The 57,671-nt window shown below is 47.8% G+C and carries 49 protein-coding genes, 1 tRNA gene and 1 pseudogene (1 of these 51 running past the window's edge); 31 read left to right on the plus strand and 20 right to left on the minus strand.

Annotated elements, in window-relative coordinates; genetic code table 11:
* Nucleotides 1-449 precede the first annotated feature (449 nt).
* Together pulA and ACFS7Z_RS23275 are read left to right on the plus strand one after the other, a co-directional pair.
* Complete coding sequence (gene pulA, locus ACFS7Z_RS23270) at nucleotides 450-2,384, plus strand: type I pullulanase (RefSeq protein ID WP_377490374.1); 1,935 nt, start codon at nucleotides 450-452, stop codon at nucleotides 2,382-2,384.
* Nucleotides 2,385-2,911: 527 nt separating this feature from the next.
* Complete coding sequence (locus tag ACFS7Z_RS23275; protein WP_377490377.1) at nucleotides 2,912-3,505, plus strand: HD domain-containing protein; 594 nt, start codon at nucleotides 2,912-2,914, stop codon at nucleotides 3,503-3,505.
* Here ACFS7Z_RS23275 and ACFS7Z_RS23280 read toward each other — a convergent pair.
* On the minus strand, nucleotides 3,477-3,935 hold the full coding sequence (locus tag ACFS7Z_RS23280; RefSeq protein WP_377490380.1) for a Crp/Fnr family transcriptional regulator: 459 nt from the start codon (nucleotides 3,933-3,935) through the stop codon (nucleotides 3,477-3,479). The genes ACFS7Z_RS23275 and ACFS7Z_RS23280 overlap by 29 nt on opposite strands.
* 8 nt (nucleotides 3,936-3,943) lie before the next feature.
* Nucleotides 3,944-6,685: an NTP/NDP exchange transporter gene (locus ACFS7Z_RS23285; protein ID WP_377490383.1), complete on the minus strand. Its 2,742-nt coding sequence runs from the start codon at nucleotides 6,683-6,685 to the stop codon at nucleotides 3,944-3,946.
* A 475-nt stretch (nucleotides 6,686-7,160) separates the two neighbouring features.
* On the opposite strand from ACFS7Z_RS23285, the gene ACFS7Z_RS23290 reads away from it, so the two are divergent.
* Nucleotides 7,161-7,631 (plus strand): DUF4126 family protein, encoded by a 471-nt coding sequence (locus tag ACFS7Z_RS23290; RefSeq protein WP_377490386.1) that lies wholly within the window; start codon nucleotides 7,161-7,163, stop codon nucleotides 7,629-7,631.
* 195 nt (nucleotides 7,632-7,826) lie between these two features.
* Here the strand turns inward: ACFS7Z_RS23290 and ACFS7Z_RS23295 are convergent, their stop codons facing one another.
* The 3 genes from ACFS7Z_RS23295 to ACFS7Z_RS23305 all read right to left on the minus strand — a co-directional run bounded on the left by ACFS7Z_RS23295 (nucleotide 7,827) and on the right by ACFS7Z_RS23305 (nucleotide 9,839).
* Nucleotides 7,827-8,525, minus strand: coding sequence for a CPBP family intramembrane glutamic endopeptidase (locus ACFS7Z_RS23295; RefSeq protein WP_377490389.1), 699 nt, complete (start codon nucleotides 8,523-8,525; stop codon nucleotides 7,827-7,829).
* Between the two features lie 180 nt (nucleotides 8,526-8,705).
* Nucleotides 8,706-9,143 (minus strand): acyl-CoA thioesterase, encoded by a 438-nt coding sequence (locus ACFS7Z_RS23300; protein ID WP_377490392.1) that lies wholly within the window; start codon nucleotides 9,141-9,143, stop codon nucleotides 8,706-8,708.
* Between the two features lie 258 nt (nucleotides 9,144-9,401).
* Entirely contained in the window at nucleotides 9,402-9,839 is a 438-nt protein-coding gene (locus tag ACFS7Z_RS23305) for a nucleoside deaminase (RefSeq protein WP_377490395.1), read from the minus strand.
* Nucleotides 9,840-10,408: 569 nt separating this feature from the next.
* On the opposite strand from ACFS7Z_RS23305, the gene ACFS7Z_RS23310 reads away from it, so the two are divergent.
* The 3 genes from ACFS7Z_RS23310 (at nucleotide 10,409) to ACFS7Z_RS23320 (ending at nucleotide 12,304) form a co-directional block, all read left to right on the plus strand.
* Entirely contained in the window at nucleotides 10,409-10,618 is a 210-nt protein-coding gene (locus ACFS7Z_RS23310; protein ID WP_377490552.1) for a helix-turn-helix domain-containing protein, read from the plus strand.
* Nucleotides 10,619-11,154: 536 nt separating this feature from the next.
* A complete protein-coding gene (locus ACFS7Z_RS23315; protein WP_377490398.1) occupies nucleotides 11,155-11,652 on the plus strand; it encodes a peptide-methionine (S)-S-oxide reductase in 498 nt (165 codons plus the stop codon).
* A gap of 169 nt (nucleotides 11,653-11,821) precedes the next feature.
* Nucleotides 11,822-12,304: a DinB family protein gene (locus tag ACFS7Z_RS23320; protein WP_377490401.1), complete on the plus strand. Its 483-nt coding sequence runs from the start codon at nucleotides 11,822-11,824 to the stop codon at nucleotides 12,302-12,304.
* Between the two features lie 222 nt (nucleotides 12,305-12,526).
* Here ACFS7Z_RS23320 and ACFS7Z_RS23325 read toward each other — a convergent pair whose 3' ends face one another.
* Entirely contained in the window at nucleotides 12,527-12,808 is a 282-nt protein-coding gene (locus tag ACFS7Z_RS23325) for a hypothetical protein (protein WP_377490404.1), read from the minus strand.
* A gap of 186 nt (nucleotides 12,809-12,994) precedes the next feature.
* Here ACFS7Z_RS23325 and ACFS7Z_RS23330 point away from each other — a divergent pair, with 186 nt between their 5' ends.
* From ACFS7Z_RS23330 to ACFS7Z_RS23340, 3 genes are all read left to right on the plus strand, one after another.
* Nucleotides 12,995-13,855 (plus strand): AraC family transcriptional regulator, encoded by an 861-nt coding sequence (locus ACFS7Z_RS23330; protein WP_377490407.1) that lies wholly within the window; start codon nucleotides 12,995-12,997, stop codon nucleotides 13,853-13,855.
* 196 nt (nucleotides 13,856-14,051) lie between these two features.
* On the plus strand, nucleotides 14,052-15,008 hold the full coding sequence (locus tag ACFS7Z_RS23335; protein ID WP_377490410.1) for a multidrug resistance efflux transporter family protein: 957 nt from the start codon (nucleotides 14,052-14,054) through the stop codon (nucleotides 15,006-15,008).
* Between the two features lie 184 nt (nucleotides 15,009-15,192).
* Nucleotides 15,193-16,629 (plus strand): RtcB family protein, encoded by a 1,437-nt coding sequence (locus ACFS7Z_RS23340; protein ID WP_377490413.1) that lies wholly within the window; start codon nucleotides 15,193-15,195, stop codon nucleotides 16,627-16,629.
* 1,189 nt (nucleotides 16,630-17,818) lie between these two features.
* On the opposite strand, the gene ACFS7Z_RS23345 is transcribed toward ACFS7Z_RS23340, so the two are convergent.
* From ACFS7Z_RS23345 to ACFS7Z_RS23355, 3 genes are all read right to left on the minus strand, one after another.
* Nucleotides 17,819-18,253 carry a hypothetical protein gene (locus ACFS7Z_RS23345; RefSeq protein WP_377490416.1) on the minus strand — a complete coding sequence of 145 codons (435 nt, stop codon included), beginning with the start codon at nucleotides 18,251-18,253 and terminating at the stop codon, nucleotides 17,819-17,821.
* Between the two features lie 255 nt (nucleotides 18,254-18,508).
* Nucleotides 18,509-18,856, minus strand: a complete 348-nt coding sequence (locus ACFS7Z_RS23350; protein WP_377490419.1) for a hypothetical protein — start codon at nucleotides 18,854-18,856, stop codon at nucleotides 18,509-18,511.
* Nucleotides 18,857-19,324: 468 nt separating this feature from the next.
* Nucleotides 19,325-20,332, minus strand: a complete 1,008-nt coding sequence (locus ACFS7Z_RS23355) for a DUF7149 domain-containing protein (protein ID WP_377490422.1) — start codon at nucleotides 20,330-20,332, stop codon at nucleotides 19,325-19,327.
* Between the two features lie 355 nt (nucleotides 20,333-20,687).
* Between ACFS7Z_RS23355 and ACFS7Z_RS23360 the strand changes: the two genes are divergently transcribed.
* The 4 genes from ACFS7Z_RS23360 to ACFS7Z_RS23375 all read left to right on the plus strand — a co-directional run bounded on the left by ACFS7Z_RS23360 (nucleotide 20,688) and on the right by ACFS7Z_RS23375 (nucleotide 24,672).
* A complete protein-coding gene (locus ACFS7Z_RS23360; protein WP_377490425.1) occupies nucleotides 20,688-21,053 on the plus strand; it encodes a hypothetical protein in 366 nt (121 codons plus the stop codon).
* A 150-nt stretch (nucleotides 21,054-21,203) separates the two neighbouring features.
* Complete coding sequence (locus ACFS7Z_RS23365) at nucleotides 21,204-22,367, plus strand: sigma-54-dependent transcriptional regulator (RefSeq protein ID WP_377490428.1); 1,164 nt, start codon at nucleotides 21,204-21,206, stop codon at nucleotides 22,365-22,367.
* A 295-nt stretch (nucleotides 22,368-22,662) separates the two neighbouring features.
* A complete protein-coding gene (locus ACFS7Z_RS23370) occupies nucleotides 22,663-24,006 on the plus strand; it encodes an MATE family efflux transporter (protein WP_377490431.1) in 1,344 nt (447 codons plus the stop codon).
* Between the two features lie 87 nt (nucleotides 24,007-24,093).
* Nucleotides 24,094-24,672 carry a DUF922 domain-containing protein gene (locus ACFS7Z_RS23375; protein ID WP_377490434.1) on the plus strand — a complete coding sequence of 193 codons (579 nt, stop codon included), beginning with the start codon at nucleotides 24,094-24,096 and terminating at the stop codon, nucleotides 24,670-24,672.
* A gap of 496 nt (nucleotides 24,673-25,168) precedes the next feature.
* Here ACFS7Z_RS23375 and ACFS7Z_RS23380 read toward each other — a convergent pair whose 3' ends face one another.
* The gene (locus ACFS7Z_RS23380) at nucleotides 25,169-26,701 is read right to left on the minus strand and encodes an FAD-dependent oxidoreductase (protein WP_377490437.1); all 1,533 of its coding nucleotides are present in this window, start codon (nucleotides 26,699-26,701) and stop codon (nucleotides 25,169-25,171) included.
* A gap of 212 nt (nucleotides 26,702-26,913) precedes the next feature.
* Between ACFS7Z_RS23380 and ACFS7Z_RS23385 the strand changes: the two genes are divergently transcribed.
* A complete protein-coding gene (locus tag ACFS7Z_RS23385) occupies nucleotides 26,914-27,978 on the plus strand; it encodes a PA0069 family radical SAM protein (RefSeq protein WP_377490440.1) in 1,065 nt (354 codons plus the stop codon).
* A gap of 279 nt (nucleotides 27,979-28,257) precedes the next feature.
* Here the strand turns inward: ACFS7Z_RS23385 and ACFS7Z_RS23390 are convergent, their stop codons facing one another.
* Entirely contained in the window at nucleotides 28,258-29,130 is an 873-nt protein-coding gene (locus tag ACFS7Z_RS23390) for a manganese catalase family protein (protein WP_377490443.1), read from the minus strand.
* Nucleotides 29,131-29,453: 323 nt separating this feature from the next.
* Here ACFS7Z_RS23390 and ACFS7Z_RS23395 point away from each other — a divergent pair, with 323 nt between their 5' ends.
* The 4 genes from ACFS7Z_RS23395 to ACFS7Z_RS23410 all read left to right on the plus strand — a co-directional run bounded on the left by ACFS7Z_RS23395 (nucleotide 29,454) and on the right by ACFS7Z_RS23410 (nucleotide 33,652).
* Nucleotides 29,454-30,248: an FRG domain-containing protein gene (locus ACFS7Z_RS23395; RefSeq protein ID WP_377490446.1), complete on the plus strand. Its 795-nt coding sequence runs from the start codon at nucleotides 29,454-29,456 to the stop codon at nucleotides 30,246-30,248.
* Between the two features lie 89 nt (nucleotides 30,249-30,337).
* Complete coding sequence (locus ACFS7Z_RS23400; protein ID WP_377490449.1) at nucleotides 30,338-31,465, plus strand: hypothetical protein; 1,128 nt, start codon at nucleotides 30,338-30,340, stop codon at nucleotides 31,463-31,465.
* Nucleotides 31,466-32,530: 1,065 nt separating this feature from the next.
* On the plus strand, nucleotides 32,531-33,424 hold the full coding sequence (locus tag ACFS7Z_RS23405) for a transglutaminase (RefSeq protein ID WP_377490452.1): 894 nt from the start codon (nucleotides 32,531-32,533) through the stop codon (nucleotides 33,422-33,424).
* Nucleotides 33,425-33,580: 156 nt separating this feature from the next.
* Nucleotides 33,581-33,652, plus strand: a tRNA-Glu gene (locus tag ACFS7Z_RS23410).
* 627 nt (nucleotides 33,653-34,279) lie between these two features.
* Here the strand turns inward: ACFS7Z_RS23410 and ACFS7Z_RS23415 are convergent.
* Together ACFS7Z_RS23415 and ACFS7Z_RS23420 are read right to left on the minus strand one after the other, a co-directional pair.
* Nucleotides 34,280-34,960, minus strand: a complete 681-nt coding sequence (locus ACFS7Z_RS23415) for a transposase (protein ID WP_377490455.1) — start codon at nucleotides 34,958-34,960, stop codon at nucleotides 34,280-34,282.
* Nucleotides 34,944-35,585, minus strand: coding sequence for a transposase (locus ACFS7Z_RS23420; protein ID WP_377490458.1), 642 nt, complete (start codon nucleotides 35,583-35,585; stop codon nucleotides 34,944-34,946). The genes ACFS7Z_RS23415 and ACFS7Z_RS23420 overlap by 17 nt, the downstream gene beginning before the upstream one ends.
* A gap of 438 nt (nucleotides 35,586-36,023) precedes the next feature.
* On the opposite strand from ACFS7Z_RS23420, the gene ACFS7Z_RS23425 reads away from it, so the two are divergent.
* Complete coding sequence (locus tag ACFS7Z_RS23425; RefSeq protein WP_377490461.1) at nucleotides 36,024-36,359, plus strand: hypothetical protein; 336 nt, start codon at nucleotides 36,024-36,026, stop codon at nucleotides 36,357-36,359.
* Nucleotides 36,360-36,388: 29 nt separating this feature from the next.
* Nucleotides 36,389-39,817 (plus strand): two-component regulator propeller domain-containing protein, encoded by a 3,429-nt coding sequence (locus ACFS7Z_RS23430; protein WP_377490464.1) that lies wholly within the window; start codon nucleotides 36,389-36,391, stop codon nucleotides 39,815-39,817.
* Nucleotides 39,818-39,832: 15 nt separating this feature from the next.
* Here ACFS7Z_RS23430 and ACFS7Z_RS23435 read toward each other — a convergent pair.
* Together ACFS7Z_RS23435 and ACFS7Z_RS23440 are read right to left on the minus strand one after the other, a co-directional pair.
* A pseudogene (locus tag ACFS7Z_RS23435) lies at nucleotides 39,833-40,582 on the minus strand (SMP-30/gluconolactonase/LRE family protein).
* Nucleotides 40,583-40,894: 312 nt separating this feature from the next.
* Nucleotides 40,895-41,716: a DUF1206 domain-containing protein gene (locus ACFS7Z_RS23440; protein ID WP_377490467.1), complete on the minus strand. Its 822-nt coding sequence runs from the start codon at nucleotides 41,714-41,716 to the stop codon at nucleotides 40,895-40,897.
* A 200-nt stretch (nucleotides 41,717-41,916) separates the two neighbouring features.
* Here ACFS7Z_RS23440 and ACFS7Z_RS23445 point away from each other — a divergent pair, with 200 nt between their 5' ends.
* The 4 genes from ACFS7Z_RS23445 (at nucleotide 41,917) to ACFS7Z_RS23460 (ending at nucleotide 44,847) form a co-directional block, all read left to right on the plus strand.
* Nucleotides 41,917-42,459: a hypothetical protein gene (locus ACFS7Z_RS23445; protein WP_377490470.1), complete on the plus strand. Its 543-nt coding sequence runs from the start codon at nucleotides 41,917-41,919 to the stop codon at nucleotides 42,457-42,459.
* Between the two features lie 816 nt (nucleotides 42,460-43,275).
* Nucleotides 43,276-43,557 (plus strand): hypothetical protein, encoded by a 282-nt coding sequence (locus tag ACFS7Z_RS23450; RefSeq protein WP_377490473.1) that lies wholly within the window; start codon nucleotides 43,276-43,278, stop codon nucleotides 43,555-43,557.
* Nucleotides 43,558-44,227: 670 nt separating this feature from the next.
* Entirely contained in the window at nucleotides 44,228-44,467 is a 240-nt protein-coding gene (locus ACFS7Z_RS23455) for a hypothetical protein (protein WP_377490476.1), read from the plus strand.
* Nucleotides 44,468-44,532: 65 nt separating this feature from the next.
* A complete protein-coding gene (locus ACFS7Z_RS23460; RefSeq protein ID WP_377490479.1) occupies nucleotides 44,533-44,847 on the plus strand; it encodes a sensor histidine kinase in 315 nt (104 codons plus the stop codon).
* A 176-nt stretch (nucleotides 44,848-45,023) separates the two neighbouring features.
* Here ACFS7Z_RS23460 and ACFS7Z_RS23465 read toward each other — a convergent pair whose 3' ends face one another.
* Nucleotides 45,024-46,076 (minus strand): SMP-30/gluconolactonase/LRE family protein, encoded by a 1,053-nt coding sequence (locus tag ACFS7Z_RS23465; RefSeq protein ID WP_377490482.1) that lies wholly within the window; start codon nucleotides 46,074-46,076, stop codon nucleotides 45,024-45,026.
* A gap of 580 nt (nucleotides 46,077-46,656) precedes the next feature.
* Here ACFS7Z_RS23465 and ACFS7Z_RS23470 point away from each other — a divergent pair.
* From ACFS7Z_RS23470 to ACFS7Z_RS23485, 4 genes are all read left to right on the plus strand, one after another.
* Nucleotides 46,657-47,565, plus strand: a complete 909-nt coding sequence (locus ACFS7Z_RS23470; RefSeq protein ID WP_377490485.1) for an adenylate/guanylate cyclase domain-containing protein — start codon at nucleotides 46,657-46,659, stop codon at nucleotides 47,563-47,565.
* A 21-nt stretch (nucleotides 47,566-47,586) separates the two neighbouring features.
* Nucleotides 47,587-47,973, plus strand: coding sequence for a hypothetical protein (locus ACFS7Z_RS23475; protein ID WP_377490488.1), 387 nt, complete (start codon nucleotides 47,587-47,589; stop codon nucleotides 47,971-47,973).
* A gap of 96 nt (nucleotides 47,974-48,069) precedes the next feature.
* On the plus strand, nucleotides 48,070-48,600 hold the full coding sequence (locus ACFS7Z_RS23480; protein WP_377490491.1) for a tetratricopeptide repeat protein: 531 nt from the start codon (nucleotides 48,070-48,072) through the stop codon (nucleotides 48,598-48,600).
* A 52-nt stretch (nucleotides 48,601-48,652) separates the two neighbouring features.
* Complete coding sequence (locus tag ACFS7Z_RS23485; protein WP_377490494.1) at nucleotides 48,653-50,587, plus strand: adenylate/guanylate cyclase domain-containing protein; 1,935 nt, start codon at nucleotides 48,653-48,655, stop codon at nucleotides 50,585-50,587.
* Nucleotides 50,588-50,678: 91 nt separating this feature from the next.
* Here ACFS7Z_RS23485 and ACFS7Z_RS23490 read toward each other — a convergent pair whose 3' ends face one another.
* The gene (locus tag ACFS7Z_RS23490) at nucleotides 50,679-51,056 is read right to left on the minus strand and encodes a group I truncated hemoglobin (RefSeq protein ID WP_377490497.1); all 378 of its coding nucleotides are present in this window, start codon (nucleotides 51,054-51,056) and stop codon (nucleotides 50,679-50,681) included.
* Nucleotides 51,057-51,190: 134 nt separating this feature from the next.
* The gene (locus ACFS7Z_RS23495; protein WP_377490500.1) at nucleotides 51,191-52,585 is read right to left on the minus strand and encodes an FAD-binding oxidoreductase; all 1,395 of its coding nucleotides are present in this window, start codon (nucleotides 52,583-52,585) and stop codon (nucleotides 51,191-51,193) included.
* 538 nt (nucleotides 52,586-53,123) lie between these two features.
* Between ACFS7Z_RS23495 and ACFS7Z_RS23500 the strand changes: the two genes are divergently transcribed.
* The 3 genes from ACFS7Z_RS23500 (at nucleotide 53,124) to ACFS7Z_RS23510 (ending at nucleotide 56,882) form a co-directional block, all read left to right on the plus strand.
* Nucleotides 53,124-53,564, plus strand: a complete 441-nt coding sequence (locus tag ACFS7Z_RS23500) for a DUF1772 domain-containing protein (protein ID WP_377490503.1) — start codon at nucleotides 53,124-53,126, stop codon at nucleotides 53,562-53,564.
* Between the two features lie 877 nt (nucleotides 53,565-54,441).
* Nucleotides 54,442-55,815, plus strand: a complete 1,374-nt coding sequence (locus tag ACFS7Z_RS23505) for a vanadium-dependent haloperoxidase (protein WP_377490506.1) — start codon at nucleotides 54,442-54,444, stop codon at nucleotides 55,813-55,815.
* Nucleotides 55,816-56,129: 314 nt separating this feature from the next.
* A complete protein-coding gene (locus tag ACFS7Z_RS23510) occupies nucleotides 56,130-56,882 on the plus strand; it encodes a hypothetical protein (RefSeq protein ID WP_377490509.1) in 753 nt (250 codons plus the stop codon).
* Nucleotides 56,883-56,909: 27 nt separating this feature from the next.
* Here ACFS7Z_RS23510 and ACFS7Z_RS23515 read toward each other — a convergent pair whose 3' ends face one another.
* Together ACFS7Z_RS23515 and ACFS7Z_RS23520 are read right to left on the minus strand one after the other, a co-directional pair.
* Nucleotides 56,910-57,299 (minus strand): hypothetical protein, encoded by a 390-nt coding sequence (locus tag ACFS7Z_RS23515; RefSeq protein WP_377490512.1) that lies wholly within the window; start codon nucleotides 57,297-57,299, stop codon nucleotides 56,910-56,912.
* A 156-nt stretch (nucleotides 57,300-57,455) separates the two neighbouring features.
* Nucleotides 57,456-57,671, minus strand: partial view of a rhamnogalacturonan acetylesterase gene (locus tag ACFS7Z_RS23520; RefSeq protein ID WP_377490515.1) — the final stretch only. The gene runs 624 nt beyond the window's last position; the window shows 216 of its 840 coding nt (coding positions 625-840); its start codon lies off the right edge, out of view — the gene reads right to left on this strand; the stop codon is at nucleotides 57,456-57,458.

Raw genomic sequence — 57,671 nt, forward strand, 5'->3', positions numbered from 1 at the left:
AAGACATTATCCTTCTCCAGATCATGGGAAAATCACCGATTGGCTATACGTTACTTCCTGTATAACTATAATCTTGAAAGATTGGCAATAAAGCCAGCCTTACTTTAAACACAGTACCAAATCATTGAATTATGTTACTCTTTTTTGCACTTGCTGACATGCAAAAGTTGTAAGGTCAATTTTTATAATTAAATTAACGCAACATATACTGATATAGCCTTACGCATTAATACTTATAAAGCAACGCTTTTTATAGTAGTAGCCATTGCGCTTCAACCAATTAGCCCATGCCTACGTATTGGCTGCGGGCGTTTTTTGGTCCTGCCTTTTCAATAATTTATTAGTAGCTGAGCCTGCAGGTAGCCCTACAGATTTGCACAGTTATTGCTATCTTAATTTTAAGAAGTTTTGCGCCATCTTCCTTACGTTCACTTTACGTTTCTTCTTTTATGACACTTTTTTCAACCAAAGCCCCTGCAGCTTCTTATAAAAGCTTCGGCGATTACCCCACTTGTCCCGAAGAGAACCTCTGGACAGACTATACACCTGCAAGAACTATATTTAAACTATGGTCGCCGGTTGCGGAAGCAGTAGTCATTCACTTCTATGCTGCAGGAGACGGAGGCGTACGTTCGAACAAAGAGGAACTTGAGGTATTGGAGCAGGGTCTCTGGACTTTACAGGTAAACAAGGACCTGAAAGGCGTGTATTATACCTTCCAGGTAAAGGTAAAAGGAACATGGCTGAACGAGACACCAGGCATATATGCCACGGCTGTTGGAGTGAACGGCAAGCGCGCGATGGTAGTGGACTTAACCGCAACAGATCCCAAAGACTGGAAAAAGGATAAAGGACCGAAGGTGTCCTCCCCGAACGGGGTAGTGCTATACGAGGCGCATGTACGCGATTTCACAATCAGTAAAAATTCCGGCAGCTCAAAGCCAGGCAAGTTTCTGGGCTTGGTAGAAGAGGGCACCACCAGCCCCGACGGATTAACGACAGGCATCGATCATATAAAGGAACTTGGTGTTACCCACGTGCACTTACTCCCTTCCTTTGACTTTATGTCCGTTGATGAGGCTGCACTGGAAGAGCCGCAGTACAACTGGGGCTATGACCCGCAGAACTACAATATACCAGAGGGTTCTTATGCCTCTGATCCTTACCACGCAGCGGTGCGCATCAGGGAGTTTAAAGAAATGGTGCAGGGGTTCCATAAAAATGGTATTGGAGTGATTTTAGACGTGGTCTACAACCACACGGGTCTCAAAGAGAACTCAAATTTTAACCTCGAGGTGCCGGGTTACTATTACCGGCATGCGAATGGAACATGGTCTGATGCGTCAGGCTGTGGAAACGAAACAGCCAGTGAGCGTATCATGATGCGCAAGTTTATCATTGAGTCGTGCAGTCATTGGGTTGAGGAGTACCACATCGATGGCTTCCGCTTTGACCTGATGGGCATACATGATATCGAAACCATGAACCTGCTGACAGCCGCTCTGAAAAGAATTAACCCTAACATCATTGTTTATGGCGAAGGCTGGACTGCCGGTGCAAGCCCGCTGCCCCATTCAAAGCGTGCCACCAAGGCGCATACGTATATGCTGAAGCAGGTATCCACCTTCAGCGATGACATTCGGGATGCTTTGAAAGGCTCTGTATTTGATGTAAGGTCTAGAGGTTTTGTGAGTGGAGCCCACGGCATGGAAGAATCGATTAAGTTTGGTGTAATAGGCAGCATTCAGCATCCTGAGGTACATTCTGGCAGGGCTGCCTGGGCAAGAGAGCCCTGGCAGGCTGTTTCTTATGTCTCCTGCCACGACAACCATACGCTCTATGACAAACTAAAGGCATCGTGTGGAGACGCTTCAGAAGAAGAGATAATTAAAATGCACCTGCTGTCAAATGCCATTGTGCTTACCTCACAGGGCATTCCGTTTCTGCATGCCGGTGAAGAAATGCTGCGCACTAAAAAGGGGGAGCATAACAGCTATAACTTACCCGATGCTATCAACCAGATTAATTGGAATTGGAAAGAGGATCACGAAGCTGTTTTTACTTACTACAAGCAGCTAATATCTCTTAGAAAAACCCATCCCGCCTTCAGTATGCCCACTGCAGAAATGGTGTACAGGCATCTGGAATTCTTACATACAGCACCTGGCCTAGTAGGCTTCCTGTTACATCACAACGCGAACAACGATAGCTGGAAGAACATTCTGGTTTATTACAATGCTCATAAATCAGCTGTACGCATGACCATTACAGGAGAGTGGAGCGTTGCGGTGAAAGGGAAACGGATAGACCCAGCCGGAGCAGACAAAGTGAGCCAGGAAGTAGAAATACCACCTGTCTCTATGCTCATGCTGTATCAGGAGTAGTCAGCAGTTAATCTCGTTTAAATAGCTGGCAACTTCTAGGTCTATAATTTCAAAGGTATAAGACTTAGAAGTTGCAAGCATCTTAGGAAGAGCAGTACAGCAGCATTGCCTCTGTGAGTATTACTGATCCCTCTAAACGGATAATTGCAAAGCCGACGAATCATTCTTTTCTTTTAATGTAGCTGTTGTAGTACGATGAGGCTGGTCAGGTAAATTTTCGTCAGCTTGATGGCCCTTATTTTAATCCTGCTCTCTTTTCAAATTTGAAAACTTGCCGCAAAAACCAAACGAGCCAGACAAAGCCTGAAATATTTTACTACATTAAGATGCTTTAAATAGCATTATTTTATTTATATTCATTTCACTATTCAAAAACCGCACCCAACTCTATTAAATAGTAATAGAAGGATGGTAAAGAGAGCGGGAATACAGCTTTAATTGGATTCATCAGAAACAGACAAGCTATATGTTAGGTCTTAAACCCAATATAATTGTGCTTAGATAATTCCTCTAAGCATACCGCAGCCATGGACTTAATTGATCACATCCAGAAACATGTTATTGAGAAGCTACAGAAAGGTTTGTCAGAGAAACTGACCTATCATAATGTGGCGCATACCCTGGATGTCTTAAAGCAAGCTGTTGTGATAGCCAAGAAAGAGGGCATTACGGATGCTGAAGACTTACTGCTGCTAAAGGTCAGTGTGTTGTACCATGACACAGGCTTTCTGTGCTCCTACCATGAACATGAAGAAAGCAGCTGTGTTGTGGCCAAAGAAGAATTACCAGCCTTCGGTTTTACCAGTTCGCAGGTGGAAAGGGTATGTGGTATGATTCGCGCCACTAAAGTGCCCCAGGACCCCAAAAACCACCTGGAGCAGATTATCTGTGATGCCGACCTGGATTACCTGGGCAGGGCAGATTTCTTTGAAATAGGGAATAACCTCTATAAAGAGTTTATGGAGCAGGGTATTGTCACCAATTTCAGGGAGTGGAACATGCTTCAGATCCGTTTTCTTGAGAAGCACCGGTATTTTACAGAATCTTCCATTAAACGCCGGCAAAAAGTCAAAGCAGACTATCTGCAGGCCATCAGAGAGACGGAAGGCTTGTTAAGTTAGACTTATGATGCGTGACACTCTTGTGGTCCATGATGCGTAGGCGTCTGCACAGTGTCTTTAAAATGCCTTTCAGAATTTCAGCATTGTCCATCAGGATTTCATAAAAAGGCTCCTGTTCCAACTTGAGCAGGATAGATTCCTCTACCGTAGTGGCACTCGCAGAACGGTTCTCGGCATCAAGAACAGACAACTCTCCTACTATCTCATTGCTTTCGAGAACGGCTAACGTATGGCTCCCGTCATGTATGCGTACCCTGCCTTTGTGAATAAAGTACATGCAGTTGCCCCTGTCGCCTTTCGAAAACAGGTTTTCATCAGCTTCCATGTAAATTTCTTCCAGTATGCCAGCTAAGCCTATCAACTCCTGCTCGGGCGTATTCCTGAAAATTTCAGACGAACGCAGTATCAATACTTTCTCTATTAACAGCATCTGTAGTTTTAATTAAGCATCGATAACACATAGGTGCGGGTCTCCTCGAACAGTTTGTCTTCCTGTCCAGGTTTTTTATCGAGGATATACAGCGGGCATGTCTCTTCCTGCAGCCGCGGTATCATGTAGCAGGCAACAGCCTTGGTCCAGGAATTAAAGCCTGCTTTGTTCTCCGTGAGTATATCCTCCACAATGGCGCTGGCAGAAATTTCCTTTGTATGGTGCACCACAACCTGGTCTTTACGAATATCCTGCTCCAACTCAACCAAACTGTTTAAGCCAGTAAAGTACTTCTGAGGGATGATCAGTTCCAGCATTTCGATGGCATTATATACCCTGGTCGGATCCCCGAGGTTATAAAGTTCCATTACCCGTTCAATCTGCTGTTGATCATAGAGCAGCGACAAACTCTTAAACAACACCTGTATATCCTGACGTATTTCAGAGCACACAGCATCCTGCAACGGCCTTACAGCATCAACGGAAACCAAGTGCAGGTAGTAGGAGGCTTTTAACATGCTCTGCTCCAGTCTCACCTGAACCCAATCTTTCAGAAGAAGCTGTGATTCTTCTGAAAGATTGGCTTTCTGCAGCCAAAGGGCATCTACCGCCTCAGGTATAAAAACTTTATCTTCCTCCAGCACACGCTCCAGAAAGGCTTCTGAATAATCACCTCTCGTTTTACCAGCCACTTTTATAAATAAAACATTTAAGCTTTCCGGATAAAGCTTCTGCTGAACATACGCGGTCGCAAAAGCCCTGTCTCCAAAGTGCAGCAGGGCCTTCTGTAGCGGCAGGAAAGCTTTCCTTTCAAGGGCTACCTGTATCATGGTATCAAATAAGGCAAAGTCATGCACTTCTCCAACTGCCTCTATGGCCTTTTTATAGACAGCGGGTGCCTCGTCCTGTAAAAATGTCCCCAGTACCTGTTTGAAATCACTTCGTCTCGTTTCAATAATGATGGCTATCGCAATGAGTTTGTCGTCTTCACTCTGGCTATTTACCATTTTCAGTAGCTCCTCTGCCACAACAGCGTCTGCCTCAGGCTGGTTACGGTGCAGGAGCCCTATCATGGCTGCTTTTTTGCAATCTTTGTCCAGGTCTTCAATCGTAGCAGCCTGGTAAGAAAGATTCTGCCTGTCGAGGTAGTAGATTGCTTTAATTAAATAGGGCTTTATGGCCGGGTCAGTCTCCACCCGAAGCCGCTCTTTGAGCAGGGGCAGCGCTTCCGCCAGTTTTTTTTCAATTATCCTGGTAATAACATATTCTTTTATCTCACAGGACGTACTATGAAGCTGCCTGAACAGTAACGTGTTTATTTCTGCAAAACCAGAGCGCTCCAGAAGGTGAAGGGCATGAATCGCCTTTTGCGGCTTGTTCGTAGTCGCTTTTTTTATCAGCACCTCCATAACCGACTGGTCATTCAGAAACAGCTCAGAGCCGGTGAAGTAACCTTTCCTGATAACGTTTATCAGGGTGCTCCTGTATGCCTTCCGGATTAGAAAAACACTGGCAGCCCAGACCAGCAGCAGTATAAAGAGCAGCCTTGAAACAAGCGTAATAGGCAGGCCGCTGTGATACTCCAGGTAAATGGTGAGAAAAATACCCACGCCCATAAGAGCGAATGGCAGCGTATAGCCCTTTGCAATTAGGTGTCCCTTCAGGCGGCTGTGTGGGTTAAGTGGCTGAAATAAAACAAAGAAGACAGGCTCCTGCAGCGTGGAGCGCAAAATCTCTGACAGCAGCACCATCACCCCAAACACGTACAGGTGGGTTGTGAGCCCCTCCCCTGATAAGATGATGAAGCCGTTTATAGCCAGCAGCAGTAAGGGCGCTATCAGCAGGGAGTTAGAAACGCCAAGTTTTGCAATTACCCTGCTGCTGAAAAGCAGTTTAATACCAATGGCCAGCAGACGCCCCAAGGCAAAGAATATGGCGATGAAGGTTGCCAGCTCATGGTCACTCACGCTGTACTTGAGCTTGATTTCTTCCAGAAAAGTAAAGTCGATGATGGAGTAAATGGTGTAGGCGAGCAGCGACCACAAAGCAATTGTGAAAATAAGGCGGTTATGGAAGAATCGGCTGATAAAAGACGTACCTGTTTGTTTGTGGTGTAGTACTGTATGATGACCTGCACTGTGGCCCGTTTCCAATTTGTCTTCGTAGTTAAACCGCTGTAGCAGCACGTAAGCAATGCCAAAAGCAACAACAGATACCCACAGCAGGTTTACCACGCCAATGAGCGGCACAAGTGCTGTAACAGAGAAATAACCCAGCATTTTGGCAGGTATATCTCCGGCCCCAACAATTGAAAACAAACGCTTGCTTTCACGCACGTTAAACATGATTGCCGTCATACCCCAAAAAGCATAACCCACCAGCATATATACCACCATGTTCCAGGCTCCTAACAAGGGCGGCAGCCACTCAAAAGAAAAGAAGGTCAAGCAAAGCCAGTAAAGCCAGACGGAGACGGCAGAGAAAACGGTTATCACCTGCAGCAGCTTATCAGGCGACATGCGTGCCTCCAGCCTCGAATACATCAGGTTTGCAAAAAACAAAAGGACAGCCGCAAGTATGTAAATCTTAGGAAAGATAACGACCGGGTAAGAGGAGAGTATTAGGGTAAGTGAACTTGTGAATAAGAAAGCGGTAGCCATTCCTATAAAGTACTGCACGAGGAAAAGATGCCCAACAAGTCTGGCCTCACTTGGCTTTATGTTTAGCAGCAAATTTATTCGTTTATACATGGCAGGAAATTTATAGCGGATTCAGAACACCTGTTTTAGATAAACCTTATTGTCTTGGTACTTTAAATAACATATAAGTTAAAAAAATTGTAGTATAAATAACATTACAATTTCAGAAATTAGTGTGCTGAATCAGCAAAAGATTTCATCACAGGTTTGAGGGGTACTACATAAATTTTCTCCAGGTACTCCTGCCTCTTATTATTACCCATAGACACCTATCTGGCCTGAATACGATGATAGTCACATAACAGCTTGCCAAACCTGCGCATTCAGCGTTGCACAGAGTTGATTTACCATCATCAATGCATCTCAGGCAAAAGCAGGCGCCTGTGAAAGTCAGAACCAGCACCTCTGAAAATAAGATACACCCGGAACCTATACTTGTGCACAGACAGGACAAACCTGTAGCAAGTTTTAGGAAGGCAGCCAAATGAGAATACCTTCGTATGTACTGTAACAAAAACAAAAAGCTATGAACGACACACTTATCAAAACGTTAGCATTTGGGGCGCTTGCCGGGATGCGGTCTTTAGCGGCTCCTACCCTGCTGAGCCATTTCCTGAGTGAAAATGAGCATTCACCTCTTCAGAACACTCCACTTAAATTCTTAGGCAACAGCACGGTAGCCCTGGTACTAAAAGGATTAGCAGCCAGCGAGATGTTAGGCGACAAAGTACCGGGGGTTCCGGACAGGATAGAGCTACCTTCCCTTATCATGCGGAGTGGATCAGGCGCGCTGGCAGGTGCGGCCGTGTATATGATGAACAACAGGAAAGCAGCAGAGGGAGCAGCCATTGGTGCCGCAGCGGCCATTGCCGCTACTTATGGCAGCTTCTACCTCAGGAAAACACTCTGCGAGAAAACAAGCCTGGCCGACCCTATTTACGGAGCACTGGAAGATGCACTTGTCATTGCCAGTGGTATCAAAGCAGCTCAGATTTAGAAAAAAGGTTCTGGAAAACAGTATGATGCACCTGGTTTAATTGCAAAGCGGGCCGTACTGCTACAACTGTAGCCATCTTAATGCTGGCACCACCTGGTAAGGGTGGCGCCAGCACACAAGTCTCTACTTTTACCTGCTCCATTTCCTATTCTATCATGTACAGTTTTAAAAGTTTCAGCGAGGCAACTGAAAAGGCTAGGAATGCTTTGCAAACTTTACGGGCCGTGCCTGCTGTGCGAGAAGAACAATAAGGCCCACCGCAAAGGTCAGAACCGGTAGCTGTAGGTAGAGCATACTCTCTAAGGTGCTCAGGTAGCGGGTGTGCACTGAAGTAACTGCTGAGAACAGGCTTCCGCCCTTCTGGTTGAATATTATCTGATCGATGAAGTTCCAGCCCCAGTGCAATCCAATCGGTAAAGCCAGTGACCCTGTCCTGGAGTATGCATAGGCAAACATGAGGCCCCAAAGGCCGGTGTTCACAAATACCCAAATCATGAGTATCGGGTTACCCAGCACCCCTAAAGTAAACCAGTGGTAAATGCCGAAGGCGGCAGCGCTGATTAGATTAGCCTTCCTTTCCCCAAACAAGGTAATTAGTTTGTAGAGCAGGTATCCTCTGAAAATAAACTCCTCAAAGAGTACCGATTGAAGGGTTTTGTTGAGACCTTTAAACAAAAACCCTAATCCCATGTCTTGCACCGGCTCCCAACTAAAATAAGCGACAAAAGAAAAGACATAACTTAACAGCACCGCCAGGCTCAGAGTAGCCAGAAAGCCAAGCAACAACTGCAGCACTCTTAACAGCGTGGGTGAAAGCCCAAGAACAGCAAGGCTTTTATTCTCAAGGCGAAGAAGCCCCCAGGAAGCCAATAGTATCAAAAAATTGCCCAGCATACCATAAAACGTTTATCTGCCGGAAAGCTGCATGATACTGTTACCGGTACTTCAAACTATATCTAAGAGTGATACAATGGCTATAGCAAAGCCACTGTATTCAGGGCTGGGTGGGTGCAGGTGGTGAGTTTTGCAGGAATGGAATTTATTTATTTCTACCCAGCGTATGAGCGGAAGTGCTTACGCATGAATTTCTTCAAAATCGATGCTCTTTGGCAGGGTAGCAAACTTCTCTACCAAGTTAGCAGGGAGCACAGTGAGTTTGCGTTTCTCCACATCTAGCCAGGCACCATCCACGGTTACTACGGCAGCTCTAACACCATCTTCGCGGTACACAATATGGCGTATAGACCAACGGGCCCCATCGGATCGGCTTTTGGTAAGCTCAATAGTCACTTTTATTTTTTCATTCAGTCCTACCTCGCGCAGGTAAACAAGCTCTTCACGAAAAAGTATAGGTCCTACCTTCAGATCCTGAAAAGTTTTAAAATCAAGTCCAAGGCTGTCCAGGACAGAAATACGCGCCTGCGCTGCAAAATCAGCATAGGCTGAATGACGCATATGCATGTTAACGTCCAGGTGAGACCACATTACTTTGCCTTCGTAAACATTGTTCATTGTATTAAAGAATTAATTCGTAATCAATACATCCGTAAAACGCCCTAACATAATGCTGAATTCCGCTGCTGCTATCTATGTGCGGAAGGGCGTGCAAACATGTTACAACAGATTCACAGGCCAAATATAAAATAATCCATTTAAAGAGCAGCGAAATGTTACTTTTAAGAATGGCTTTTACGGGTAAAAGTTATTTTCAGCGTTCTTGTAAATTACTGAACAATATTGAGAAAGGTGGCTTTGGCTTCACAATATTACTTAGACGCCAATATCCTCATTCCAAAGCGCAGGCTTTTCCTGAATAAAGTTTTGCATGAGGTTGTAGCAGGCGCTGTCGTCTGCTACAACAACTTCCACACCTTTAGAGCGAAGTAACTCCTCCTCACCCATAAACGTCTTATTTTCTCCTATTACCACTTTGGGGATGCCATATAAAAGGATGGTGCCCGAACACATAGAACATGGAGAAAGGGTTGTGTAAATAGTGCATTCCCTATACACAGAAGCAGGTTGTCTTCCGGCATTTTCCAGGGCATCCATCTCTCCATGAAGCACCACGCTACCATCCTGAACACGCTTGTTATGGCCCCTCCCTATTATCTTCCCTTTATGCACCAGCACAGAGCCTATAGGTATTCCTCCTTCAGCATATCCTTTTTTGGCCTCATCAAAAGCTACTTTCAAGAAATCATCCATGTTTGAAATAATCAGGTTAAGAAAGCTAATTACTACTCAAAGCTAAAGCTTAACGAGCATTTTTCCTCCTGCCATCAGCTATTGTTTACACATTAACACAATAGATGGTGTCGGTCTTTAACATTACAGGTTCAATTTTTCCCTCTTGCTCCGAATAAGTGCTGGTTTTGTTGTAGCCTCAAAGGTTTATGAGAGAAAATAACATTGCGGAAGCAATGTTTTGCTATAACTTTTAAGTGAATAAATTTATAAACGTGTAAATGGATTACCTAATCATTAAAAGACGATGTAGACGGTATAGTGGTATTAAGCCAGCTTGAAGCATACAAGAGTGGACATGGAACATGAACTATAGTTTTCAATACTAACTTATTAACTATCATACGTATACAAGAAACTAACATTCTTAAAAGCAACCGCGAATGCACCATTGTTTGACTTACAGAAGTACAGCTCTAAAAATCACCAGATCTGGGTATTGTCCTTACCATAATATAAGAAGATATTTGATTATTGATTATTCCCTTGGATGGATCTGGACGATTGGAGCTTTAAATTTGAATCTTCTTATGGAAGGAAAATTACAAAAACTCAGTAGGAGAGAATGTTCTATGATAGCCTGTTTAGCAGATGGCTTCACGAACAAACAGATTGGAGAAAGGTTTGGCCTGAGCGAAAATGATGTGCAGGAGTATCTCCATAAGATGATGCAAAAAAAAGGCTTTTACCATTCCTACCAGTTAATAAGCTGGGCTTACCTGGATGGGGTATTGAAATAAACAAATGCTTATCTCCCAGTTCTTTACTGTTTAGCCTGCAACACCTCTTCCTATTTACAGGAAACATATCCGCCTGTCTTCTAAAAAAAACTTTCCTGATTCTCAAGGCTTCCTACTATCGGTAGGGCCATTCTATTGCCTCCGTTGTGTAAGCTTTTCAAGTCACCTTAGCTTTTCTTTTTCCTGCTATACCCTGACGGTTTAACAGCGAGGTTATATACTTCAAAACACTACCGCCCTTCAAGTTATGCCAACGTGTTTTTAACGTGCTCTATAGTATGTAAGTCATCAGTTGTTTTCTTCCGTATTAATTAGGTCCTAAACAACATAAAGCTTTAGTAGATTTGAATTAGAGTTAACTACATCAGGCAACAAAAGGCATGCTCTAAGATGCACCTTAGAAGATGATACAGTAGGTTTAGCTTAATTCATACGTTTCTTTCGTGATAACTTATCTAAATTCTAACGCGATAGTTATAAGAGGTATTTATGTACTGATGCAGCAAACAATATCCATTTTACCACCCATTGACTTGATGAGTCCCGCAGAAACAGAGACAGCAACGTTTGCGATGGGGTGCTTCTGGAGTTCTGAAGCACTCTTCGGTAGTGTGGAAGCCGTTGTAAGAACACACGTGGGGTATGCCGGAGGCACTACTGTCAATCCCACTTACTGGACGATCGCAGATCATATTGAAACCATACAACTGGATTATGACCCTGCTAAAACTCATTACAGAAAACTACTGCAGTTGTTCTTCTCAAGCCACAACACCACGCGCGCTCCCTGGAAAAGACGGTATACGTCGGCTATATTTTATCATTCTCTGGAGCAGGAACAGCTAGCCAGAGAAGAAAAATTTAGCTTACAGGAGAAATCCGGCGAAATGGTATATACAGCAATTTACCCTTTTAAGGTATTTAATCTTGCAGAGGACCGGCATCAGAAATACAAACAAAAGCATGTCTCTAGCCGCAGAGGAATCAACGCTTTACAGCACCACTGTTCCTGCCGCAATTTTTTTGATACGTGACGCAGGGTGAGTGTTAGGTCTCCGGCTCAACCGCCCCAGAGGACCTTTACTGGCAGATAAAAGATAAGGCTACAGCCATCCGGAACATCATTCCCGGATTATGGAACAGCAAGGTAAGACCGTTAGGGAGGTAAATTTTCAACAATTCGCAGTAACAAATTTCGAAGCTATGGAACAGGATAAACAACTAAGAGGGCAACTGGTAAAACTATTGCGAGGTGGGCAGGCATTCAAAATAAGAGAAGAAATATTGGATGGCATAGACCTGCAGGAGGCAGGGAGCAAAGTGCACCACCTACCATTCACTGTCTGGCAGTTGCTGGAGCACCTACGTATTGCGCAGTGGGACATTCTGGAGTTCAGCCGAAACCCGGCGCATGCGTCTCCTGACTGGCCGGAAGACTACTGGCCCTCAGAAACAGCTCCTGCCAACCAGGCTGCGCTGGAAAAAACGCTACAGGCTATATCCACTGACATGGAAGAACTAATAAAGTTAATACAAGACCCTGCCAACAACCTTTTTGAACACTTTGCGCATGGAAGCGGGCAAAACCTGCTACGGGAAGCCATGCTGGTGGCGGAGCATAATGCGTATCATCTGGGGGAAATAGTTGTGCTAAGAAGGCTGCTGGGTAAATGGGAACAGGATTGAAACTTTCTGCTAACATACCCGCTCGGTACAGGGCATAAAAAATTCCCCTTTGAAGGAGGTTGTGGGATGAGGGGCAGCTAAAAGCATATGATGCTTTGGCCTCTGTGAAATTGCTTCCAAAAGTATTTCTACAAATTTGGCAGCAACCGTGCTCATCCCCTGCTTCAAAGGGGAAAATCAGAAATGAATTTCTGCTTTGTCAGGTAATACGGCAAAGCAGAGTTAATAATTGTTTCGTCTCTTAGCCTGTGCCTCAAGCGCTTTAAGTTCATGTTCTGCCGCTTTCAGCCTGTTTTTTGCTGCTTTTTCTCTCTGTTCGGCTTCTTCCGCAAATCGCTCTGCCTCCTCTAGCTCCTGCTTCAGGGCTCTTACCTCTTCCTGCTGTGCAGCAACGGCTGGATCGCTGGAAACACCGTTCCCTGAAAAAACAGAGCAGCCAAGCATAAAAGGCAGGAGCAAAGTCATTGTACCGGTTGTGAATGCTTTAATTGTAAATATTTTCATGTCTAGTTCTTTAGTTAAATATATTTAGGATACGGCGTATGAACGCAGGTGGTTTGTTAAGGCACTTTATGAGCAATTCGGTTTATCTCCTTTTACAGCTGCTTCAGGAGTAACTCCCACCTGATTCCCTTTGAATTATACAATGGAGGATTTACCTTCTAATCTGTTTTTCATTTACTTTGCCGCATGAAGCTTCCGAAGGCAGACAGGCTCCCCATTCAGGACTTACTCAACCACAAGGCACTGACCGTGATGCCCCTGGAAACCTATGCCAGCGAGCTTTCGGAGGTGCCACACAGCCACGACGCCTACATGATCATGTATGTGCAGGAAACGAAGGGCGGCGACCACCTGATTGATTTCCAGCGCTACCCGCTACAGGCGGACAGGGTATACTTACTGCGGCCCGGCCAGGCGCACCAGCGGGAGTCGCGGCAGGAAAAAGGGGTGCTGGTCTCCTTCTCCGAAAAGTTTCTGCAGACCACCGGCATGCGGTCGCATGATGTTTTTGTTATTTTCAGCGCCGTGTACCAGCACCCTTACCTCGACCTCCCTGAAAAGCTGCAGGTTGTTTTTGAAGCATTGGTGAAACTGATGATACAGGAGCTCCAGGAAAGCAAACCGGATATGGAAATCCTGTCGCGCTACCTGTACATCATCCTGCAGTACCTGCTCCGGGAATGCCAGGTACAGCTGGAAAAGATCACTCCTGCGCGGCACAGTGAGAGGCTGTTTCGCCTCAGCAGTATGATTGAGAACCACTACCGGGAGCATTGCAGCACCGGCTTTTATGCCGATGCACTGGGCATTACGCCCAAACACCTGAACAGCCTTTGCCGCCAGTACCTGCACACCACTGTGGCTGATATACAGCACGATCGGCTTTTAGTGGAGAGTAAACGGCTGCTCTTCTTCAGCAGTTTGTCTGTGAAGGAAATCTCATACCAGCTCGGTTTTGAAGATGCATCATATTTCGTGCGTTTCTTTAAAAGAATGACTGGCCTGACCCCCACACAACTTAGAACAGACGCTGCCCAGCAGGTATAAGCAGGAGTAATTACGCGGGTCAGACAGGAGCTATGTTCAGGCTATACTTGCTGGCGCAGGTTTTCTACCCTGCGTTTCATATGGCACCCGGGTTCGCATCCATACCAACAGAGAGGTTCCAAAAGTACCATACATGCTGCTGAAAGTCCTGCTGGCTAGAGCGGGTGCTGCTTTAATTTTGCAGAAATAGTATTTTATGCAACAACACAGCAATTTAAAAGCAATAGCACTAGGGGCCCTGGCCTGCGTGTTTTTCAGCTCAACCTATATCCTCAACAGCTTCCTGTCTTCTAAAGGCGGCCACTGGGCATGGACGGCAGGCTTACGTTCTTTTTACCTTGTACTTTTACTTTTAACTTTTCTTGCCGCAAAAGGACAATTAAAGCGGCTTTTGTGGGTGATGCGGCAGAACATACAGGTATGGCTTGTGTGGGGGGGTATGGCATTCGGTTTGTCCTACTACTTCCTGACTTTTGCGGCCGCCTTCGGTCCCGGGTGGCTGGTGGCGGGTGTTTTTCAGTTCACGATAGTGGCGGGCATCCTGCTCTCCCCTTTCCTGTATAAAGATCATCGGGCAAAGATCCCCATGAAAGCCTTGCTACTCTCTATGCTGATTATGGTTGGCATTGCCTGCATGCAATGGAGTCAGAAGAATGGCATTTATACACAGGAGCAATTGTGGTGGTGTATTGGCCTCGTGTTGTTAGCTGCGTTTACCTGGCCGCTGGCTAACCGGAAGCTTTTGCTGCACGTGGAAGAAAGCGGGCATCAACTGAACGCCATACAGCGTGTGGCCGGTACGGCAATAGGGAGTATTCCAATCCAGATTATCCTGATGCTGTACGGATATGCGCAGGTTGGCTTGCCCGGTCAGGAGCAGCTCCTGGCAGTACTTATGATCTCTTTAAGCTCTGGCGTGGTAGGGTGCATTATGTTTTTTAAAGCCATGCACCTGGCCCGCTTCCATGCAGGCTCACTGGCTGCTGTAGAGGCAACGCAATCTGTTGAGATATTGATTACGGTGATAGGTGAGGCATTATTATTAGGAATTGCCTGGCCTAACTGGCTGGGCAGCCTGGGTATGGTCATCATCATCAGCGGACTAGTCCTATACAGCATACCTGCCCGGCAGAAGGTGCTCCAGGTTACGTGATGCTTAATTCTATACTTGCTACGGTTCAATCAATAGAAGAAGGAAAGCCTGCAGGCTTTCCTTCTTCTATTTTACAATAATTATAAATCTTTTCTGCCTTTTTTTGAAAATGCAACACGCATGCTCCGCACAACCAAAGCCACAAAGCTCTCCGTACACGGTAGTTCTGGCAACCAGTTAGGAAATGAAAAAAAACAAAAAGAAAGAAACAGACAAACTTACCTCCAGCGATCTGGTTAAGCTGGGTTTTCCAGCGGGCAAACCGCAGGGTACCGCACTCAATGTTATACACACCTACTACACGGAGCTTGGGAAACGGCACCAGATAGAACTGCTGCAGGATGTGATGGCCGCTCCCGAACAATACCAGATACACGCAACGCTGGGGCCGTTGGCACAGGTACTGCTGGCGCAGAAGGCAGCTGAATCTATCGCCCTCAAGCCTGTAAAACAGAAATACGCTGTGTATGGCGAAGCAGGCATAGAACAGGGAGCCATTGATCAGATGGAAACAGCGATGCGGCTGCCCGTTTCCAGAGCTGGTGCCTTGATGCCTGATGCACACCAGGGCTATGGCCTGCCTGTGGGTGGTGTGCTGGCAACGCATAACGCCGTAATACCTTACGGGGTGGGGGTGGATATTGGCTGCCGCATGAGCATGAGCATTTACGACATTCATGCAAGATACCTTGAGAAGAACCGCGAGAAGCTCAAAAAGATACTCACAGACAACACCCGATTTGGCAACGCCTCTTTCAAGAGACCGATGGATCATGAAATCATGAGCCGCCCGGAGTTCTCAGAGATTCCGGTGGTTCGGGAACTGAAGGACAGGGCGTTTCAGCAATTGGGCACCTCCGGCGGAGGAAACCATTTTGTGGAATTTGGCACCGTGGAAATTCACGATGCTGACAACGAGTTCGGTTTGCCAGCAGGTAAATACCTGGCTGTTCTCTCCCACTCCGGCTCACGCAGGCTGGGAGCCAACATAGCAGGCTATTATACAAAAGTAGCCATAGATGCCTGCCCACTGCCCCAGGAGGCAAAGCACCTTGCCTGGCTCGACCTTAATTCCGAAGCTGGTCAGGAATACTGGCTTGCCATGAATCTGGCTGGTGACTATGCTTCTGCCTGCCATCACCAGATACATGAGCGGCTGACAGCTCAATTAGGCGAGGCTCCTCTGGCTAAGATAGAAAATCACCACAACTTTGCCTGGAAAGAAAAAAATGCCTCGGGTAAGGAAGTGATAGTGCACCGTAAAGGCGCTACCCCGGCGGGCAAAGGGGTGATAGGCATTATTCCAGGCACCATGGCCACTCCTGGATTTATTGTGCGCGGTAAGGGCGAGGCTGCCGCTATCAACTCCGCCTCACATGGTGCTGGCCGTGTTATGTCCCGTACGCAAGCTATCAAGACATTCACTCAGCCACAGATGCGCAAGTACCTGCAGCAGGCGGGTGTAGACGTAATCGGTTCCGGTCTGGACGAGGCACCAATGGCGTACAAAGACATTCACAAAGTAATGGACTACCAAAAAGATTTAGTAGAAGTGGTGGGTACATTCTACCCGAAGATTGTGCGCATGAACGGCGATCCGAAATACATTGAAGTTGACTAAGACTACAATAGTATTTACCCGCTTTTTATTTTGTTTTCTGGTGTCCCAAGCTTTCATTTCTCTATCGTCCCTTCTGAATTGCAGCGTCTGAAGGACTTCTTATTAAGCGTCGGGTGTGAAGGTATTTTATCCTTTATTGATTCAATTAGTTGGTGGTAAATGACGTTACGCAATACTATATCGTAACTTATTTTTATATCAAATCCCTTGAACTGTATTCAATAGCACCAAGCAACATTGATAGTATGTAGTCTCTTTAAGCTTCCTTGGCTCAGGCTTATCCCGCGACATTAAACTTACTGTTTCATTGTGCCACTCTTAGCTCTCCAGGCCGATAGGCCTCGTCTTGGGGTAGGGGCCCTCTTTTAGGCATCGCGCTGTGTAAAGAAGCTGCCGGGGGAAAGGGCTTTATGTGAATTTAGATCAGTCCCAACGGGTCGACCTGTTAATAAGTCGAGTGCCAGGAACCGCCCTTAGCTCCAGCGGTACGGTCTGTTAGGGATATGCTTACAGGCCGCTCCGCTGGAGCTAAAGAAAAGTGAGCCATTTTTCTGTCAGCAGGTCGTCCCGCTGGGACTCTTGCATAACATCAGGTGGTAACATTTGGCTTGCTGGAAATAAATAATGTCATGGCTTTTTATTGCTTCCGGTATATAAACGTTTCCCTGGAAGGCGTCACAGGTGACGTAGCCAGTCTATCCTTTCCCATCTGCCATTGATTGATTCTCCATTGAAGAAAAAGCCAGCCACCATGTGGTTGTGTACTTTTCTCACAATTGTCTGCAAGGTATAGTACAGATTGTCTTTACAGGTATCTGCAACAGCTGGCAGAATCGGATTATGAAATCTTTCACTAATTCTGGTGGAACAGTACGATTCCCTGTTAACAGTTTCAGTTCCGCTTCCAGCTTATAGTTAGCTCACAGGAACAACACCAGTTGGTTGTAGCTTATAAGTAAATCATGATTCTTTCTGTTTCTATCATCATTGTTGCATCTGTCTTCTCATGCTGCTGCCATAGATAAAAACGGATTATACCAGAAAGGAAAGCATTTATCTCGTGTAGTATTATGTTGGGTATTGTTCCAAAGTTGTCAAAGCAATTTGCCTATACCACACAAAATCATAGCACCTGCTTTTGCCAGGTGCTATGATGCGCAGGAACACTAGTTGATGTTGAAGCAGTCGTTTAGAAAGCGTATTTGTCTGAAAAAAGCCAGTCCAGGGCGGCTTCTTTAGTGAAAAACGCCTCGCTTACGCAGGGTAAAGGTATCTCCGACGCTTTTTCGTAGATGTTTTCGATGGCTATTTGCTGAAATACATCGTGCGCCATTACGTTTGCCACTTTTCTCAATCTGCTGTGCTGCAGTTTCTCTGCTGAGTGCGTCGCTATCCATACCTGGTCCTCCACCGTGGTCGCATGCATACGAGTATAATCTGCAAGAATGAGTTCTACCTCGTTGTCTAGGATAAAATCACAGGCAAACATCATGGCCTCCCGAAGTTGTTGGGAGGGTATAGACTCCCTCCACTCATTCCACATAAACTTTTCCTCCGGATTGTGGCGTATAGAGACATACTCAATATCTAACACAGTTACCAATTCCATCCCTATCAGTTCCATAACAATATTACTTAATCCTCAAACAACTTGGTGCCTTGTTGTTTACGTTTCCCCCAGTAATCAGCCTATAACTACCTCTTATATCTTTCTATACATCCACTAGCAAAATAATATACTAAAGATGCATGATATTTCAAATTTTGTTAATGCGAACTGAAATTAAAAAAGCTCTCCCGGGCAGAAACGTCCGGGAGAGCTTCATTCATGTATATTGCACAAGCTGCCTGACCTTTGCTAGCGCCAACATGCAGCGGCTTAGTTGTTGTTTGATTTTTCGGTGGCTCTGGCTGCTTTGCGGGCTTGTTTGTCAGCGTCGATGCGGCTTTTCTGCGTTTTAGCTTCCATCCTCGCAGCTTTTTTAGCTTCTCTTCGAGCGTTCCTGGCGTCTTTTTCTACGCGCTTCGCTTCTCTTAAACTCGCTTTGGCTGCCTTCGAATCGGCCTTCGTATCCATTCTTAAATCCACGGCATCATCCAGTCGCTTTTCATCAGCTTTGGCTGCCTGCCGTTCCTGTTTAACTTCGCTGCTTTGTGCAACAGCCGGCATGGCAACTACTGCAAAAAGGGAGGTTACAAACGATAATAAAAGTACTTTGTTTTTCATAAGAATAGGAAAAAATATACCTTTATATATACGTATTCAACAGTTAAACAACTGGAAATAAACCATTTATAAAAAGGTACTGTTGCCTCTCCGGTATGAGCTGTTGCCGAAAGTAGCTCAGCAGCCCGTACTGACTTTAATTATCAAGTTATAAGCTATTTAATTATCAGGACCTCAGCTGATCCTCCACCTCAACTAGCGTCTCCTTCGGCCTAGCAAAGCCCGGCTCCACGAGCAGCACTTCTTCGTAGGTGAGGTCATACTGGCGGTACACCAGCAGGTCTATCTCCGCCTCTAGCGCCGACTAGTCCGAATACAGTACTTTGGCATTGACAAGTATGCGTTAGTGTATTGCTGGTATATAAATAGGTTGTTTTTCGATAGAATCGTGTTCAAACGTTTTCATACTTGATATCAAAACCAGCTTCATTCTACATATTAGTTGCTGCTTCTATTGATAACATATATTTATTCAAATCCCTCACGCAGCCCTTTTAAATGTGCATAGCACACCTTGCTGCTGTTCTCTCTTGTTTCTTCGTCTTGAGAATCTTCTTTTAACAAGTGCCTTGGCGACAAAAATTTATAGAGTAACTCAAGCTCGGCCTCTCCTTCAGTACTCCCGTTAAGCAGCGGCTTTTTGTAGTCCTGCAAACAAAAGTGCGTGAACGTAATCTGCTCCGGCAGCTGCGAGATGAAAGGCGCGGCAATTTCTTTATAGAAGAAGTCGGTACTGGTGCTGGCTTTGCGTCCCTCCTGCCAGTCGGTATAGGCTTTTCTGAGCTGCGTGTTGTGGTAAAACAGCCGCTCGAATTTCAGCGCATCGAACACAAACCACTCGTGCACGCTGGTGACGATGAGGTGGCACAGGTCATGGTCCTTGTCCTGCACCCGCTCCTGCATATAATACAGCAGCAACTCGTGCACCGCCTTCGCATTCAGGTTACCCGGTGTGGGCATGTCGGCTTTGTTGGTTGGCCGCTTCACCTCCAGCAGCACCCCGGCATTGGTTTTGGTGGTGTGGCCGGTATGAATCACCAGGTCGGTTTTGCCTTTGGTGTTGATACCGTATTTAACATAAAAAACCGACTGCAGAAAATCGCGCAGATGGTACCTGGCGTGTTCCTCGCTTTCGAGCAGGTTAAGGCTGTCGAGAAGCGTGCGCAGGCCGCGCTTGAACTGCTCTAGGTCGGCGCGTGAAGTTTTAAGTCCTAAATAAACTTTGTTTAGGGCCTGGCGTGGCCGCAGGATGTGATGCTGCATAGGTCCGGGGGTTGTTTCAGAGTCAATAAAAATACAATTCGTTATCTGCTGGCCTGTACCTCTTTTCCGCCCAAAGCCCCTGGCTGCCTCACCAGCGCGCCTCCTGCTCTCTGCCAACACAACACGGCCTGTCTCCGCACCGGTGTTCTGGTGAAAAAGGCTGAGCTGGTAAAACTTAACTGTAGCAGTTCGTGCATATGCTTTTCCAGCCATCGGCACAAAATCTCCTGCCGCATCACTGAAACCTCTGGAAGTCTAGCCTTTAACAGTGCGCCATAAAAAATATCAGCGGCTGTTATAAAAAGGCAGCAGCAGGCATGAATAATTTATCTACCTTACAAGGCTTTTAACTCTAAATTATAAATAAAAGAGCAAAAAACTTCACAATGCAATAAAGTTCGTATACTTAAAGATAAAGCACTTTCAGTAGGAAATTCAATTACCTACAGGTGCTACCTCAACGAAATATGAAAGGGTAAACAAAACTAAACGAAGCTGTTACAAGTATTACCCTTGCTATTGTAACCACATATTACCAATTCGATTTTACTAATTAAGCTTAGATTTTATGGAATGTATTGATCTTCGAACAGGATTTATGATGCTGTCCTTTAGAAGCTTGAAAGAAGTGGAGCGGGCAAAAAACCTATGTGAAACCAAAGGCATCGACGTCGCCTGTGCTTTGGCTTTTGATGAGATAAAAGAAGAAGAGGCTGCCAATTACGTAAAGCATGTGCCGCATGACGGCAACGACATGTACTGTAACTACAGCAACCAAAGTGTCGACTGCCTGTGCAAAACCGCGAAGGAGTCGTTGCACACAGCCCTTCAGTACGTAGATGCCATGAATGGCTACGAGGGAGGCTTTCTGTTGATTTACCAGAAAGAAGAGCCATTTCTTAAAGCTACTGTAGCAGCAGCAGCACACGCCTAACATACATCAGGAATAAAGCATTGTTTGTGGGCGTAGCTCACCCAAGCCACAGCTTCGGTATCGCAGCGAGTTGTTTTCCGTAAAACAGACCAACCGCCTTGACAAGCAAACGAAATATGTATTTACTTATCCTGAAGACAAAATAGAACTATGCCCAAAGTATTAATAGTTGATGATGAGCGGGCCATTCGGAGCACCCTGAAAGAAATTCTTGAATTCGAAAACTATACGGTAGACGAGGCCGAAGACGGCGAGAAAGCGCTTCAACTCCTGGCCAGGTCGAAGTACGATGCGGTGCTTTGCGACATCAAAATGCCAGGTATGGACGGAATTGAAGTGCTGGAGAAAGCCATGGAGATCTCCCCGGACTCTCCTTTCATCATGATATCTGCCCACGGCACCATCGACACTGCGGTGGAAGCTACGAAGAAAGGAGCTTACGATTTTCTGCAAAAGCCACCGGATCTGAACCGTTTGCTGGTGAGTGTGCGCAATGCTCTGGACAAATCAAGCCTGGTGACGGAGACGAAGATTCTGAAAAAGAAAATCTCCAAGACCTACGAAATGGTGGGCAGTTCAGCGGCCCTTGGCCGCGTAAAGGGCGCCATCGAAAAAGTAGCGCCTACCGATGCCCGCGTGCTGATAACAGGTCCGAATGGCTCTGGTAAAGAACTGGTGGCCCGTGCCATACATGAGAACAGCAACCGCAGCAACGGCCCGTTGATTGAAGTGAACTGTGCTGCCATTCCAAGTGAGCTGATTGAAAGCGAGCTTTTCGGACACGAGAAGGGCTCCTTCACTTCAGCTGTGAAGCAGCGCATCGGAAAGTTTGAGCAGGCAAACGGCGGCACCCTATTCCTCGACGAGGTAGGCGACATGAGCCTGTCGGCGCAGGCCAAGGTATTGCGTGCCCTGCAGGAGCACCGTATCACGCGCGTAGGCGGCGACAAAGACATACAGGTGGATGTGCGCGTAGTAGCGGCCACCAACAAGAACCTGCTGGAAGAGATAGAAGCAAAGAACTTCCGCGAAGATTTGTACCACCGCCTGGGCGTTATTCTCATTCACGTGCCGCCGCTCAACGACCGCCGCGAAGATATTCCGGACCTGGTGAAGAAGTTCCTCAACGACATCGCCAACGACTACGGCAACAAGCCTAAAACCATTACTCCCGAAGCCATTGAGTTCCTGCAGCAACTCGACTGGCGCGGCAATGTTCGCGAACTCCGCAACGTAGTGGAACGCCTCGTTATCATGAGTGGCCACGAAATAACACTGGAAGATGCCCAGGCCTATGCAAGGCCTGTGGTTTAAAAAGAACGTTTTTCATAGAGACAGCCTCTGTAGCTTTTAGTTGCAGAGGCTGTTTTAGTAGAAGCTTTCATAATGGAACTTCAGCACTGAAAATGCGCTATAACAGAAAGTCCCCCTTCAAATGGGGACTTTCTGTTATAGCGCATACCGAGACGCCGATTTGCAAAATCTGCTCATTAAGCTGCTGATGTAAATTCATTCTCCCTCCCCTCCACCAACAACCTTCCCAGGAAACCGCGCTGCATCCGAAGAAAAGCAGTAGTTTTGCGGGCCAAATAAAACAGCGCCGTAATTCATGGATTCCTTCACCTATAAGCAGCATTTTTCAAGAAACTTCACCCTTGCCTATCCGGTGGTGCTAAGCCAGTTGGGCCATATTATGGTGAGCGTGTTCGATAGCCTGATGGTGGGCCAGATTGGTACGCTGCCCCTGGCGGGGGCTTCACTGGGGAACAGCATCTTTACGATTACCCTGGTATTTGGCTTAGGCGTTTCCTACAGCATTACTCCGCTGATTGCGGCCGCAGATGGCCGAAAGAACTATACCCGTATTTCCCTGCTGCTGCTGAATGGGCTGGTGTCTAATGTGCTGTTGGGGATTCTGCTTTTTATTGCCGGTTATTTTCTCTCTCCCTACATTACCCTGCTCGGGCAACCTCCCCGTGTAGTGGAGTTGGCAGTGCCTTACCTCAACATCCTGTTCCTGTCTATGGTGCCGCTCATGGTGTTCCAGGCTTTCCGGCAATTCGCTGAGGGGCTCTCGTTGACAAAACAAGCGATGTGGATTTCAATCGTTGCAAATTCTTTAAATATTTTTCTTAATTATATCTTAATTTTTGGTAAGTTAGGGTTCGAGCCAATGGGGCTGGTAGGTGCTGGTTGGGCAACGCTAATATCTCGTGTGGTGATGGCCATGATGATGGCAGGGTATGTAATGTATGGGAAGCGATTTGTTGTGTTCCGTCATTTTCTTCGCCTGCGCCATCTGTCTTTTATCCATATGTACCGCATCTTTAAGCTGGGGCTGCCTATTTCCGGGCAGATGATCTTTGAGATGGGTGCTTTCAGTTTCTCTGCTGTAATGATCGGCTGGTTGGGTGCCAAAGAACTGGCGGCTCACCAGATAGCCATTAACGTGGCCTCCGTCTCATACATGATGGCCAGCGGAATTGGAGCAGCGGCCACCATCCGGGTGGGCAACCAGAAAGGTTTGGGCAATTACAGGGCTATGCGTATGGCAGGCATCAGTAACCTGGTGATGGGTGCCGGTTTTATGGTGTGTAGTGGGCTATTGATGATTCTGGGAAATGAACTGATTCCCATACTCTACATTGATGACCCGGAAGTAATCCATATTGCCTCTTCCCTGCTGGTGATAGCGGCCTTATTCCAAATTTCGGATGGTATACAGGTGGTAGGCCTGGGAGCTTTGCGCGGCCTGGAAGATGTAAAAGTACCAGGCCTTATCTCCTTGCTGGCTTATTGGGGCGTTGGATTGCCGGTAGGATACATGCTCTGTTTCAAAGTTGACTTTGGGGTTAACGGCATCTGGATGGGGCTGTTAACAGGATTATCGGTGGCGGCTGTTCTGCTTACATTCCGCTTCCGGGCACTAAGCAACCGCCTGATGCCAGCTTAAAGCAAGCGTGGTGTATGTTTACTCCCCGCTACAACACCTTGGCTCGTGACCATTTTGTTTAGCCATTATTAAAATAGCCAGAGTGAAATGTACACCTTTACCTTATTCCTGTCGTTGTGGGCAAGAATATTGCTCCCCCTCCTCTTTCCTGATGCTGCCGAAGCCAGTGAGAAAAAAACTGCTGCTCCTGTAGTAGAAAGCATTATCGTAGATCAGGTTTCCTGGTCTGTCAACCGCCGCTTATCCTGGGAAGACTTCAGGGGCAGGCCGGACGATGACAACCCGCACCATGCCTTAACAGCAGCTAACCTTGCCGTAAACGCCAACTGCAAAGATCAGGGGTTTACGTACCAGGTAAATTGTGTGTTCCTGCCAACAGAGTCCTGGTCTAAAAACAAAAAATCGGAGAAGCTGCTGGAGCATGAGCAGCTACATTTTGACCTTACGGAGGTGCACGCCCGGCTCCTGCGCAGAGAGCTACAGCAGCTGAACTGCTCCACCCTGAAAGACAAACTGAGTGGCACTGTAAACAATGCCTTCAAAAGGTGGAAGGCTGAACAGGATACTTTTGACACTGCATCTAAACACGGGCTAAACGCAGAGAGTGAGCGTGCATGGGCAGCCAATATCTCCCAACGCCTGAAAGCACTGGAAGCTTATAAGTAAGGCATATAGTGTATACAGCCTCAAGGGTTGCAGCCTATATTCTGAAGCTTTGGAGATAGCTGAAATAATCATAATCAAATAAAGAGTATACCTAAAGAATAGTCACTTTTCTGTCTAAGCTACTGTGGACTCAGCTTAGACAGCGACTCCTAAACAGCCTTTTCAATTTATTCTGTCTGTACTCTCCTGGCCGAGCGGCCTCGTCGTGGGTGTAGGGGCTCAACTCAAAAACTGGAATCTGTTTCACTCCGTGCTATCGAAGAGAAAAAATTTGGCTTTATTGAAGGCTCTTTGAGTGAGTGGGTATACTTTACTCCGGTTAGAATGCTTTTTAAATTAATAAAGTATAAAACCCCTTTCGGAAAGTATTGGTATAATTAATATACTCCATCTTTTCATCAACCAGATACAAAAGGTTTGCAAAGCTTAAGAGACAAAACAACAGAAGCCCCTGCTGTTTACTTCAGCAGGGGCTTCTGTTATATACTAGCACTTGTTACTTTTTCGGTTCCAGGTCCTTTGTAGCTGGCCCGGTGATAACTTTTCCGAGTGGGTCAAACCGCGAGCCATGGCATGGGCAGTCCCAGGAGCTTTCTACTTCGTTCCAGTTTATGATGCAGCCTAAATGCGTGCAAACAGCAGAGAATTTGTGCCGGATCCCGTCCTGATCGCAGTAAACGGCTACCTTCGAGGCACCATCCCGCATCACGCGGCCTGTACCGGGCATAATTTCCATTGGATCATCTACCTCTCCCGGCGTTACATAATCCTTAAACTGTGCCGCCACATTCACATTATGCTTCAGGTAGTCGCCTGCAGATTTAAAGCCGCTGCGGCTTGGGTCGTACAAGGCAGTCCAGGGATTAGGGCGGTTCATGATCAAATCTGTTATCATCATGCCAGCCATGGTACCATGTGTGGTGCCGTGTCCGGAGTCGCCGGTGGCAATATATACATTGCTGGAGTCACCGGGATTACGGCCGATGTAGGCTAAGCCATCTACAGGCTCAAACACCTGACCTGACCAAACATAGTCTACCTCTGTTGCCATCGGAAACTTCATGCGGGTCCAGGCTTCCAGCTCCCGGAAGTGCTTCATCAGATGGTCGTCCTGCCCCGTTTTATGGTCTTCGCCACCTACAATGAGAATGTCATAATCCATGTCCTCTCCTTCGCTGCGCTGCAGCCGCACATAGTGGTAAGGCTCATCCATATCCCAGAACAAGGCATCCGGTACCGAACCTTTTGGCACTCTCACCGCTATAGCGTAGGTGCGGTAAGGAACCAGTTTGGTGTGCATTGTTACCTTATCATTTACTGGTGTGTTGGTGGCCACCACCAGATGGTTTGCCGATACAGAATGACCCGACTGAGATACAACAGTTGTAACAGGGCCAGATTTAAAATCAACAATATGCGTATCAGTAAAGATCTGCCCCCCATTATCTATAACCGCTCCTGCCAACCCGGCCAGGTACTTCATAGGGTGGATACGGCCCTGGTTTGGGTAATGGAGGCAAGGAAAAGTTGTCAGTGTCGGCACCGGGCATTCTTTGCGCAACACCACCTTATCCCAGCCTATTTGCTGCAGGGCTTCCAGTTCCTGTAACACCAGTTTCTCCTGCTCCTTGTTTTTTGCTACCAGGAATCCGTCTACGCGGGCAAAATCACAGTCAATGCTGGCGTCATTTGCAATCTCCTCTATTTTATCGATGGCACTTGCATGGCTCTGGCAGGCAAGCTTTGCCCCTGCCTCCCCAAAAGTCTCTACCAGATTATAGTACTGCTCATCCAGGGCATTAGAAAGATGCGCTGTCGTGCGGCTTGTTTCGCCGCCGCCAATACTTTTTGATTCCAGCACAATTACCCGTTTTCCTTCTTTCGCCAATAGGTAAGCCGTAGTAAGTCCTGTTATACCGGCTCCAATCACACACACATCGCACGTCATGTTTTCGCGCAGGTGCTGTGTGGCAGGTAATTTTATGTTTTTTTCCCAGATAGGTAATGTTGCTCCTGAATCTTGTTTCATAGTTTTTTGAATTTAGTACTAACTCTAGGCAGAACAGGCTTTGTGCAGGCAGCAAAGCCATTGCATAGGATTACGGTGTGGCGGGGCTTATGTTGCTAAACGTCGGTATGGGGCCATCTATACCTATTTTTAAGATGGCTGTCAATTTATATACGCAAACTTTTGCCAACTTCATTAGTATTCTAATTAAATTAGCAAAAAAATAAAAAATCATGATAAAAGCGGAGGAATATCTGAAAGGCCGGGGAGCACAGTATAACCCTGCAAACTCATACCTGAAGCAGGAATATGTGGCAGAGCACATAGAGGGACTAGATGAGCCTATGCTGAATAACTCCGGCACCACGTTCTTTACAGAGCACCCTAAAAAGATTGTGAATAAGGTGGAGAGCCATGACATTGGGCTAAGCTACTCACTAAACCCTTACCAGGGCTGTGAGCACGGGTGCATTTACTGCTACGCCCGAAACACGCACCAGTACTGGGGATATGGCGCAGGCCTTGACTTTGAGCGGAAGATAATAGTAAAGGAAAATGCTCCTGAGGTACTGGCACAACAGTTAGAAAACAAAAACTGGCAGGTGATGCCTATCATGCTGGCAGGTAATACAGACTGTTATCAGCCAATCGAGGCTAAGATGAAGCTGACGCGCCAAATATTGCAGGTGCTGCTGCAGTACCGCCACCCGGTAAGTATTATAACAAAGAACGCGCTCATACTCCGTGACCTGGACCTGCTGCAGGAACTGAACAAACTGGACCTGGTGCACGTGAACATCAGCATTACCACGCTGGAGGAGAAACTGCGGCAGAAGCTGGAGCCACGTACGGCTTCCGCAGCGAAACGCCTGGAGGTAGTGCGGCAGCTCAGTGCGGCGGGTTTGCCTGTTAACGTGATGGTGGCCCCTATTATCCCGGGACTCAACGACTCAGAAATCCCGCAGATAATAAAACAATCCGCAGCGGCAGGCGCCTGTAATGCTGCCTATACCATAGTGCGCCTGAACGGGAGCGTGGGGCCCATCTTCGAAGACTGGATCCGGCAGGCATTTCCTGACAAGGCGGAAAAGGTGCTGCACCAGATAGCCGATTGCCATGGCGGGCAACTGAACGACAGCCGCTTTGGTACCCGTATGCTTGGTGAGGGGAAATTTGCCGAGGCTATCTCAAAGCTATTCCGGATGAGCAAGCAAAAGTATATGCCTGACCCCAGCACCAAACCATACAACTTCAGCCACTTCTGCACCCGCAGCGGAAAGCAACTTTCATTGTTTTAGAATCTTAAAAGGATTTCAAACCAAGTGTTGCAGTCTCAGCAAGTCCCCCTCTTAAAAGGGTTGGCCCTTGCATTTTACCATTCCCTGGCTCAGCTTTTCGAACATCATCCTGTCTCATAACTTGTTCTACTTCGGTGCCTTTGGGCTGAATAATGAAGATATATGGTTGGCTGGTATAAAGCTGCTATGTTAAATTGATATAGATATTGCATGGCATAAAAAAGCGGAGGATACACTGCTGCTCCCCCGCTTATATAAAAGTGCCTGAATTAGCTCACGCTATAGGACATCCTTCACCTTATCCACCAGGCCTTTACCTGCGGAGCCCATCATTTGCTCTTTCTGTGCGTGCCCTCTTGGATCTGGCGCACCCAATTGAGGCTCCTGGCCATGTGGTTTGGCTAATACATATTTAAAATTGCTCTTGCCGTCTATAGATTGCCCCTCGGTCCAGCGTTCGTTTATTTCAGGCTTGCATTCCAGCTGAGTTGACATAAAGGTATAGTTGAACTCCTGGTTTTCCATGTTCTGCGGAAAGCTGTTCGGAATCGGGTGAACTCCTTTTACCCCTCCCAGGTCCTCCAGCACCGCCAGCCACTGGTTCTGGTGCATCGTGTCACGGGCAATCAGGAACGAGAGCATGTCTTTCATGCCCGGATCATCAGTTGCCTCCCACAGGCGGGTAGCCAAGAGCCGACCTGTTGACTCGGCCATCACGTTGGCGTACATATCAGCTGCAATGTTGCCGCTACCTACCACCCAGGAACCGTTAAATGGCACACCGTTGGCGTCTACAGCCATAGCAGCCAACCCGGATGACAGTACGTGGCGTGGATTCATTCCACCCATCACTGCCCCTATAACTTTATCCTTCGCCATTTCTTCTTTCAAAGACAGTGGCGCCCCTTCAAGGTTTAGTGCAACAGCTGTGGCCAGCATCTCGATATGGGATATTTCCTCGGTGCCTGTTTCCAGCAACATGTCACGGTACTTGTTAGGGCCCCTGCTTCCCCAGGCTTGGAACAGGTATTGCAGGCACACTCTAATCTCACCTTCGATACCGCCAATGGCCTGCTGCAGCATGTTAGCAAATGCCGGATTCGGTTTGTCTACTCTTACTGTGTACTGAAGTTTGTTATCATGGTAAAACATAGGTGTATAGTATTTATAAATGAAACATAAGAGAAACTACGGTGCCTCTCCTGAACTGTTCCCTATATAGAAGCAACTTGATGTTAATACATAGAGTAAAAATTGTCATATTAAAAAAACAGGATAGTACAATGTCTCAATATAATAGAACGGAACAACAGGCTTTACAAGTCGCTGCAAAAGAAGCTATTAGTATGTTGTAAAATATCTTATGCAGTTACCTTTGTATTTTATGGGTTAAAGCTGGTGTAACATATAGCACGTATAGAAGTATGTAATCGCAGAACATAAATATATAAGAAACACGAGGCAAAGGAACAGGGATGGAACTTGGAAAAGATATTGTGGTAGACAGCTGGATTGAATTGCAAAAGGTATTGTTCGACCATACCTGGGACGAAAACATCCAACGCTTCCGTTCCTCGTATGTTTACCGCGGCACCTGGAATAAAAGCTTTGACCTGAGCACTAGCATCATGCGCATTGGCAGCCAGTATGACAAATTGGAACCACACCTGCTGCGCAACTTCCGGAAGTATGCCTACGACAATGCCAACCCTACCGGTGACTCTATCTGGAACTGGCTTGCTGTTGCCCAGCACCACGGTTTGCCAACACGCCTGTTAGACTGGACCTACTCACCCTATGTTGCCCTTCATTTTGCTACTGCAGATCTAACGAAGTATGACCATGATGGCTGCGTCGTGTGCATCAACTATGTGAAGACAAGCGACTACCTGCCTGTGCCCCTGAAACGTGTACTGGAAGAGGAAGGCTCCAATGTGTTCACGCCCGAGGTACTGGAGCCGATAGCCCCCTCTCTGAAGGCGCTGAAAAGCTTTAAGGAAGAGGAGTTCGTTGTATTCCTGGAGCCCCCCTCCCTGGATGCCCGTATTGTTCACCAGTATGCTCTTTTCTCGATGATGTCGGATGTGAAGGCGGAACTGAGCAAGTGGCTGAAGCAGCACCCGGACCTTTACTTCAGGGTTATTATTCCAGCTAAACTTAAATGGGAGGTGCGCGATAAACTGGACCAGGCAAATATAACGGAGCGGGTACTGTTCCCGGGCCTGTCGGGCCTGAGCCAATGGCTGAAACGGCACTACACACATTCCTGATTTTTTTACTAATAAAACAGACGCCCTCTAGCAGGCTATTTGTAAAACAGCTATATTCAGCACTACATAAACCCATACGTTAATCATTGATGAATCTGCGCCGATTGTTTTGTGAGAATACCCTTCTGCACGTTTTTCCTGTTACGAATAGCCCCGGGAGCCGAACCCGTTTCCGATACAACAAATATACTTCAAAAGCAGCTGCCATACTTTGTGGCATCATGCTGACGAGCGCCTGCACGCAGGAAAGCGACACGAGTTCCGCAGTGATTGCTACCGCTCAGGCCGACTCCAATACGGCTGCTCCGGCCGGACCACCTGCAGACAACAGAGGGGTACCGAAGGACACTATGGCAGCAACTCCTGCCCCTGCAGCAGAACCCATACCTGATACCGCAGCTTACGAGCACCCGGGGCCACGACCTTTACCAGGTGCTATTCTGCCTCATAAGCGCATTGTAGCCTATTATGGAAACCTGTTATCAAAGCGCATGGGTATTTTAGGGGAGCTGCCGCCAGATGAAATGCTGCAAAGGCTGGACGAAGAGGTTGCCAGCTGGAACAAAGCTGATCCGGCAACACCCGTGCAGCCAGCCCTTCATGCCATCGTGGTAACAGCGCAGGGGCATCCGAGTGCCGGGGGTAAATACCGGCTCCGCATGGCTGACAAAATGATCGACGATGTGCTGGAAATTGCAAAGCAGCGCGATGCCATTGTTTTCCTCGACATTCAGGTGGGCCAGAGTACCCTGCAGGAAGAAATTCCAGCTCTGGAAAAATACCTGAAGCTGCCACACGTACACCTGGGCATCGACCCTGAGTTTTCGATGAAGCGAGGTGGCGTGCCAGGCCGCCGCATTGGCACGTATGACGCTGAAGACATTAACTATGCAACAAAATATCTGGCCGACTTAGCAAAAGAGCATAACCTGCCGCCGAAGATACTGGTTGTACACCGCTTTACACAGGGCATGGTAACGAACACCGAAAACATAAAGCTGAGACCAGAGGTGCAGGTAGTAATGCACATGGATGGCTGGGGCGGACCGGTTCTTAAAAAGGACACATACCGCGCCTACATCCAAAAGGAGCCTGTGCAGTTTACCGGCTTTAAGATCTTCTACAAAAATGACCTTAAAAAGCCACCTGGACGCCTGATGACACCAGACGAACTACTGGGTCTAAATCCTAAGCCGCTGTATATTCAGTACCAATAAAAAGACTGTGTATGTACAATGTGAAGGTAAAGAGAGTGCATAACAGAGCACTTAAACCCTTTATCGAACAGGACTTTATCAGTTTAGAAAATACTGAGTAGTTAGTAAACCATTAATAGCTGCGCCACCTGTTTTAAATAGCAGGTGGCGCAGCTATTTTTAAGCTAAAATTCTTTCGTACTTAAAGCCTTTCACAGGTAAACCTCCCTCCTACTTCAGCAACTATTCCCATTCACATAAACCCTCTTTCATAAACAAGCTCTTCCAATTCATTGGCACGGAGTGAATGTGTTTCCAGTCTTGGGTTGAGCGCCTGGGGATAGGAGCCCTGTATTTGGAGGTTTTTAAGTTGCCGCGGGAGCGCAAAACTAACAACGCGATCCCTAAAAGGGCCCCTACCCCCAACGCAGCCTCTCGGCTGGGATAGCACAGCGCAATAACTATAGACAGCAGGTCTGATGCCGCTGGTTGAACTACAGCTACGGCAGCTTAGACAAAATGCGTACTACTTAACACGATGCAACCTAGTTCATGCGGTTTGGTTGTAACGGCATGTATGGGTAAGAAGAGTCTAAATTTATTAACTTTTAGATGACAGTATTATTTCCAAAAAAGACTATTCCCCAAGATTTAAAGCAAATTTTTTGCAAGTATCTCCACAAGCTGCTTATAGGTAAATAATATTCCTCAAAACCCTTACCGCCTTTCTAAATTATTCAAAGGAGGAGGCTTCTTCCTTTTCTGTAAAAGTTAACATGTTCTCTTACAATTGAGAGACAGTTATTAGATAGAAGCAAAGCTAGCATCGCTTTTTGTAACCTGGCTGCGTTTTTTGCTGCCTCAACTGCTGTTGAACAAACCTTAAAAAATTGCTTTACACCGGGAATTTTTTAAGGCTAAAAATCTTTGAATTATATATCAACAGCTCATATAAAATCTGAAATAAAGCGGCTGCTTCGCAAAATAAGGAATGTTTTTTGCGTTAAGAAAATAGAAAGCAAACTGTTTTGCTAAGCTTTATTAAGCTATAGTTGTATATATCGCCTAAAACCTTATATTAGGAACATGTTGCAGTTTCTACATTCTTTACACATTACCAACCTGGTTGTCCGTTTCATCCAGATCATCATCGTGTTCCCGATGGCCGTTCTGCTCAGCTTTTATATTCCGCCCTACAACTCTATGGATTATGAGCTGCACTTCCTGCTGTGTCTCTTGTTTTCTGCTTTTGTCTCTGTCGTTGTAACACGTTATAGCCCTAAACTCACACTGCTCCTGTTCGTGAGCATATTAGCCTTGTTTGGGTTTAACAGTACCTTTAAAAACCAGACTTTTGAAGGCATGTACGACGACTACAATGCCCTGCTAGTGAACATGACCAGTAACCCTCATAAGGTCTCTTACTTCAAGCCGGTGCGAGGCACTTATTTCCAGAACCAGCGGGTAAAAAGCGCCATGCAACCTAACGACCCAAGAGTGCGTGCTTTTGCGGTAGAAAATTCCACCCGTTATTTCCATGATGAATATTATCAGAAGTTCGGTAAAATGACACGTTACTTCTCCCTGTTCAAGCATATCCGGCTGAACTGGAAATATGTAAACGACCCGCTTGGCATGGACTACTATTCTCCTCCGGTAGAGAGCATGGGCCTGCTGGCTGGCGACTGTGATGACTACGCTATCCTGATGGCGTCTTCTGTCATGGCCATAGGCGGCGAAGCGCGTGTGGTCATTTCACCGAACCATATGTATACAGAAGTGAAAATAGGCTCCGTCGAAGACCTGGACAAGATAAGCTACGCCATACGAACACTGTTCCCGGATGAAGTAGCAGGAGGTAAAATCCATTTCCATGAGACAGGCAATAACCTCTGGATTAACTTTGACTACACTGGCAGTTATCCCGGCGGCCCTTTCCTGGAGCCTGAGCTTTACAGTGTGATTTCGTTTGAGAAGTGAGGAGTTTCTAGAAGCTTATTCCAACCAGGCAGAGGGCGAACTTAAATTTTTTAAGCTTAAGAATCAGCATTTTCAACTTTAAAGCTTCTTTTTTTCCTGCATAGCGTTTGTAATTATAAAACTGCCTCCTATATTTGCATCGCAATTCAGCAACAAGGCCCGTTCGTCTAGGGGTTAGGACGCTAGATTTTCATTCTAGTAACAGGGGTTCGATTCCCCTACGGGCTACACAAAAGGCCGCTTCAGGTAAACTGGAGCGGCCTTTTTTCTTTAGCTTCGGACACTAAAATCGCTCTACTTTCATCTACCTAGCTTTTATTCGCCCTTTAAGTACTTGTCAGAAGGAGTTACAGCAGCTGTTGTTTGGCCTCTTTCAAATGCTCCTCCTCCCCTGCTTTGTGTGATTAATTGAACCTGTCTATGAGCCTTTGGCCTCTCCTTACATCATGTTATGGATGTTTCACTTACTTCTCTCATATAACAAACTGCCATTCTGATATAGGAGACGGCAAAACGGGAAAGTATAGAAGGTTCAGGAACTGGTTATCGCCCTATACTTATCAGTATTTATTATTCCACGTGGCTGTTGCACAACTCAGCCTTTAGCATGACTTCCTTACAGCCTTCATTCGGAGTAAACCTGTAATTTTACTCTCTTGGTTGTGGGCAAGCTACAGGAGTAGGCCAATAGCTGAAGACAGGGGCATGTGGCTGCTCCCTTTCCATTGCTACTGCCATGCTCACAGACTTCTTCGGTCTGTTCCTCATGTACTTTCTTATGTTGAAGGCAACGGCAGCCATGAGCATGACTTTATGGGGACCCGATTTCCCCAACACGCCAACTCTGCTCAGGCCTTACTGGTGCACCAGGCTCCCGAAGACAGGCTCCACCGTACTCTGGCGAAGCTTTTTCATGCGCTTGCCCCGCCTGCTGTGCTGGCGGGCATACGCTCTCAGGTACTGCTCGTCGTAAGCTGTGCGGGTAATCTTCCTGCACCGGGCCTTGGGGGCACACGTGGGTTTGGACGCGCACTGGCTGCAATCCTGAGGTGCCGCCCAGTAGTTTCTCTGCAGCCTGCCGTCGGCGGTGCGGTCAAAGCCCTTGAAGGGGAGCGGCTTTCCCATGGGGCAGATGTAGCGGTCGTTGTCCTTGTCATAGGGAAAGCCGGCTATCTCGGGCTTGTACATCCCAAATACAGGTATCCAGCCTGTGATGCCCCGCTGCTCGAGCATGAAATAGTTGGAGCCGTTGGAGTAGCCGGCATCGGCCAACACCTCCTGCATCAGCAGACTATTGGCTTTGAGCCTGCGTTGCACTTGGCTGGCAAGATTAGGCAGGGACTGGCTGTCCCGGCCGTCGGCAAAGTCGGCCTGCACGTGGCTGATCACGCCGCGGGCCGTATCGACCACCATGCTGCAGTGGTAGTTGAGCTTCCTGGCCTTTCCCGGTTTTACTGATATGCGGGCATCGGGGTCATGCGGGGAGTAGTGGGTCTTATTGCTGACCAGCTGTGCCTTCTCATGAGTTGAGCCCAATGAGGTGAACGTGCCCCTGATATTCTCCTGATGCTTCCCCAGCTTCCTGAGTTGATGGGCGGGGGGTGACAGCCTGTGCCGGTTTGCTGTTATTCTGAAGCATCCGTTGTTTGTCTGCCTCCTGCTGTTGCACTGACTCCAGAGGCTGCTTTAGCAGCAGGCTGTCCATGGAGGCATTGGCCTTCACTGGCGCTGAGTCTACGGCCTGTGTGTCACCCCTGACCATACCCTTCTCCACACATAGGCTAAAGACCCTGTCAAAGAGCGACTCGAACAAAGCCTCGGGGAAAAGCTGGCGGGTGCGGGATACGGTGGAGTGCCAGGGCAGGGGCTCGTCAAGCTGGTAATCCAGAAAGTACAAAAGGTCCAGGCGGAGGCTGCAGTGCTCGATGAGCCGGCGGTCCGAGGTGATGTTCTCCAGGTAGCCTACCAGACAGAGCTTGAAGAACACCACCGGGTCAACGCTCTGCTGGCCACACTTACCGTAGAGGGGCGCTTTCAGTTCATAGAGAAACGAGAGGTCCAGCTGCTGCTTAAGCCGACGGTAAAAATTGTGCTCCGGCACGTGTGCCGAAAGTGAGAAGAGCAGCTCCTTCTCATCCCTGAAATTCTTCCTTCCCTGCATGACTACAAGCAATAGGTCATTATCCTTTAACGCCTATCTGCAGCCGGTTGTGCAACAGCCACACACGTTTTCCGGGACAGCTTATTTCAGGAGGAGACACACTCTTAGGATCCACCTCAAACAGAGGTGTCCCGACTTACCTCCAGACAGCTTGTAGAATAGCCTGAAATTTTAGAGTTCAGTCTGAATCTACCTCAAAAGAGGCTTTAACTCTGTGCAGGTAGTCTTGATCAGCATTAAAATCAAATAAGAAAGCATGTATTACCAAATGAATAATTTTTAGTATCTTTTATGGCATACTTAGCCTCTCAACCGGCGACAACCACCACCTCAAGGGTGATGCCGCAGAACTGCAGATGAAGCGCCTTAAGTTTAAGAATTTCAGCTCATGACCTGACTCCGCAAGCCATTCCGCTAAAATATCTTCAACGCTGTAACATGAAGTCAAGTCTTCTGCTTCTCTGGTCTCTCCTCTTTGCCTATGTGCTGGCGCAGGTACAGGCGCAGAGCTTAGCTGCTCCCGTCGTGTACCAGCATACTATACCTGCGGAGGGAGTTCTGCTGGATAAAGGCTGGAAGTACCGCGCTGGCGACAACCCTGAAGGGGCAAAATCCCCGTTTGATGATGCGCAGTGGCAGCCGGTCCAACCTACCCAAGATGTACATAAACTACAGCAAATCCTGATAGAGGGCATCGGTTGTTTTCGGTTGCAGAGGCTAATAGCAAGAGAGCTTTCATATCTCTTGACATCATGTAGATCATCATACAACTGAAATGAAAAAACCTTAAAGCAAAAAAGAAGATGAATGCTTTTCCGTGGCCCCTGTTTATCTCCTGCATTCTTTTTCTGACGAATTACTGGAAAAGCCACGCCCAGACAGAAAATTTCGGTTTCGAACGCCTCACCATCGAACAGGGGCTGTCCGAGGACTACATCATGTGCATGATGGAGGACCGGAAAGGACATCTGTGGTTTGGCACAGGCAACGGCCTGGACAAGTACGACGGCTACCGCTTCAGGCACTACAGATTTGACCCTGCTGACACCTCCTCGCTGCCCAAGAACCAGGTGATATCCCTCTGGGAGGACAGCGGGGGCATCATCTGGGTCGGAACCACCGAGAGCACCTGCCGGTTTGACCCCCTCACCGAGAAGTTCACGCGCCTGGAGCGAAACCCCGGTAACCCCCACGCCTTCAAGTTTGCCCAGTCGTTTAACGAGGACACGGAGGGGAACCTGTGGGTGGGGGGCAGCTTTTCGGGGGAGCTGCGGCAGATTGACCGGAAGACCGGCAGGTTCTCGGCTGTGGACTATGCCGACATGCTGAAGCCAGACGTCGATAGCGGCGAAGAGGCAGTGTTTTCCCTTGTCATTCTAGCCAAAGACAGAGCAGGCACCCTCTGGGTAGGCAGCACGTACGGGTTGCACCGGCTCAACCTGACCCCGCGTGGCGCGGACGAGCCTGCCGACGTGAGCTTCACCCACTACCGCCATGACCCGAACGATCCCGGCAGCTTAAGCCACAACGGTGTCACTGATATTTTCGAGGACAGCAAGGGGGTGCTGTGGGTCGTGACGCTGGCGGGAGGCTTGAACGCCTTCGACCGGAAGACAGGCACCTTTACCCGCTTCCTGCCCGTGTCTGGCAAGCCGCTGGAAATCGCCGGGGAAGTGAGGTCAGGGATCACGGAGGACGCCGCGGGCAACCTTTGGGTCGGCTCCAGCCATGGGCTGTACAGGGCGGACCCGGAACGGAAAACCTTCTTCCCTTTCCTCCATGACCCTGGCGACATCCGGAGCATAAGCGCAGACAACATCTATGCCGTGCTGAGGGATAAAGCGGGCATCCTATGGGTGGCAACTCCTGAGGGTGTCAACAAGCTGGACCCCCACCGGAAACCTTTCAGGCTCTTTCGGCACGAGCCCCTCAACCCCGGCTCCCTGAGTTACAACAGGATCTCGGCCATCTGCGAGGACAGGGAAGGAGTGGTGTGGGTAGGCACGGCGGGGGGAGGGCTGAACGCGCTGGACAAGGGCACCGGCGCCTTCACCCGTTACCGCCATAACCCAAAGGACGCCGGCACCCTGCGCAACGACGTGGTCAGCGCCCTCCTCGAGGACCGGGACGGTAACCTCTGGATAGGCAACGGGGAGGTTCTGTCCCGGTTTGACAGCAAGAGGGAAAAACTAACCCACTACCATCTGGATTACTCTTTTCCGGCAGTGGGCGACTACCCTATCCTAGACCTTTTCGAAGACCGGCAGGGAATAATCTGGATCGGCACAATCAGGGGCATGTTCCGCTTCGACCGCAGCACAGGGGTAACCCTCCATTACCCTTACGAGCCAGGCAAGGCCGGCGGTATCGGCGACTACTGGGCCCTATCCATCTTCGAGGACAGCAAAGGCAACCTGTGGATTGGCCACGGGAGCCAGGCACTGAGTAGATTTGACCGGGCTACGGGGAAATTTACCCAGTACAGGCACGATAGCCGCCGGCCGGGGAGCATCAGCTCCAACACGGTGTCGGATATCTATGAGGACACGAAGGGCAACCTGTGGTTTGGCACCAGCGAAGGCGGCCTCTGCCTTTTTGACAACGCCTCCGGGACGTTCACCGCATTTACCGTGCGGCACGGCTTGGCAGGGAACTCTGTTTACTCCATCCTGGAGGACCAGGGGGGGGACCTGTGGCTCGGCACCAACAACGGCCTCTCCAGGTTCTCCCCCACCGCACAGACCTTCACCAACTACGGCGTGGAGGACGGACTGCAGAGCAAGCTGTTTACATCCCAGTACATAATGGGGGGTGCCGCTTTTAAAGGGCGAGACGGGACGCTTTACTTTGGGGGAGCCAACGGGATGAATGCGTTTAACCCAGCCGAAATACATCCCAATACCTACGTACCGCCTGTAGCCATCACGCAGTTCTATCTTTTTGACAGGCCCGTGCCCGGAAGGCAGGAGGCGAAGGAGATAGCGCTTCGGCATGACCAGAACTTCTTCTCCATCGAGTTTGCTGCCTTAAACTATACCAGCCCCTCTAACAACCGGTATGCCTACCAGCTGGAAGGAGTGGACAGGCAATGGGTGCAGTCGGGCACCAGGAGGCTCGCCAGTTATACAGATATTGCCCCCGGTACCTACACGTTCAGGGTTAGAGGATCCAACAACGACGGAGTTTGGAATATGCAGGGCACTGCTGTCGGAATTACCATTTTCCCACCCTGGTGGCGCACTTGGTGGGCCTACGCTTTCTACTCTCTTTGCCTCGTTGCTGTAGTTTTAGCTGTAGATAGATCCCAGCGGAGAAGGCTGATTCAGAAAGAACGGGAGAAGGCACAAGAAAGGGAACTGGCCCAGGCGCGAGAAATAGAAAGGGCCTACCATGAGCTAAAGCAGACGCAAGCCCAGCTCGTTCAGAAAGAGAAAATGGCCTCTCTGGGAGAACTTACGGCCGGCATCGCCCATGAGATCCAGAACCCACTCAACTTTGTTAACAACTTTTCGGAACTGGGCCAGGAGTTGTGCCAGGAAGTACAGGAGGAGGTGAAGCAGCTGAGAGTCCCCTTTGAAGAGAAGAGGAATCTGCAGGAACTGGCCTCTGATTTGTCACAGAACCAAAAGAAGGTGCTGCTCCACGGACAAAGGGCTGATGCCATCGTCAAAGGAATGTTGGAGCACTCCCGCACCAGTGCTGGGGAGAGGCAGCTGACGAACCTAAATGCGTTGGTTGATGAATATTTTCGCCTCTCCTACTCCGGCTTCAGGGCCAAGCATAAGGACTTTTCCTGCACCCTCGAAACGGCCTATGGCCAAAGCCTGGAAAAGATAGAGGTGGTGCCGCAGGAGCTGGGGCGGGTGCTGCTCAACCTCTTCAACAACGCCTTCTATGCCGTGCAGCAGAAAGATAAACTGGTGTTAGTGGGATACGAGCCGAAGGTGGCGGTAAGTACTTCAATTCTAAACTCTAAAGTGGAGGTAAGGGTTTGGGATAACGGCACAGGCGTGCCTGAGAGCGTCAAGGGCAAAATCTTTCAGCCCTTCTTTACCACCAAACCCACCGGCCAGGGCACCGGCCTAGGGCTCTCGCTCTCCTATGATATCATAACAAAGGGGCATGGAGGGGAACTGCGCATGGCCACTGCACCAGAAGAGTGGACGGAGTTTACCATCACGCTTCCATATGTTCCTGTAGCTGAAGAGCCCACTCAACATAAGGCTCATTAGTAAACATAACTCTCGTTAAAGGCCCATAAGAACTGGTCCTGTAAAGTAAGGCTTATATCTTGAAGGGTACGTTGTATAGATGCTCTTGCCTCCGGCTATGAAAAGGCTTTTACTGAACCGCCCTCTCCCAAAGCATAGGTTCACTGCCTCTGGTACCTTAATTTCGGCTATCTTATTACTTTGTGGTGAGTAAACCTCCAGCCTTTCCCATGCTCCGATGTACAGATTACCCTCTCTGTCAATGGCAAGGCCGTCGGGGCAGCTCGTTCCGTGATCAATAAATTTCCCCCTTAAATTTAGACTGCCGTCCAGCAGTAAATTATATACAAGGATGTAACCTTAATTAGTGGGCTTGACCGCTTTGAGTTCTTTGGGCAGGAACCTGGTATTGCCGTCACTTGGCTGGTCAAAGTTCGTGACATACAGCGTCTTCTGGTCAGGCGAAATGGCAACGCCATTTGGTTTGGCCACATTGGCGGCCAATAAATGCACGGACCCGTCTTTGTCGATCCGGTAGACTCCCATCACATGCTGCTCCAGCGGTTTATGCCCAATGTAGCGGGGGTCTGTGAAATACACCCTGCCCAGCTCATCCACAACGGCAACATCGTTAGGAGCATTGAAGGACTTTGCCTGGTAGAGGCCAGCGATGATGATGCTCTTGCCCGTCTTCATGTCTGTTTTGGTAACCCTGCGCCCGCCGAAGTCCGCTCCCTCGCAGGAGATAAGGTTGCCATCTGCATCGAGGATAAGCCCATTTGCAATGCCGCTCGGCTACCTGAAGACGCTGCTTTCTCCTGTCAGGGGGGCAGCCTCCAGACGAAGCCTGCTTTCCCAGGGACTCCATTAATTAGGGGCAGGTCGCAGAAGTACAGCATCCCGTCGGGGACATGGCAGGGCCTTCCAACTGGGTTTCCCCTTTGGAGAAGATCTCCTTCACGGCGGCATCTGCCGCCACAACCTCAGCCCCAGTCGTCTGCTGAGCGAATGCATGACACTAAAGCAGCAATACAAAAAGTATCAGTACTATGGGCAGGTGCTTTAAGTAAGCAGGACAACAGGTATAGACCATAGCTTTTATCTGCTGCTGTAGCGGAACCTGGCCTCTATGAATACAAACAGGCTGTAGCAGATCAGGCCCAGCGCCACTGCCCCCAGCAGGTAGGTCCCGTAGGTAGCATTTTCCAGGAAATGAAAGGCACTCTCGGCGGCATTGTTCTTTGCGTTCAGGGCGGCTCTTCCGAGCAGATAACTGAAGATGCCCCACACCGTGCCACGGGAGACATAGCCTATTTTCCCGGATTTCATCATTACCTCTTCCCCTTTGTGGCCCAGCCCTGCTTCTTTTATCTTTTTCCTGTACCTCTCAGAGAGGCCTTCGTAGATGAAGAAAGCCCCGCCAAGGCCAATAAGCGCCGCACCAAAGATGACTAACCACTGGCCTAAAGGCCTTTGCAGCACTTCGGTGATGAACTCCTGCCTGATGCTCTCGCTGTCGCTGCCGCTGCTTACCGCCAGCCTGGCCGCCACAAATGTCAGAAGCCCGTAGAGGGTCCCGCTGGCACCGTAGCGCATTCTGTAGATAAGCCCTTTGATGCCGGCTCCTTTCCCCTCCGTGTCTGCAATGGCCTGCAGCAGCCTCCATGCACAGTAGCAGGCCAGACCGGCGGAGACAAGCAGCAGGAGAATTCTACCCAAGAACAACTCCTCTATAAAAAGGAACACCTCCTTCCTGCTAATTTCCTGGGTGCCCCTGCCCAGTTCAAGTGCCGCCACCAGTGCCAGTACGCCAAGCAGGCAGTATACAATCCCTTTTGCCGCCAGGCCAACCTGCGCCAGGCGCTTTACCCACTTACCTGGAACGGGAGGGAAATACTGAGCAGGGTCCGGGAGCTTCATCTTTATAGTAGTACAGAAAGGCCAAGGCTGCGGCTGGAGCCGAATGTATAACCTGTACGGGCACAACTAAGCCATGTTATCTTATCGGTAAGCAAGCTACTGAAGCAGTAGGCTTCCTTAGAACGAAGCCAGGCAGGACCCGTAGATTTTAGTGAGCGCCTATCAACTTTAACTCAATAAACCTAAAGACAATTCTAACCATGAAAGAGAGAAGAAGCCTGAAAGCGATAAGAGAGGGATGCTGCTTTCTCCTTTTTGCTTCCATGACAGCATGCACCTATGGCGAAACAGAAGTAGCGGAGGATGATGTGGAGACCGATGATGTGGCTTTAACTGACACCCTGGTTGAGGAGGAGCTTGATACGTCGCAAGCCACCACCTACTATATGGCCTGGGATATGGACGATGATGGGCTCCTAAGTGAGGAGGAATTTACCGCAGGCTTCTACCAAATCTGGGACCTGAACAAAGATGAAATTGTTTCAATATATGAGTGGACTACAGTCCTGTCGGACCACTCATATAACATAGATGCAAAAGATTGGCAACCATGGGACACCGACGGGGACGGTTTTATTGAGCGGGTGGAGTTTGACGCAGTCTTTCCTAAAACGGGCTTGTACGGCACCTGGGACTCCGACGGGGACGGGCTGATGGAAGAGCGGGAGTACATAACCGGTTCCTTAAGCTTATGGGACACTGACGGTGATAATGTAATGGACGAAGCTGAGTACAAGCAATAAAATATACCTTCTCCAGCTTGTAACAGCCATTATGTAAAACAAAGGATTTTACTCTAGTCTGAGAACTGATGAGTTCATTGCCCCTCCCCCATCTGCAGAACCTTATCCACAGCAAAGGTTCGACAAATCAACACTGAGGTCTAGTACATTGAAAAAGCCGCTCTACATCAAATGGAGCACCTTATTGGTTAGATAAAAACAGTGAATTCCCTTTCGGTTACGGCCATACTTATTCTAGCCTCTTATTCTTAAGTAAAAACACTTTAGTATAAGGCCTTTCACGCCTGCTAGCAGCATTACTCAATTCCAGTTATTAGTTACCAACACTGCCAATAAGTAGCAGCCGCGGAAGCCCGACGTCATACAGCCCCTCATCCACCTGCTCCGTAAGGACCTCCAGTTCTACACCAGCAGAACCAGAGTGACCAAGGCAAATACAGCGGGCGTTCAAACTGGACAACCCTCTCGGGTTCCCTAAAATAACCACCCTTTATAGTGGTAGCATGACAGGAACGAAGTTTGTTGAATCTTCCCACCTCAGGCAGTTCTGAAATCGTGGCAACATCCTGCTGTGCTTACGGACCACACGCTCCACCCCCATTAGACACCCCTATTTACCCTTACTTTAGATCCATATGCTAAAATCACTACACAATGTTCAGTTCTATATCGGTTTAGTTTAAAATGTACCGTATAAAGTACATAGGTCATACATTTACTGTACCCTTACACCCTGCCCATTCTACTTCCTATTCACCCTCGTGACCAAAACAATTCATTTATTAAGACCATTAGTTAACCCTAAATCCAAAAGCCATGTTTGTCATTGCCCATCACTTCATACAGGAGCCGGAGTTGTTCTGGGCCTCCGCCCCGGAGATTATCGCGGCCATACCGCCCCACATCAAACTCCATTCCGTGTACCCGTCCAGGGATTTGAAAACAGGCACCTGTGTCTGGGAGGCGCCCAGCGCCGGCGAGGTACAAAATCTGGTAGACAGCATGCTAGGTAAAATGAGCAGAAACGTGTGTTATGAGGTAAATGAAGAGGCTGCCATTGGTCTTCCACAGAAAACACTTGAAGAGGCCGCTTCTTAATAAGAACTTTGTCCTAATCAAAGATGCCATCAGGTGCAACGGCATCGGCTGAGGCATAAGGTTGAACACTCCTCACTTACCTTCAGGTAATCAGTGATGGCAGTCACATCTATGTAGATATAGTTCAATAATTCGATACTGAGGTCTACACAGAACGCTCTCAGGTGAATCTGAGAGCGTTTTTTATGCACTTCGGACACTACCATTGACCTCTCCATCATCCTTCAGCCTTAATTTCCGTGGACTGCCTTCATGAGTTAAAGCAGCTGTGGAGGAATGCCTGTGAAAGATTGCTCCTCCCCTACATTGTGTGCCCGATGTACCAGTAGCAGTGACATATTTATCCCCAAAAATTGGCTTCTCTTCAGTCTCACTTACTCATCCCCAGAATCAAATCCTCCTTTAGATTTGTGAGACGGCAATACGGGACATCATTAAAGCACTTTACCTTTAAATCTCCCCATATAGCTCAAACCACCCTATTCGAAAATCATGGTTATAAGGTAAAGCTGTTGCACTAATTAAAATAAGGGCACAACAACGTTGAATAGCACTTACAACTGTCAGCCTACTGTTCGGCTGCTGGTAACAGTCAAAAAGAAGCGCTGGAGTATCTGCTTTGTACAATGTTGGCTCTATAGCACGATTTTATCAAGAGTGACAGATTGTAATGGGGCCTCATCATGTCATAAACCTGGCCAACCCAAGTGTCTGCCGCATTTGGGGAAGAAGCCCTGAAGAGGTGCTGGAGAAACCTGTTAGAGAGGCGCTTCCCGAGGTAGCAGACCAGGGGATTATTCAGCTTCTTGATATTGTAGTACATATTGGAGAGCCCTTTAGTGCGAACGAGCTGCCTTTGCTGCTGGAACGCAACGGAAAGCGGGAGAAAGTATACCTGAACTTCACTTAAAATCCGGCGCACTAATCGATACGGATCTGGCGCCGGATGCTGCCTTGCACTTCTCCGCCAAAAACATGAGGAGTATCGTTTACAACCTGCTGAGCAACGCACTCAAATATAAGTCGCCTGAGCGAAAGCCTCATATCAAGGTAACTGCCAGGACTGCACCTGGTTATGTGCTCCTTTCAGTAGAAGACAATGGCTTAGGCATGAACATGGCGGATGAGGGTAAGATATTCTCTATGTTCAAGCGCCTGCATGACCAAGTAGAAGGATCTGGAATCGGGCTTTACATCGTAAGAAGAATTGTGGAGAATGCAGGAGGGTTTATAGAGGTAGAAAGCGAGGTAGGTATTGGCTCAACCTTCAGTGTCAGTTTCAAACGCTGAGGCACTGCTTCCCGCATACTGCAATCTGTTGGCTCGCGGACACCAACTTAAAGCACCCACGTGGCAGCACAATTATGTGTTGAGCACATGTTGTCGAACCGCAAATAAATGCAGTCCCTGCTATACATTACGTTCGTTATAAGCCCATAGCGGTTGGCCCTGTAAAGTTAGAGGCTTTATTTCTTGAAGGGTAAATGGTATCCCTCCTTCTTGACATCAATGGCATAGATGCTCTTGCCTCCGGCTATGAACAAAATTTTACTGAACCGGCCTCTCCCAAAGCACATATTCACTGCCTCTGGCACTTTTATTTCGGCTATCTTCTTCCCCTGGGGTGAGTAAACCTCCAGCCTTTCCCATACTCCGATGTATAGATTACCCTCCCTGTCAATAGCAAGCCCGTCGGGGCAGTTCGTTCCGTAGTCGATGAATTTTCCCCTGAGTTGTAGGCTTCCGTCTGGTAGTAAGCTATAAGCTAGTATGAAACCCTCACCGGTGGGCCTGACAGCTTTTAGATCATCGGGCAGGAACCTTGAATTGCCGTCGCCTGGCTGGTCACAGTTTGTGACATACAGCGTCTTTTGATCAGGCGAAATGGCAATGCCATTCGGCTTGGCCACATTGGCGGCCACTAAATGCACGGACCCATCTTTGTCGATCCGGTAGACACCCATCACATGCTGCTCCAGCGGTTCATGCCCAATGTAACGAGGATCGGTAAAATATACCCTGCCCTGCTCATCAACGGTAACATCGTTAGGGGCATTGAAGGATTTTCCTTGGTAGAGGCCGGCGATGATAATGCTCTTTCCCGTTTTCATGTCTGTTTTGGTGACCCTGCGCCCGCCGAAGTCTGCTCCCTCGCAGGCAATCAGGTTGCCCGCCGCATCGAAGGTGAGCCCGTTTGCCATACCGCTCGGCGACCTGAAAACGCTGCTTTCTCCTGTCATGGGGTTTAGCCTCCAGATAATACCCGCTTTCCCTGGGACTCCGTTGGTAAGGGGCAGATCACAGAAGTACAACATCCCGTCAGGAGACATGGCAGGGCCCTCGAGTTGCGTTTCCCCTCCGGAGAAGACTTCCCTCACGGTAGCATCTGCCGCCACAATCTCTGCCTCAGTCGTCTGCTGAGCGAGTGCATTAGACTGTACCAGCAGTACAAGAAGTATCAGCACTATGGCCTGTAAGGAGGAAGTTTTCGAAGTGCGCCTGTTAAGTTTTACATCCATAAACCTGCTCATTTACTCCTCTTGAAATAATATTGCCTTCTGAGTACCTCAATTATGAAGTATATACGAAATGATTATGATTGAGCTCATCAATATAAACAGCTAAATAATAGAGGCAAGCTGAAGTAATTAAATAAGACTAGAAGTAACCTATCCAGGAGTGCAGCTGAAGTATTTGTTTTACTATAACCTTATTCTACTTCTCCAACCACTATGAGTCTCTCCGATAACACTTATCCTCTAAACTGAAGTGTGTAAAACCACTACTCCTCTCCCGCCTCCGGATACTTTTCCACAGCCACTAAATCTCTGCGGATTTGGTTCGGAAATTCCATCCATCGGTCTATTGATAAGGTTCTTAGTCTATACTGGAGGCATTTTAAGTTTATTTTGCTTCATTCCTTTTTTTGTAGCCCAAGGTTCGCTCTGCAGTTGAGATGTTACTGATTATAGGATGGCAGCTGCAACTTGTACTTTGATACAGGCCTTACATCAAACGCCTGCTAATTACGTTTAAAAGACTAAAGAAAGCTTTAAAAAACTTATAGCATTTCATTTTCAGCTTAGTCTGGCTTTGCTCATGTCTAGAATTCGTCAATTGGCTGCCATTATGTTCACCGACATCGTCGGTTACACGGCACTCATGGGCGATGACGAGCAGAAAGCATTCTACCTGCTGGACAAAAACCGCGCACTGCAGCAAGCACTCATCAAGCAATTCGGTGGCAGATGGATAAAGGAACTGGGCGACGGTGTGTTGGCAAGCTTTCCCACCGTCACGGACGCTGTGAACTGCGCCTGCGCCCTGGTGCAGGGCTGCGGAAAGGTGCACGGCCTGTGCCTACACATCGGCATCCACCTGGGGGACGTGGTGTTTGAGAATGAGGACGTGTTCGGAGACGGAGTGAACATTGCCTCGAGGCTGCCGGTGCTAGCACCGGCCGGAGGCATCTGGGTCTCAGAGGCCGTGTACCAGAACGTGGCTAATAAAACAGGTGTAGCTACGAAGTTTGTGGGCGAGAAAACACTTAAAAATGTAAAAGAGCCGGTCCGGGTGTATGAGGTGCGCCCGACAAACGACATTGCCGAATCATCAGGATCATACCTGCTTCATAAAGACAAGCCCCAGGCAGCAGCGCCCAAAAGCGTTGCTGTGCTGCCCTTCGTGAATATGAGCAACGATCCGGAACAGGAGTACTTCAGCGACGGGATAGCTGAGGAGATCATCAACTCCCTGGTGCACCTCAAGGACCTGAATGTAGCCGGCAGAACCTCCTCCTTCCAATTCAAGGGCAAAAGCATGGACCTGCGGGAGTTGGGGCTAAAACTTGGCGTCAGCACAGTGCTGGAGGGCAGCGTGCGCAAGCAGGGCGACCGGCTGCGCATCACAGCCCAGCTCATTAATGTAGAAAACGGCTTCCACCTCTGGAGCGAGAAGTACGACCGAAACATGGATGACATCTTCGCCATTCAGGACGAGATCGCCTAGGCCATCACCGAGCAGCTGAAAGTGACCTTGTTTGGGAAAGACAAAGAGATGATTACCAAGACCTACACGCAGAATGCCGAGGCCTACGAACTCTACCTGAAGGGAAGGTTTTACATCAGCAGACGGGGAAGCGCGATTATGACTGGCTTGCGCTTCTTCAAACAGGCCATTGCTATTGACCCCGATTATGCGCTGGCTTACGCAGGAATCTCCTTTGCGAGTATATTGTATGCAGCATATAACTTTGTGCCCGGGAAGCAAATCATGAGGGAGGCCAGGAAAGCGGCAGAAGCAGCACTCGCTCTCGATGATTCAGTCAGCGAAGGGTACGGCGCGCTCGGTTATTACTATTCCTGCCTGGAGGTAAACTGGGTTGAATCGAAGAAAAACTTTCTGAAGGCCATTTAGCTTAACCCTAAATATGTACAGGCACGGTCTGTCTACGGGCTGCACTACCTGGCATGGGGGGAAGGAAAATTCGCCGAAGCAGAAGAACAGGGAAGAATGGCTATCAGTATAGAACCTTTGAGTGCCATTGACCATGCCGATCTGGCCTGGACCCTTTATACTGCAAACCGGTTTGAAGAAGCGCTGTCCCTTGCAAAAACAGGAATAGAACTTGACGCAAATTCTTTTTTGTCGCACCGTCTGTGCGGGCTGTGCTACACGGCTTTGGGGCGGCATGAGGAGGCGATAGATACGCTGACCCACTTACTCGCCATTTCCGGCAGGCATCAGCATGCACTGAATGCGCTGATCTGGGCCCATTGCAGCAACACTAACTTCGAAGAAGCAAGAAAGCTTATGGTTGAACTGGAGGGAGGGTCTTCCTCTGATTATATAGCAGGAACATATGCCGGGTTATCTGCCGCTTTCTTAGGTGATTTAACTAAAGCGGTTGATTACCTGGAGAAGGCTTATGATGATCACGACCCCATGTTGACCCAACTCAAGTACCTGCCTTACGTTCCGGAATCACTTAAGGAAGAGCCGCGGTTTTGGAACCTGTTGGCCCGGATTGGTTATCCGAATTAGAGAAGTCCAACATCAGTTGATATAAATTTTAATTCATCTTAATTTTCATTTCATGACTTCATCCCGCCAGTTAGCTGCCATTATGTTCACTGACATTGCTGGTTACACCGCCTTAATGGGGGAGAATGAATCCAAGGCTTTTGAACTGCTCAACCAGAACCGCAAGCTCCACAAACCGCTCATCGAAACCTATGGCGGCAGGTGGATAAAGGAAATGGGTGACGGGGTGCTAGCCAGCTTTCCCACCGTCACGGACGCTGTGAACTGCGCCTGCGCCCTGTTGCAAGGCTGCGGAAAGGTGCACGGCCTGTGCCTACGCATCGGCATCCACCTGGGGGACGTGGTGTTTGAGAATGAGGACGTGTTCGGAGACGGAGTGAACATTGCCTCGAGGCTGCAGGCGCTGGCACCGGCCGGAGGCATCTGGGTCTCAGAGGCCGTGTACCAGAATGTGGCTAATAAAACAGGTGTAGCTACGAAGTTTGTGGGCGAGAAAATGCTAAAAAATGTAAAAGAGCCGGTCCGGGTATATGAGGTACGACCGACGAATCATAAAACCGAATCATCAGAAACATACCTGCTTCATAAAGACAAGCCCCAGGCAGCAGCACCCAAAAGCATTGCTGTGCTGCCCTTCGTGAACATGAGCAACGATCCGGAACAGGAGTACTTCAGCGACGGAATGGCAGAAGAACTGATCAATTCTCTGAATCACTTAAAAGATCTGAAAGTGGCAGGCCGCACCTCCTCCTTTCAGTTCAAAGGGAAAAACATTGATTTGCGCAAGGTAGGAGAAATGTTGGGTGTAAGCACCGTTCTGGAGGGCAGCGTGCGAAAACAGGGTAATCGCCTTCGGGTTACCGCTCAGCTGATACATGTGGAAGACGGTTTTCATATTTGGTCAGAGAAGTATGACTGTACGATGGAAGATATTTTTGCTATTCAGGATGAAATAGCGCTAGCCATCACCGAGCAGTTAAAAGTAGTGTTTTTTGAAAAAGACCGCGAAAAGATCACCAAGACCCCTACGCATAATGCAGAAGCCTATGAACTGTATCTGAAAGCAAGGTTCTATTTATATAGGCGGGGAAGCGCCATTCTGAAAGGACTAGAGTTTTCAAAAAAAGCCATAGCCGTTGATCCTGATTTTGCCCTGGCATATGCCTGTTATGCCGACGCCCAAACATTGGCTGCAGCTTACAATTTTTTTTCTGGGAAAGAAGTAATGGAGGAGGTAAAAAGGGCGGCGAAGACTGCCATAAAGCTGGATGACACTTTAGGTGAAGCTTACTTTTCATTGGCATATTATTATGTGTGTTTTGAGTATAAGTGGGAAGAGTCAAAGAAAACTTTTTACAAGGCCATCGAACTTAACCCGAAATTTGTGCAGGCAAGTTCTATGTTGGGTAAGATATGCTTGGGCTGGGTAGACGGAAACTTTGAAGAAGCGGAAGAGCAACTGCGAATAGCTATCAAGCTTGAACCTTTAAGCGCTATTGATCATGCCGATTTAGCATGGACCCTGTTAATGGCGTGCAAGTTGGAGGAAGCCCTTACTGTTGCCAAAACTGGTATCGAATTAGATTATAATTCCTTTCTGTCGCATCGAATCACTGGCCTTTGCTATATCGTGTTGCAGCGCTATGATGAGGCCATTGCCACGTTTCAGTATCTGGTAAACCTCTCAGCCAGGCATCAACAGGCAATCTATGGCTTAATTTGGGCATACTGTGGTGAAGGGAACTTAGAGGAAGCACAAAAGCTGATGAACGAATTAAATAGCAGAGCAGGAAGTGCTCACGTGGATTATGGACTATCTGCTGCTTACCTGGGTGACTTGGATACTGCATTTGACGCCCTAGAAAAAGCGTACCATGATGTTGATCCCCACATACTCACCATCAGATATGCACCATATGTGCCTGCTCCGCTACGAGCGGACGCACGATTCCAGGATTTGTTGAAGAAAATCGGCTTTCCTAAATAATCTGAAGCAAGAAAAGAATCAATATTATAACTGTTATCTCAGGATTCTATATCCAGCCCCCTTTTCGTTTTAGTACTACATGAAGCTTTCTTTATGGTCTAATTATCTCCCCTTTCATCGAATCCAGAATCGCAATTATTTCATCTTTTTCTGCCTGCCCCACTCCGTTCTCATCTAAAGCAAGCAACGTATCTTTGTTTGCCTCTGAAAAGTCATTTTCGCTTATGTGAAGATTTTCATGTGATGTCCGTAGGTCTCTGCCAGTGTACGTATGAGGTCCACCAATCCCCATAGAAAAGAACTCAAAGACCAATAGCTTGAGCTTGTCCATATTTACATGCCGGAAATGGTGACCTATAAGTGGATTGTTGAAGTTTCTGTCAAGAACATCATTTACAATTTTCCTGAGGGCCGGCTCGCCTCCTAACCTATCATATAGGGAAGGCTTCTGTGTATCTGTCACTGCCATTACCATAACATGTGAGTGTTTGAAAGAAGAATGTAGGCTGCAAGTAAACATTCTATAATAAAGGCAAATGTTTACAAATGCCTCCATTATAGAATATCATTAATTTATATCTAAACCAGTTGTTGCCTGTATCCCTACGGCTGATCATTTGCCGCAGGTTTGATGTTCTGGTTTACCCTGAAGAGGTTATGCGGGTCGTATTTGGTCTTCACCTCTACCAATCGCTCATAGTTGTCGCCGTAGGTTGCCTTTACCCGGTCCTGCCCTTCTTCCATCATAAAGTTTATGTAGGAACCGCCGGCACTGTAAGGATGCAACGCCCTCCAGTAGTTCTTTGCCCAGTTGGTGATGGTATTCTTATTGTCCGACTCGGAGCCGACGCCGGCAATCACCATGGCATAGGTGGCATCGCGGTAGCTCCAGGCGGTGGCGTTCTTATTCACACGGCCTGCTGCCCCATTGATCGGGTAAAGGTGCATGGTGGAAAGCATGTTTGGCAGATTGGTGCCATGTTTAATATGCAAGTCAATGGCCTCGTCCGGCAGGTCCTTCACGTAGTCGCCTTTCCAGTACCACTGTAACCCTGGCGGGTATAACGCGTCGAACATACTTTGAAGGGCAGGCACGGGCAAAGGGCCAACCATGTCTAGTGCCGGAGTTTTAAAGCCACGGATAGGTTCAAAGGCTTTTTCTGCCTCTTCCATGGAACCAGTGTAGCACCACACCACAGCACACATGCTTTTCATGTGGAGGTGCTCGGGGAAGGGCGGACCGGGTGGAACAACAAGGAAAGCAAAGAAGCCGTTGATCTCATCAGGCGCGCTTGTGATAAAATCATGGTACCACTGCAGCACCTCCTTTGCGTCCTCCAGTTCCCAAAGCATGGGCCCAGCATAGACGGTACTGATGGGATGGGTCCGGAACAGGAAGGAGGTGACTACTCCGAAGTTGCCGCCACCGCCCCGCAAGGCCCAGAACAGGTCGGAATGTTCCTTAGCGTTGGCCTTCACGTACTCTCCGCTCGCCAGCACTACGTCGGCTTCCAGCAGGTTGTCGATGGTAAGGCCGCACTGGCGCGTCAGGTGCCCCAGCCCTCCTCCTAAGGTAAGTCCGGCTATTCCTGTGGTCGAGTTTATACCCGTTGGTACGGCCATGCCGAATGCATGCGTGGCGTGGTCCACGTCACCCAGGGTGCAGCCACCCTGCACCTGCACCGTCATTGCCACCGGATCCACATGGGTCGCTTTCATGTAAGAAAGGTCGATGACCAACCCGCCGTCGCACATGCCTAGGCCGGCTCCGTTGTGCCCGCCGCCCCTTACGGCAACCAGGAGGTTGTTTTCCCGGGCAAAGTTTACGGCTGCTATTACGTCCGCCTCATCCACGCAGCGGGCTATCAGATTGGGGTGCTTGTCGATCATGCCGTTGTAGACCTTGCGGCTGGTCTCGTAGTCCGCGTCACTTGGCTCGATGAGCCTGCCCCGCAGGCTGGTCTTAAACCGGGAAAGAGTAGTTTCTTCTGCTAACATGGTGAAGAGATTGAAATTTTGGGGAGAATTAGCTGAATTTTAAGGTCAAAACAATCCCTATGCTTGCTCCTGAAGAAGGTGGATTGTCCCGTGGCGGAAGTGTCTACGTATAAAAACTAATTTTTTATACGATAGTTTATAGATAGTGATTAGTTTAACGAACTCAAATTACAAAAAGAGAGGAACGAGAATCTGGTGAAGAAGCTATGTTTTAGTTTTCCTAGTTGTCGCTTTCCAAGAGAAGCCCCCGCCACCGCATCATTTGGCTTTAGGTTTGACCACCTCCCTGGCAACAGTACGTGCTGACAGGGTACGGCAGCGATAGGTTTAACAAATTTCACAATCATACAGTGAGGGACATCGAAAGAATACGCAGTACCGTAAGAGATATAAAGCACATGATGGCAGTAGTTTCACGAAACATGAAGGAATACTGCATGGTACCGGCGGGCCATGGATGCCGCAGCCAGTCGTACCTCGTGTAGGGCATCGCTGGCGCCTGCCGCACTAAAACATTTTATTTTCTAAACAGGCTCTTATGAATCTGTTCTTAGAGTTCTTAGCTACGCTTTCAGCAGGCTTATTCACAGGTGCATCGATTTACATTAACTTGGTGGAGCACCCGGCGAGAATGAGTCTTGGTACTGCTTTAGCCGCCACAGAATTCGTCCCTAGTTACAGAAGAGCCACTGTCATGCAAGTGCTGCTGGCGGTAGTTTCCTTTTTCAGTGCCTTAGCTGCCTGGTTTATGGAAGCTGGAATAAACTGGCTCATTGGAGCCACTCTCATCATAATCGTGATTCCCTTCACTGTCATTGCTATTCTTCCAACAAATAAGCAATTATTAGACCCTGCTTTAGATAAGGGTTCCGAGCATGCCCAGCAGCTGTTGAACAGGTGGGGAAAACTGCATGCTGTACGCAGTATTCTGAGTCTCTCTTCACTTGTGACTTATCTGTATGCGCTTGTTTGGGAATAGGAGGCCGTATGTTTATGCGTTAGACTGAAATCAAGTAAGAGCTTCTTAATGGCGTGCTCCCGGGTGGGCAATGAATACATATATTTCATAGCTTAACAGCCATCAAGGCTTAGCAATGACACAGCCAAACTTTGTGTTTCTCAACATAAACGGGCGAGGCAGCAAACGCCCCTTATGTTTTTATCAAAATACCCTCTTTTCACGAGACAATATAAGTTAGATGCCATTGGCCTGGTATAGCGCGTGTAAGGTTAAGTCAGCGTAAAAGGTAGCAATCGATAAACTGGAAGAGAAAAGCCACTCTATTTCAGGATAAGACAGCGACCTTTTTTTGACAAAAATCAAGTCAGTACATATACTGGCATTTACACCACCTTCGCCTGAGGTTCATGGTAGTTTACCAATAATACAAATTGAAAGTAATATAGTTACATAAATACCACGTATACAAAGAGGCCATGCCTGCTACAGTAGCGGCTATCTTCCGGAACTTACACTTTAATCATCTAAGAGCGAGTCTCTTACTTTTACTAACATACCCTCCTATACCGATAGCGTACCCCTGCCATTGGTATTCGTAAAGACTCTACGTTGAACTATACCCCGTGTGCTTAAAATCGGGCAGCTCGTCGAGAAACAAGCCCCTATTGTAGGCGAGGGAAACCTGCTGGTACGTCATCAGGAACATTATTTCTGCGCAAATCCTACTCAGCCTTCCAAATGCGATGCTATGCCTGCCACATGGGCAAATACTTGTGCCATGTTCTGAAGACAGTAAAAAATCATGCATCACATCTAAAAACTGTAGGAGAAAGCGAATAGTATCCGCAGCAATCTTCCCTATTCTCCTATCTTTTCACCATACAAATAATTCGCTATGAAACCACTATCCATGCCTTTTTTATCTATGCGCAACCGCCGGAAAGCCTCATGTCTGTTCGTGCTTTTCCTCTTTAGCTTTTTGTACAGTTGTGAGCAAATAGATGACATCTTTGACGAGCCGCCAAAAGATAGCCAGGGAAGTGCCACTCAGGAGAGTGCCACTGTGGTATATGACTGGTACAAATTTATTGCCCGGATTCAACTGCATACAAACCCGCAACCCGTAACATTGCTGAATAACAGAAATTTTGCTTATATAGGAGTAGGCCTATATGAAGCAGTACGCCCCGGCATAAAAGGCGCTGTGAGTTTATCTACCAAACTCTACCTAATGCCAGCCATGCCCAAGCCGGATTCACATCGGGATTATTTGTGGGGCGCCGCTGCCAATGCTGCCTTGGCCAGTATGTTCAAGCAACTTTTAGTGGGGCTGTCCGAAGCTGATATAGCCCGTATAGATTCAATGGAGAATGCCTATAACAACCGTTTCAGGCTAAGCACCTCCGATGCAGTTATTAGTCGTTCGCAGACCTATGGCCGTGCGGTTGCCACAGCCATCTACAACTGGTCTACCACAGATAACTTTAACCTTTCCAGCCAAGGCTATGAATTACCCCAGGGTCCTGGTGCCTGGGTACCCAATCCTCCTGGCTTTGCCAATCCGGTAGGCCCTTTTTTAAAGAATTCAAGGCCTTTCCTGGCCTATAGCCTAACCGCTACAACGCCCCCATTACCTTTCCCTTATTCAGAAGATGAGTCATCCCAGTTCTATGAAGCAGCAAAAGAAGTATATGATATCTCAAAAACGTTGACTGATGAGCAAAAGGCAATCGCCAGATGGTGGGCTGATGGGGGAGGAACAGGTGTAGGAATTCCTCTACCCGGGCATCTTCTTTCTATTGTAACAGGAATATTGGAAAGCAGGAATGCGAAGCTTGGGAGGGCTGCCGAAATTTATGCCAAAACCGGGATAGCCATGAGGGACGGCCATTATATTGTATTCCGGGATAAATATCTTTATAACCTGCTTCAACCAGTGATCTATATTCGCCGGCACATTGATCCAACCTGGCTATCTTATCTGCCTTCCCCTCCTTATCCTGAGTATCCTTCCGGAAAATCCGGATACTATAGTCCTGTAATGCAGGTGCTAATACAAGAGTTTGGTGATATTCCGGTAACTGACAACGCTTATGCCTGGAGAGGCGATGAACCGCGGCATTATGGTTCCATTTCAGAGTTGAATCAGGAGGTGGCTATGTCCAGGGTTTATGGCGGCATACACTACAAATTCACAATGGATACTACCCGAGAAATAGGCAGAGAATTAGGGAATTATATAGCAAACATAGAATTAACTCCCCAGTAACTCGGTAGGAGACAAAAGCCCAGGGGTAACGGCTTAAGCCAGAGACTGATTTTTTCATCTATTTATCTGCCCATACGGGGAAAGTATTCTAAGCTGGGTGAATCCGTGTGGCCACCCCATGTAAAATACCAGGATGAGAGAACAGATTACTTCACCAACCTTAGAAAGTGAAAACACAATGATAAGTGCATCTACCGCACCTCTGGCACCTGGCAACGAATGGCAACAATTTCAGAGCAAAGGTTCTCAACGGCCAGGCAACAAGAAGCAATTTTCTTTACACGGCAAAAACTCTGAATTAAATTTAAACTCCTATGACAAAGCAAGTTTTAACCGCAGCAATCATTCTTTCGGCAGCTATCTTTTTCAATTCCTGTGAACTTATAAATGATGAATTAAAGCCAAGCAAGGGAAAGTATGCAATTGAATGGATCAACGAAAATAACTTCTTTTCTAAGGAGTGGAGAGAACAGCAGGTCAACAATGTCTCTGGCAATCAAATATTTTCAGACGAATCCGAACACGTAGAGATTGTTTGCGGGCCTGAAAACAACAGCAACCCGCGCTTGATGGAGGGAAGTGTCACGATGAACCTCCCCACCTCCGAAGACCCAACACTGAGAAGAGTCCGCCTTCGCAGAGTCGGATACAACGGTACGCGTTTAGCAGATTTAACAGAGTTAAAGTACAGCACTTACGTTATTCAGCAATCGCCTACCATCATGGTTTTACAAGTGGATTTGGACAATGATGGTGACAGAGATGGGAATATATTCTATAACCCGCTGGAGTATTTCCAGGGCGAAGCTTACATACCTATCGTGTACAATACCTGGCAGCAGTGGGACGCGCTGCATAATGGTGTATGGCATATTGAACTTATGGAGCTACCAGAATTTCCTGATAACATCGTCACCATACAGGAATTAATCAGCATACCGGCTTATGCTGATGCACGAATCATTGATACGCCGCCTGTGGGACACGAAGGAGAGGGTGTGCGCTTTACTATAGGAGGCAACCCACGGGAACTATTCGATAATACCATAGTATATTTCGATGCTTAAATCATTGGAACGAAGAACCAGAAACGTTCAACGCTTTTTGATTTTGCCTGCAACCCTTCGGACCAATAAGAGGGTGTATGGTGCGATGAGCAGGTCACCACTATACTTTACGATCATGATTAACCGCTTTTCTGGGGCACAGGCACAGACGGCAACAGGATAAAAACACGCATTCCTGTTTGGACGTGGTCGATGCCGCAGACAGTCAAGAGGATGATGTTCATCGCCTCTATGCCTCCTATCTTCAGCAGCCTCTACTTGTGCTGCAACATAAGGAGCATGTTTTTCATTTTCCTTCTTCTCTTGGCCACCAGGTGCTGTAGCAGTTGCCCCAGCATCTGGTGGTTCTTTTCTAGCCACGCAAGCCGGTGAAAGAGGAGCAACACTGCTGGCAGACTGCAGTTTGTCATTTGTCAAGACATCAGTTTCTTACTGGCTACTCTTTAACTATTATAGAATCTATGTGTTTCAATTTTCAAAAAACAATCATTCGGTATTCTCAAAAGGAGGAAATGTGGTTTAGAGTCAATTTTCACCTTTCTTTTTCTCCACCGGATTAATCAAATCTTAATTTCAGTAGCTGCTTCTGACGCTTTTTCCCTGACTTGATAGGTATTTGTTTAGCTCCAGCTTCTTATTTTGTTTGATACCCTCTACAACAGAAGCGGCGTTAACCTTTGCTCCTGCTTCGATGGTGTGCGTATGGTCAGTGGTGTTGAAATAGGTGCTTCTTACTTTTTCCTCACCTTCCTGCTCGTAGCGGTCTGCTATGATTTTATTTAAATGTAT

This window comes from Pontibacter toksunensis (genome assembly GCF_042686245.1).
GTDB lineage: Bacteria > Bacteroidota > Bacteroidia > Cytophagales > Hymenobacteraceae > Pontibacter > Pontibacter toksunensis.

Bases quoted from the DNA above. Each gene is read 5' to 3' on its own strand.
- ACFS7Z_RS23505 (WP_377490506.1), top strand. From the start codon at position 54,442: ATGAAACCACTATCCATGCCTTTTTTATCTATGCGCAACCGCCGGAAA.
- ACFS7Z_RS23300 (WP_377490392.1), bottom strand. From the start codon at position 9,143: ATGAACAATGTTTACGAAGGCAAAGTAATGTGGTCTCACCTGGACGTT.
- ACFS7Z_RS23340 (WP_377490413.1), top strand. From the start codon at position 15,193: ATGAAAAAAAACAAAAAGAAAGAAACAGACAAACTTACCTCCAGCGAT.
- ACFS7Z_RS23365 (WP_377490428.1), top strand. From the start codon at position 21,204: ATGCCCAAAGTATTAATAGTTGATGATGAGCGGGCCATTCGGAGCACC.
- ACFS7Z_RS23325 (WP_377490404.1), bottom strand. From the start codon at position 12,808: ATGAAAATATTTACAATTAAAGCATTCACAACCGGTACAATGACTTTG.
- ACFS7Z_RS23420 (WP_377490458.1), bottom strand. From the start codon at position 35,585: ATGCAGGGAAGGAAGAATTTCAGGGATGAGAAGGAGCTGCTCTTCTCA.
- ACFS7Z_RS23490 (WP_377490497.1), bottom strand. From the start codon at position 51,056: ATGGCAGTGACAGATACACAGAAGCCTTCCCTATATGATAGGTTAGGA.
- ACFS7Z_RS23275 (WP_377490377.1), top strand. From the start codon at position 2,912: ATGGACTTAATTGATCACATCCAGAAACATGTTATTGAGAAGCTACAG.
- ACFS7Z_RS23320 (WP_377490401.1), top strand. From the start codon at position 11,822: ATGGAACAGGATAAACAACTAAGAGGGCAACTGGTAAAACTATTGCGA.
- ACFS7Z_RS23310 (WP_377490552.1), top strand. From the start codon at position 10,409: ATGGAAGGAAAATTACAAAAACTCAGTAGGAGAGAATGTTCTATGATA.
- ACFS7Z_RS23405 (WP_377490452.1), top strand. From the start codon at position 32,531: ATGTTGCAGTTTCTACATTCTTTACACATTACCAACCTGGTTGTCCGT.
- ACFS7Z_RS23305 (WP_377490395.1), bottom strand. From the start codon at position 9,839: ATGGATGATTTCTTGAAAGTAGCTTTTGATGAGGCCAAAAAAGGATAT.
- ACFS7Z_RS23375 (WP_377490434.1), top strand. From the start codon at position 24,094: ATGTACACCTTTACCTTATTCCTGTCGTTGTGGGCAAGAATATTGCTC.
- ACFS7Z_RS23430 (WP_377490464.1), top strand. From the start codon at position 36,389: ATGAATGCTTTTCCGTGGCCCCTGTTTATCTCCTGCATTCTTTTTCTG.
- ACFS7Z_RS23385 (WP_377490440.1), top strand. From the start codon at position 26,914: ATGATAAAAGCGGAGGAATATCTGAAAGGCCGGGGAGCACAGTATAAC.
- ACFS7Z_RS23500 (WP_377490503.1), top strand. From the start codon at position 53,124: ATGAATCTGTTCTTAGAGTTCTTAGCTACGCTTTCAGCAGGCTTATTC.
- ACFS7Z_RS23400 (WP_377490449.1), top strand. From the start codon at position 30,338: ATGAATCTGCGCCGATTGTTTTGTGAGAATACCCTTCTGCACGTTTTT.
- ACFS7Z_RS23510 (WP_377490509.1), top strand. From the start codon at position 56,130: ATGACAAAGCAAGTTTTAACCGCAGCAATCATTCTTTCGGCAGCTATC.
- ACFS7Z_RS23360 (WP_377490425.1), top strand. From the start codon at position 20,688: ATGGAATGTATTGATCTTCGAACAGGATTTATGATGCTGTCCTTTAGA.
- ACFS7Z_RS23290 (WP_377490386.1), top strand. From the start codon at position 7,161: ATGAACGACACACTTATCAAAACGTTAGCATTTGGGGCGCTTGCCGGG.
- ACFS7Z_RS23440 (WP_377490467.1), bottom strand. From the start codon at position 41,716: ATGAAGCTCCCGGACCCTGCTCAGTATTTCCCTCCCGTTCCAGGTAAG.
- ACFS7Z_RS23315 (WP_377490398.1), top strand. From the start codon at position 11,155: ATGAGTCCCGCAGAAACAGAGACAGCAACGTTTGCGATGGGGTGCTTC.
- ACFS7Z_RS23350 (WP_377490419.1), bottom strand. From the start codon at position 18,856: ATGAAAAACAAAGTACTTTTATTATCGTTTGTAACCTCCCTTTTTGCA.
- ACFS7Z_RS23370 (WP_377490431.1), top strand. From the start codon at position 22,663: ATGGATTCCTTCACCTATAAGCAGCATTTTTCAAGAAACTTCACCCTT.
- ACFS7Z_RS23425 (WP_377490461.1), top strand. From the start codon at position 36,024: ATGAAGTCAAGTCTTCTGCTTCTCTGGTCTCTCCTCTTTGCCTATGTG.
- ACFS7Z_RS23335 (WP_377490410.1), top strand. From the start codon at position 14,052: ATGCAACAACACAGCAATTTAAAAGCAATAGCACTAGGGGCCCTGGCC.
- ACFS7Z_RS23460 (WP_377490479.1), top strand. From the start codon at position 44,533: ATGAGGAGTATCGTTTACAACCTGCTGAGCAACGCACTCAAATATAAG.
- ACFS7Z_RS23285 (WP_377490383.1), bottom strand. From the start codon at position 6,685: ATGTATAAACGAATAAATTTGCTGCTAAACATAAAGCCAAGTGAGGCC.
- ACFS7Z_RS23395 (WP_377490446.1), top strand. From the start codon at position 29,454: ATGGAACTTGGAAAAGATATTGTGGTAGACAGCTGGATTGAATTGCAA.
- ACFS7Z_RS23485 (WP_377490494.1), top strand. From the start codon at position 48,653: ATGACTTCATCCCGCCAGTTAGCTGCCATTATGTTCACTGACATTGCT.
- pulA (WP_377490374.1), top strand. From the start codon at position 450: ATGACACTTTTTTCAACCAAAGCCCCTGCAGCTTCTTATAAAAGCTTC.
- ACFS7Z_RS23455 (WP_377490476.1), top strand. From the start codon at position 44,228: ATGGGGCCTCATCATGTCATAAACCTGGCCAACCCAAGTGTCTGCCGC.
- ACFS7Z_RS23295 (WP_377490389.1), bottom strand. From the start codon at position 8,525: ATGCTGGGCAATTTTTTGATACTATTGGCTTCCTGGGGGCTTCTTCGC.
- ACFS7Z_RS23345 (WP_377490416.1), bottom strand. From the start codon at position 18,253: ATGGAACTGATAGGGATGGAATTGGTAACTGTGTTAGATATTGAGTAT.
- ACFS7Z_RS23480 (WP_377490491.1), top strand. From the start codon at position 48,070: ATGGCTATCAGTATAGAACCTTTGAGTGCCATTGACCATGCCGATCTG.
- ACFS7Z_RS23390 (WP_377490443.1), bottom strand. From the start codon at position 29,130: ATGTTTTACCATGATAACAAACTTCAGTACACAGTAAGAGTAGACAAA.
- ACFS7Z_RS23450 (WP_377490473.1), top strand. From the start codon at position 43,276: ATGTTTGTCATTGCCCATCACTTCATACAGGAGCCGGAGTTGTTCTGG.
- ACFS7Z_RS23495 (WP_377490500.1), bottom strand. From the start codon at position 52,585: ATGTTAGCAGAAGAAACTACTCTTTCCCGGTTTAAGACCAGCCTGCGG.
- ACFS7Z_RS23445 (WP_377490470.1), top strand. From the start codon at position 41,917: ATGAAAGAGAGAAGAAGCCTGAAAGCGATAAGAGAGGGATGCTGCTTT.
- ACFS7Z_RS23330 (WP_377490407.1), top strand. From the start codon at position 12,995: ATGAAGCTTCCGAAGGCAGACAGGCTCCCCATTCAGGACTTACTCAAC.
- ACFS7Z_RS23465 (WP_377490482.1), bottom strand. From the start codon at position 46,076: ATGGATGTAAAACTTAACAGGCGCACTTCGAAAACTTCCTCCTTACAG.
- ACFS7Z_RS23470 (WP_377490485.1), top strand. From the start codon at position 46,657: ATGTCTAGAATTCGTCAATTGGCTGCCATTATGTTCACCGACATCGTC.
- ACFS7Z_RS23355 (WP_377490422.1), bottom strand. From the start codon at position 20,332: ATGGCTGGAAAAGCATATGCACGAACTGCTACAGTTAAGTTTTACCAG.
- ACFS7Z_RS23380 (WP_377490437.1), bottom strand. From the start codon at position 26,701: ATGAAACAAGATTCAGGAGCAACATTACCTATCTGGGAAAAAAACATA.
- ACFS7Z_RS23280 (WP_377490380.1), bottom strand. From the start codon at position 3,935: ATGCTGTTAATAGAGAAAGTATTGATACTGCGTTCGTCTGAAATTTTC.